The organism is Streptomyces malaysiense, assembly GCF_000980885.2.
Taxonomy (GTDB): domain Bacteria; phylum Actinomycetota; class Actinomycetes; order Streptomycetales; family Streptomycetaceae; genus Streptomyces; species Streptomyces malaysiense.
On sequence record NZ_LBDA02000053.1, the window covers coordinates 1 to 55,916 of the forward strand.

48 protein-coding genes, 1 tRNA gene and 2 pseudogenes (1 of these 51 running past the window's edge) are annotated in these 55,916 nt (G+C 72.4%); 25 read left to right on the forward strand and 26 right to left on the reverse strand.

Annotated elements, in window-relative coordinates; translation table 11 throughout:
• Positions 1-379 (reverse strand): annotated as a pseudogene (locus VT52_RS37135) (hypothetical protein); the annotation flags it as partial.
• A 184-nt stretch (positions 380-563) separates the two neighbouring features.
• Between VT52_RS37135 and VT52_RS21940 the strand changes: the two are divergent.
• A complete protein-coding gene (locus VT52_RS21940; RefSeq protein ID WP_046423997.1) occupies positions 564-1,715 on the forward strand; it encodes a RecB family exonuclease in 1,152 nt (383 codons plus the stop codon).
• 14 nt (positions 1,716-1,729) lie between these two features.
• Positions 1,730-2,401 (forward strand): response regulator, encoded by a 672-nt coding sequence (locus VT52_RS21945; protein ID WP_046423998.1) that lies wholly within the window; start codon positions 1,730-1,732, stop codon positions 2,399-2,401.
• Positions 2,402-2,547: 146 nt separating this feature from the next.
• Here VT52_RS21945 and VT52_RS21950 read toward each other — a convergent pair whose 3' ends face one another.
• From VT52_RS21950 to metH, 3 genes are all read right to left on the reverse strand, one after another.
• Positions 2,548-4,152, reverse strand: coding sequence for an ABC transporter substrate-binding protein (locus tag VT52_RS21950; RefSeq protein ID WP_046424000.1), 1,605 nt, complete (start codon positions 4,150-4,152; stop codon positions 2,548-2,550).
• A gap of 436 nt (positions 4,153-4,588) precedes the next feature.
• Positions 4,589-5,290, reverse strand: a complete 702-nt coding sequence (locus tag VT52_RS21955) for an HAD family hydrolase (protein WP_046424003.1) — start codon at positions 5,288-5,290, stop codon at positions 4,589-4,591.
• A 183-nt stretch (positions 5,291-5,473) separates the two neighbouring features.
• Positions 5,474-8,989, reverse strand: coding sequence for a methionine synthase (gene metH / locus VT52_RS21960; protein ID WP_046424006.1), 3,516 nt, complete (start codon positions 8,987-8,989; stop codon positions 5,474-5,476).
• 314 nt (positions 8,990-9,303) lie between these two features.
• Between metH and VT52_RS21965 the strand changes: the two genes are divergently transcribed.
• The 5 genes from VT52_RS21965 (at position 9,304) to VT52_RS21985 (ending at position 15,691) form a co-directional block, all read left to right on the forward strand.
• Positions 9,304-10,068, forward strand: a complete 765-nt coding sequence (locus tag VT52_RS21965; protein WP_046424008.1) for an IclR family transcriptional regulator — start codon at positions 9,304-9,306, stop codon at positions 10,066-10,068.
• 353 nt (positions 10,069-10,421) lie between these two features.
• On the forward strand, positions 10,422-11,213 hold the full coding sequence (locus tag VT52_RS21970; protein WP_046424009.1) for an MIP/aquaporin family protein: 792 nt from the start codon (positions 10,422-10,424) through the stop codon (positions 11,211-11,213).
• A gap of 76 nt (positions 11,214-11,289) precedes the next feature.
• The gene (gene glpK / locus VT52_RS21975) at positions 11,290-12,828 is read left to right on the forward strand and encodes a glycerol kinase GlpK (protein ID WP_046424011.1); all 1,539 of its coding nucleotides are present in this window, start codon (positions 11,290-11,292) and stop codon (positions 12,826-12,828) included.
• A 48-nt stretch (positions 12,829-12,876) separates the two neighbouring features.
• On the forward strand, positions 12,877-14,493 hold the full coding sequence (locus VT52_RS21980) for a glycerol-3-phosphate dehydrogenase/oxidase (protein ID WP_046424013.1): 1,617 nt from the start codon (positions 12,877-12,879) through the stop codon (positions 14,491-14,493).
• A 268-nt stretch (positions 14,494-14,761) separates the two neighbouring features.
• Positions 14,762-15,691: a PAC2 family protein gene (locus VT52_RS21985; RefSeq protein ID WP_046424015.1), complete on the forward strand. Its 930-nt coding sequence runs from the start codon at positions 14,762-14,764 to the stop codon at positions 15,689-15,691.
• 76 nt (positions 15,692-15,767) lie between these two features.
• On the opposite strand, the gene mshC is transcribed toward VT52_RS21985, so the two are convergent.
• The 4 genes from mshC to VT52_RS22005 all read right to left on the reverse strand — a co-directional run bounded on the left by mshC (position 15,768) and on the right by VT52_RS22005 (position 19,256).
• Positions 15,768-16,997 (reverse strand): cysteine--1-D-myo-inosityl 2-amino-2-deoxy-alpha-D-glucopyranoside ligase, encoded by a 1,230-nt coding sequence (gene mshC, locus VT52_RS21990; protein ID WP_046424233.1) that lies wholly within the window; start codon positions 16,995-16,997, stop codon positions 15,768-15,770.
• A gap of 93 nt (positions 16,998-17,090) precedes the next feature.
• The gene (locus tag VT52_RS21995) at positions 17,091-17,918 is read right to left on the reverse strand and encodes an SCO1664 family protein (RefSeq protein WP_079175196.1); all 828 of its coding nucleotides are present in this window, start codon (positions 17,916-17,918) and stop codon (positions 17,091-17,093) included.
• A complete protein-coding gene (locus tag VT52_RS22000; protein WP_046424019.1) occupies positions 17,882-18,472 on the reverse strand; it encodes a DUF3090 domain-containing protein in 591 nt (196 codons plus the stop codon). Before VT52_RS22000 ends, VT52_RS21995 begins: the two co-directional genes overlap by 37 nt.
• A gap of 97 nt (positions 18,473-18,569) precedes the next feature.
• Positions 18,570-19,256, reverse strand: a complete 687-nt coding sequence (locus tag VT52_RS22005) for a histidine phosphatase family protein (RefSeq protein ID WP_046424020.1) — start codon at positions 19,254-19,256, stop codon at positions 18,570-18,572.
• 62 nt (positions 19,257-19,318) lie between these two features.
• Between VT52_RS22005 and corA the strand changes: the two genes are divergently transcribed.
• Positions 19,319-20,320 (forward strand): magnesium/cobalt transporter CorA, encoded by a 1,002-nt coding sequence (gene corA, locus VT52_RS22010; RefSeq protein ID WP_046424235.1) that lies wholly within the window; start codon positions 19,319-19,321, stop codon positions 20,318-20,320.
• 122 nt (positions 20,321-20,442) lie between these two features.
• Here the strand turns inward: corA and VT52_RS22015 are convergent, their stop codons facing one another.
• Positions 20,443-21,498: an LLM class F420-dependent oxidoreductase gene (locus VT52_RS22015; RefSeq protein WP_046424021.1), complete on the reverse strand. Its 1,056-nt coding sequence runs from the start codon at positions 21,496-21,498 to the stop codon at positions 20,443-20,445.
• A 139-nt stretch (positions 21,499-21,637) separates the two neighbouring features.
• On the opposite strand from VT52_RS22015, the gene VT52_RS22020 reads away from it, so the two are divergent.
• Together VT52_RS22020 and VT52_RS22025 are read left to right on the forward strand one after the other, a co-directional pair.
• Positions 21,638-22,621, forward strand: a complete 984-nt coding sequence (locus tag VT52_RS22020; protein ID WP_046424022.1) for an aldo/keto reductase — start codon at positions 21,638-21,640, stop codon at positions 22,619-22,621.
• The gene (locus VT52_RS22025; protein ID WP_046424023.1) at positions 22,618-24,843 is read left to right on the forward strand and encodes an ATP-dependent DNA helicase; all 2,226 of its coding nucleotides are present in this window, start codon (positions 22,618-22,620) and stop codon (positions 24,841-24,843) included. Before VT52_RS22020 ends, VT52_RS22025 begins: the two co-directional genes overlap by 4 nt.
• Before the next feature lie 94 nt (positions 24,844-24,937).
• Here the strand turns inward: VT52_RS22025 and VT52_RS22030 are convergent, their stop codons facing one another.
• Positions 24,938-25,723 (reverse strand): hypothetical protein, encoded by a 786-nt coding sequence (locus VT52_RS22030; RefSeq protein WP_079175197.1) that lies wholly within the window; start codon positions 25,721-25,723, stop codon positions 24,938-24,940.
• 47 nt (positions 25,724-25,770) lie between these two features.
• Between VT52_RS22030 and VT52_RS22035 the strand changes: the two genes are divergently transcribed.
• Positions 25,771-25,959 carry a DUF5703 family protein gene (locus VT52_RS22035; RefSeq protein WP_046424025.1) on the forward strand — a complete coding sequence of 63 codons (189 nt, stop codon included), beginning with the start codon at positions 25,771-25,773 and terminating at the stop codon, positions 25,957-25,959.
• Positions 25,960-26,069: 110 nt separating this feature from the next.
• On the opposite strand, the gene VT52_RS22040 is transcribed toward VT52_RS22035, so the two are convergent.
• From VT52_RS22040 to VT52_RS22050, 3 genes are all read right to left on the reverse strand, one after another.
• Positions 26,070-26,867: a chaplin gene (locus VT52_RS22040; RefSeq protein ID WP_046424026.1), complete on the reverse strand. Its 798-nt coding sequence runs from the start codon at positions 26,865-26,867 to the stop codon at positions 26,070-26,072.
• 139 nt (positions 26,868-27,006) lie between these two features.
• Positions 27,007-27,240 (reverse strand): chaplin ChpH, encoded by a 234-nt coding sequence (gene chpH / locus VT52_RS22045; protein WP_046424028.1) that lies wholly within the window; start codon positions 27,238-27,240, stop codon positions 27,007-27,009.
• Between the two features lie 163 nt (positions 27,241-27,403).
• Positions 27,404-28,729 (reverse strand): M20/M25/M40 family metallo-hydrolase, encoded by a 1,326-nt coding sequence (locus VT52_RS22050; protein WP_046424029.1) that lies wholly within the window; start codon positions 28,727-28,729, stop codon positions 27,404-27,406.
• A 212-nt stretch (positions 28,730-28,941) separates the two neighbouring features.
• On the opposite strand from VT52_RS22050, the gene VT52_RS22055 reads away from it, so the two are divergent.
• Both VT52_RS22055 and polX read left to right on the forward strand, forming a co-directional pair.
• A tRNA-Leu gene (locus tag VT52_RS22055) sits at positions 28,942-29,029 on the forward strand.
• Between the two features lie 67 nt (positions 29,030-29,096).
• The gene (gene polX, locus VT52_RS22060) at positions 29,097-30,821 is read left to right on the forward strand and encodes a DNA polymerase/3'-5' exonuclease PolX (RefSeq protein WP_046424031.1); all 1,725 of its coding nucleotides are present in this window, start codon (positions 29,097-29,099) and stop codon (positions 30,819-30,821) included.
• Between the two features lie 36 nt (positions 30,822-30,857).
• On the opposite strand, the gene VT52_RS22065 is transcribed toward polX, so the two are convergent.
• Genes VT52_RS22065 through VT52_RS22075 form a run of 3 tightly spaced genes read right to left on the reverse strand, consistent with a single transcriptional unit; the run spans position 30,858 to position 33,589 of the window.
• Positions 30,858-31,949: a CapA family protein gene (locus VT52_RS22065; RefSeq protein ID WP_046424033.1), complete on the reverse strand. Its 1,092-nt coding sequence runs from the start codon at positions 31,947-31,949 to the stop codon at positions 30,858-30,860.
• Between the two features lie 4 nt (positions 31,950-31,953).
• Positions 31,954-33,264 (reverse strand): phosphoribosyltransferase family protein, encoded by a 1,311-nt coding sequence (locus VT52_RS22070; RefSeq protein WP_046424240.1) that lies wholly within the window; start codon positions 33,262-33,264, stop codon positions 31,954-31,956.
• A 10-nt stretch (positions 33,265-33,274) separates the two neighbouring features.
• Entirely contained in the window at positions 33,275-33,589 is a 315-nt protein-coding gene (locus VT52_RS22075; protein WP_046424035.1) for a dsRBD fold-containing protein, read from the reverse strand.
• A gap of 150 nt (positions 33,590-33,739) precedes the next feature.
• On the opposite strand from VT52_RS22075, the gene VT52_RS22080 reads away from it, so the two are divergent.
• Complete coding sequence (locus VT52_RS22080) at positions 33,740-34,114, forward strand: YchJ family protein (protein ID WP_046424037.1); 375 nt, start codon at positions 33,740-33,742, stop codon at positions 34,112-34,114.
• Positions 34,115-34,162: 48 nt separating this feature from the next.
• Here VT52_RS22080 and VT52_RS22085 read toward each other — a convergent pair whose 3' ends face one another.
• Complete coding sequence (locus VT52_RS22085; protein ID WP_046424039.1) at positions 34,163-34,864, reverse strand: FadR/GntR family transcriptional regulator; 702 nt, start codon at positions 34,862-34,864, stop codon at positions 34,163-34,165.
• A 141-nt stretch (positions 34,865-35,005) separates the two neighbouring features.
• Between VT52_RS22085 and VT52_RS22090 the strand changes: the two genes are divergently transcribed.
• Positions 35,006-35,530, forward strand: a complete 525-nt coding sequence (locus VT52_RS22090; protein ID WP_046424041.1) for a gluconokinase — start codon at positions 35,006-35,008, stop codon at positions 35,528-35,530.
• A 37-nt stretch (positions 35,531-35,567) separates the two neighbouring features.
• Positions 35,568-36,965 (forward strand): GntT/GntP/DsdX family permease, encoded by a 1,398-nt coding sequence (locus VT52_RS22095; protein WP_046424042.1) that lies wholly within the window; start codon positions 35,568-35,570, stop codon positions 36,963-36,965.
• Between the two features lie 157 nt (positions 36,966-37,122).
• Here the strand turns inward: VT52_RS22095 and VT52_RS22100 are convergent, their stop codons facing one another.
• The 3 genes from VT52_RS22100 to VT52_RS22110 are packed head-to-tail and all read right to left on the reverse strand — an operon-like array spanning position 37,123 to position 39,494.
• The gene (locus VT52_RS22100) at positions 37,123-37,755 is read right to left on the reverse strand and encodes a cytochrome b/b6 domain-containing protein (RefSeq protein WP_046424044.1); all 633 of its coding nucleotides are present in this window, start codon (positions 37,753-37,755) and stop codon (positions 37,123-37,125) included.
• On the reverse strand, positions 37,739-38,455 hold the full coding sequence (locus tag VT52_RS22105; RefSeq protein ID WP_046424046.1) for a molybdopterin-dependent oxidoreductase: 717 nt from the start codon (positions 38,453-38,455) through the stop codon (positions 37,739-37,741). The genes VT52_RS22100 and VT52_RS22105 overlap by 17 nt, the downstream gene beginning before the upstream one ends.
• Positions 38,456-38,507: 52 nt before the next feature.
• Positions 38,508-39,494 (reverse strand): hypothetical protein, encoded by a 987-nt coding sequence (locus tag VT52_RS22110; RefSeq protein ID WP_046424048.1) that lies wholly within the window; start codon positions 39,492-39,494, stop codon positions 38,508-38,510.
• Between the two features lie 383 nt (positions 39,495-39,877).
• On the opposite strand from VT52_RS22110, the gene VT52_RS22115 reads away from it, so the two are divergent.
• The 4 genes from VT52_RS22115 (at position 39,878) to VT52_RS22130 (ending at position 43,715) form a co-directional block, all read left to right on the forward strand.
• The gene (locus tag VT52_RS22115; protein ID WP_046424243.1) at positions 39,878-40,774 is read left to right on the forward strand and encodes a DMT family transporter; all 897 of its coding nucleotides are present in this window, start codon (positions 39,878-39,880) and stop codon (positions 40,772-40,774) included.
• Positions 40,775-40,816: 42 nt separating this feature from the next.
• Complete coding sequence (locus tag VT52_RS22120) at positions 40,817-41,332, forward strand: NUDIX hydrolase (RefSeq protein WP_046424050.1); 516 nt, start codon at positions 40,817-40,819, stop codon at positions 41,330-41,332.
• Positions 41,333-41,472: 140 nt separating this feature from the next.
• The gene (locus tag VT52_RS22125; RefSeq protein ID WP_046424052.1) at positions 41,473-42,495 is read left to right on the forward strand and encodes a phosphotransferase family protein; all 1,023 of its coding nucleotides are present in this window, start codon (positions 41,473-41,475) and stop codon (positions 42,493-42,495) included.
• Positions 42,496-42,500: 5 nt separating this feature from the next.
• Positions 42,501-43,715 (forward strand): acyl-CoA dehydrogenase family protein, encoded by a 1,215-nt coding sequence (locus VT52_RS22130; RefSeq protein WP_046424054.1) that lies wholly within the window; start codon positions 42,501-42,503, stop codon positions 43,713-43,715.
• Between the two features lie 49 nt (positions 43,716-43,764).
• Here VT52_RS22130 and VT52_RS22135 read toward each other — a convergent pair whose 3' ends face one another.
• From VT52_RS22135 to VT52_RS22145, 3 genes are read right to left on the reverse strand one after another with little or no spacing between them, the layout of a single operon-like run.
• On the reverse strand, positions 43,765-44,358 hold the full coding sequence (locus VT52_RS22135; protein ID WP_046424056.1) for a TetR/AcrR family transcriptional regulator: 594 nt from the start codon (positions 44,356-44,358) through the stop codon (positions 43,765-43,767).
• Between the two features lie 33 nt (positions 44,359-44,391).
• On the reverse strand, positions 44,392-46,065 hold the full coding sequence (locus VT52_RS22140) for a class I adenylate-forming enzyme family protein (RefSeq protein ID WP_046424057.1): 1,674 nt from the start codon (positions 46,063-46,065) through the stop codon (positions 44,392-44,394).
• Positions 46,062-46,835 (reverse strand): SDR family oxidoreductase, encoded by a 774-nt coding sequence (locus tag VT52_RS22145; protein WP_046424058.1) that lies wholly within the window; start codon positions 46,833-46,835, stop codon positions 46,062-46,064. The genes VT52_RS22140 and VT52_RS22145 overlap by 4 nt, the downstream gene beginning before the upstream one ends.
• A gap of 123 nt (positions 46,836-46,958) precedes the next feature.
• Here VT52_RS22145 and VT52_RS22150 point away from each other — a divergent pair, with 123 nt between their 5' ends.
• Both VT52_RS22150 and VT52_RS22155 read left to right on the forward strand, forming a co-directional pair.
• Positions 46,959-48,200 (forward strand): exo-beta-N-acetylmuramidase NamZ family protein, encoded by a 1,242-nt coding sequence (locus VT52_RS22150; protein ID WP_046424060.1) that lies wholly within the window; start codon positions 46,959-46,961, stop codon positions 48,198-48,200.
• An 84-nt stretch (positions 48,201-48,284) separates the two neighbouring features.
• Positions 48,285-49,577 (forward strand): serine-threonine protein kinase, encoded by a 1,293-nt coding sequence (locus VT52_RS22155; RefSeq protein WP_071387629.1) that lies wholly within the window; start codon positions 48,285-48,287, stop codon positions 49,575-49,577.
• Positions 49,578-49,611: 34 nt separating this feature from the next.
• Here the strand turns inward: VT52_RS22155 and VT52_RS22160 are convergent, their stop codons facing one another.
• Complete coding sequence (locus VT52_RS22160) at positions 49,612-52,413, reverse strand: penicillin acylase family protein (RefSeq protein ID WP_046424064.1); 2,802 nt, start codon at positions 52,411-52,413, stop codon at positions 49,612-49,614.
• Between the two features lie 220 nt (positions 52,414-52,633).
• Here VT52_RS22160 and VT52_RS22165 point away from each other — a divergent pair, with 220 nt between their 5' ends.
• Together VT52_RS22165 and VT52_RS22170 are read left to right on the forward strand one after the other, a co-directional pair.
• Entirely contained in the window at positions 52,634-53,242 is a 609-nt protein-coding gene (locus tag VT52_RS22165) for a hypothetical protein (RefSeq protein ID WP_046424066.1), read from the forward strand.
• A gap of 383 nt (positions 53,243-53,625) precedes the next feature.
• Positions 53,626-54,677, forward strand: a pseudogene (locus VT52_RS22170) (RNA ligase (ATP)); the annotation flags it as partial.
• 38 nt (positions 54,678-54,715) lie between these two features.
• On the opposite strand, the gene soxR reads toward VT52_RS22170, so the two are convergent.
• On the reverse strand, positions 54,716-55,174 hold the full coding sequence (gene soxR / locus VT52_RS22175) for a redox-sensitive transcriptional activator SoxR (RefSeq protein WP_046424068.1): 459 nt from the start codon (positions 55,172-55,174) through the stop codon (positions 54,716-54,718).
• A gap of 89 nt (positions 55,175-55,263) precedes the next feature.
• Here soxR and VT52_RS22180 point away from each other — a divergent pair, with 89 nt between their 5' ends.
• The gene (locus VT52_RS22180) at positions 55,264-55,725 is read left to right on the forward strand and encodes a MaoC family dehydratase (protein WP_046424070.1); all 462 of its coding nucleotides are present in this window, start codon (positions 55,264-55,266) and stop codon (positions 55,723-55,725) included.
• Positions 55,726-55,752: 27 nt separating this feature from the next.
• Here the strand turns inward: VT52_RS22180 and VT52_RS22185 are convergent, their stop codons facing one another.
• Positions 55,753-55,916, reverse strand: partial view of a TetR/AcrR family transcriptional regulator gene (locus tag VT52_RS22185; RefSeq protein WP_046424072.1) — the 3' portion only. It continues 460 nt past the right edge of the window; 164 of the gene's 624 nt are visible here — the last part of the coding sequence; the start codon falls outside the window, past its right edge; the stop codon is at positions 55,753-55,755.

The window sequence follows — 55,916 nt, forward strand, 5'->3', positions numbered from 1 at the left end:
GGGTGGGGTGGGGGGTGCCCTCGGCGGGGGTGCCGGTGTCCGGGGTCTTCGCGGGCCGTGTGCCGGGCTCGTGGGCGTCCTCGGCGGCTGCTCCGGACCCGTCGGCCTCGCCGCTGTCCGCCCCGGCCGCGTGTGTCCCGGGTCCCGGTGTGGTGGTGTCGGCGGTGTCGGGCCGCTTCTCGCTCTCGGGTTCCCCGGGGCTGGTGGGCCCGGCGCCGGGGGTGGTCGAGTCGGGGGTGCCGGTGGCGGCGGTGTCCGTGCCGGGGCCTTGCTCGGTCGGCGCCGGGGCCTCGGGGGCCGGCGGCGGGGGCGTTGGGACTGCGGGGTGGTCGGTCGGCCGATCGTCGCCGGACCGCGGCTGCCCGCTCGCGCCGCTCACGTCCACGGTGTCCCCTCGTTCGAAGCGTCTTCCGCGCCTCCTGGGGCGGAAGGGTCTCTGATCGATGGTATGCGGCCGTGGTGGCACGTTTCGCCCCGGCACCCCTTGTGTTCGCCCCGTGACCGGGCGCCGTTCCGGGCCGTGACCGGGTCACTGTCGGTGGTGGGCCGTATGGTCTGTGGACATGGACACCAGCTTCGAGGAGTCGGGAGCCGCGGCGAGCGGTCCCGGGCCGGCGGCTTGGCCCGCCGCGGACGCGACGACCGGCGCCGTGGCGGCGGATGCCGTGGTCGGGGAGACGCCCGCCCCCGCGGCCGTACCGAGTCCCTCGACGGCGCCGGATGCCATGGCCGCGCCGGGCCCGTCGGCCACCGGGGCCGCCGAGACCGGCGAATCCGCTGGGTCCGCCACGGCTGCCACGGCCGCCGCCGGTGACGCCGCCGGAGCCGTCGCCGCGCCTTCCGGAGCCCCCGTCCCCCGTCCGGCCACCGCTCCCACCTCGCTGTCCCCCTCCCGTGCCGGTGACTTCATGCAGTGTCCGTTGCTGTACCGGTTCCGGGTGATCGACCGGTTGCCGGAGAAGCCGAGCGAGGCGGCGACGCGGGGCACGCTGGTGCACGCGGTGCTCGAGCGGCTGTTCGACGCGCCCGCCGGGGAGCGGACCGCGCCGCGGGCCAGGGCACTGGTGCCGGGCCAGTGGGACCGGCTGCGCGCGAGCCGCCCGGAGCTGGCCGAGCTGTTCGCCGACGATCCGGACGGGCAGCGGCTGGCGCGCTGGCTGGGCGAGGCGGAGCGGCTGGTGGAGCGCTGGTTCACGCTGGAGGACCCGACGCGGCTGGAGCCGGCCGAGCGGGAGCTGTTCGTGGAGACCGAGCTGGAGTCGGGGCCCCGGCTGCGCGGCATCATCGACCGGGTGGACGTGGCGCCGACCGGCGAGGTGCGGATCGTCGACTACAAGACGGGCAAGGCGCCGCGCCCGGAGTACGCCGAGGGCGCGCTGTTCCAGATGAAGTTCTACGCGCTGGTGGTGTGGCGGCTGAAGGGTGTCGTGCCGCGCCGGCTCCAGCTGGTGTACCTCGGCAGCGGCGAGGTGCGGACGTACGATCCGGTGCCCGCCGATCTGGAGCGGGTGGAGCGCAGGCTGCGCGCGCTGTGGGACGCCATCCGGGAGGCCACGGAGAGCGGTGACTGGCGGCCGCGGCCGACGAAGCTGTGCGGCTGGTGCGATCACCAGGAGCGCTGCCCGGAGTTCGGGGGCACTCCCCCGCCGTATCCGCTGCCGGTGAGGGCGCGGGAGTCGGGCGGTGTGCCGCAGGGCAGAATGGGCGCGGACTAGCGAAGGAGTGTCACGTGGCCATCCGCGTCCTACTGGTCGACGACCAGCCCCTGCTGCGTACGGGTTTCCGGATGATCCTGGAGGCCGAGCAGGATCTCGCGGTCGTGGGCGAGGCCGGTGACGGCCTGCAGGCTCTCGATCAGGTGCGGGCCCTCCAGCCGGATGTCGTGCTGATGGACATCCGCATGCCCCGGATGGACGGGGTGGAGGCGACCCGGCAGATCAGCGGCCCGGAGCGGAACGGCCCGGCGAAGGTGCTGGTGCTGACGACCTTCGATCTGGACGAGTACGTGGTGGAGGCGCTGCGCGCCGGTGCCAGCGGGTTCCTGCTCAAGGACGCGCCCGCGGACGAGCTGGTGCAGGCGATCCGGGTGGTGGCGGGCGGTGAGGCGATGCTGGCGCCGAGCATCACGCGCCGGCTGCTGGACAAGTACGCGACGCATCTGCCGTCGGGCGAGGAGCCGGTTCCGGACACCCTGCACACGCTCACGGACCGTGAGGTGGAGGTGCTGAAGCTGGTGGCGCGGGGGCTGTCCAACGCGGAGATCGCGGCCGATCTGTTCGTCAGCGAGACGACCGTCAAGACCCATGTCGGGCACGTGCTGACCAAGCTGGGCCTGCGGGACCGGGTGCAGGCGGCGGTGTACGCGTACGAGAGCGGTCTGGTGCGCCCCGGCGCGCAGTAGGTGGCGCGGGCCCTCGGCGGACGGTCGCCGGGGGCCGGTTTCGCGGGACGCGCCGAAGTCGTGCCGATCCGTGCGACGGCGACGGGCGCCGCCCTCCGTGCGAGGAGGGTGGCGCCCGTCGTCGTCTCGTCGTGGCTGTCCGCGGGTCAGCCGCTCACACCGCGGCCGAGCTCCCAGAGCTGGAGCGTGGAGGAGGAGTTGACGGCGTAGGAGACGCCCGTGATGTCGCTGCGGGCGGCGATGTACTGCTTGCCCTGCCACAGCGGGAGGACCGGGACGTCGTCGGCGACGATGTCCTGGATCTTGGTCAGGCTGTCCGCGGCGGAGAGCCGGTTGGCGTCGCGGCGGGACTGCGGGATCAGGTTGCGCTGGATCTCGGTGTTGGAGTACGGCGAGCCGAGGAAGTTGTCCTTGTCGAGGAACGGCGCGAGGAAGTTGTCGGCGTCGGGGAAGTCGGGGAACCAGCCCATGCCGTAGACGTCGTACTGGCCCTTCTCCTCCGCGGGGCGGAAGCTCTCCCAGGGGTGGCCCTGGATGGTGACGTCGAAGAGGCCGCTGTCGTTGAGCTGCTTCTGCAGGACCTCGAACTCCTGCTTGGTGGCCGAGCCGTAGTGGTCGGTCGTGTAGTGCATGGTCAGCTTCACCGGGGTGGTGATGCCGGCCTTGGCGAGCAGGGTCTTGGCCTTGGCGGCGCTGGGGTTGCCGTACTTGTTGAAGAACGAGTTGGAGTGCCCGGTGACGGTGGCGGGGACCAGCGAGTACAGCGGCTCGGCCTCGGTGCCGTAGACCTTGGAGACCAGCTCGCCGCGGTTGACGACCTGGGCCATGGCCTGGCGTACGGCCTTGGACTTCACCGTGGGGGCGTCGGTGTTGAAGGCGAGGTAGCGGATCTCGAGGCCCGGCATGTCGACGAGGTCGACGTTGTCGTCGCTGCCGGAGTCCAGCTTCTGGATCTGGGCGGGCGACATGGTGCGGGTCATGACGTCGATGTCACCCTTGTCGATGGCTGCGCCCATGGCGTCGGCATCGGCGAAGGAGCGGACCACGACCTTGTCGTTGTTCACCGTCTGGACCCCCTTGTAGCGGGGGTTCTTGGTGAAGGTGGCGCTGACGATCGCGTTGCCCTTGACCTCGGCCTGGAAGGTGTAGGGGCCGGAGCCGTCCAGGTGGAAGCCGTCGCGCAGGGAGTCCTTGGAGTAGTCCTTGGGGTCGAGGATGCCCGCGACCGGGGTGGACAACTTGTAGGGGAAGGTGGCGTCGGCCGTCTTGAGGTGGAAGACGACCTCGCGGTCGCCCTGCGTCTCGATGGTGTCGATGGTGTTCAGCAGGGAGGAGACACCGCTGTCGGCCTTGATGTGCAGGGCGCGTTCGATGGAGAACTTGACGTCCTGGGCGGTCACCGGGTCGCCGTTGGCGAACGTGAGGCCCTCGCGCAGCTTGCAGGCGTAGCGTTCGCTGGCGCTGTCGGTGAAGCCGCAGCTTTCGGCGGCGTCCGGGACCGGATCGCCCTCGCCCTTGGGCTCGGCCATGAGGGTCTGGACGGTCTGGCGCAGGAGGTTCCAGCTGCCGACGTCGTAGGCGTAGGCCGGGTCGATGGGCGCGGGGGCGTCCTTGGTGACGGTGAACCGGTCCGTGGTGCCGACGACGATGGCGTCGCCGCCCTTGCTCCCGCTGCCGGATCCGCCGCACGCGGCGAGGACCGGGGTGAGCAGGCCGGCCACCGCCGGCAGCACCAGAGTCTTGCGGTTCATGCGGGGGTTTCTCCAGAGCTGTTCGGGTCCGTGTTTCCGGCGCGCATGGGTGGCGCGCGGCGGGGCACGGGGGTTTCTTCGGTGATGTTCTCGCGACGAGATTAGTCCGCGCTCCGTGGAGCGTTCACAGCCGCGTGAGTTGATACTCCATCACGCTGTGAAACCGGGTGTGGACACACCGAAAACCCGACAGTGGCAGGATTAGTGCAGCGTCTCATCAATCAGGACACAAGGGCCTGTCGTTCCCTGTCGAACCGGGCCGGTCTGCATACTCGCCAAGGCTTGTCGAGAGCCTCGGGGGTGGCGAACGTCACATCTCCAACTGTGCGGGGTGGCGGTGGAATTCGGCCGTGCGGGTTGCCGCGAATTTCCCTGGTCGTACTTCCGCGGATATTCGAGGGCAGCGGCCAATGGCCATTGCACGCTGGGTGAACGGCTAGGGCATTTCCGTCATCAGGCTGTGCAGAAATGCGAGGTCGACGTGTTCCAGGGAGGGGACGACGGTGCGTCGGTCGGCCGGTCCGATGGGAGCGAGGGAGGGTACGGCGACCACGCGGCATCCCGCGGCCTCGGCGGCGGCGACGCCGGTGGAGGTGTCCTCGACGACGGCGCACCTGGCGGGGTGGGCGCCGAGCCCGGCGGCGGCGAGGAGGTAGGGGTCGGGGAAGGGCTTGGTGCGGGTGACCTCGTCGCCGGCGACGGACAGGGCGAAGTGGTGGGGGCCGAGGACGGCGAGGACGCGGTCGATGATGCGCCGGTGGGAGGCGGAGACGAGGGCGGTGGGGACGCGGTGCCGGTGCAGTTCGGCGAGCAGCCGGGCGGCACCGGGTTTGAGGGGCAGGCCGGTGCTGATGCGGGCCTCGAAGCCCTCGTTGAGCAGGACGCTGAGTTCGGTGAGGGCGATGTCGGCGCCGGTGGCCTCGATGAGGAAGCCGGCGCTCCGGGTCATCGGGCCGCCGACGACGACGTGCTTCCAGGAGTCGTCCAGGGTGTGGCCGAGGGAGGCGAAGACCTCCACCTCGACGTCCCACCAGAAGCCCTCGGTGTCCACCAGGGTGCCGTCCATGTCGAGGAGGACCGCTTGCAGTGCGGAGCCTTCGGCCGAACGGGTTCCGAGCGCGGGGACCGTGCTGGTCATCCGGGCGCACCTCCTTGAGGGACGTTCAGGCCGGTTCCCGTGCGGGAACCGGCCTGCGGTGGACCGACCAGTGTACGACTCCGCGCGGCGAAGCGCTTCGTTTATCGCCCGGGGCCCGGGGTAGGCCGTAGGGCACCCCCGGCGGGGCCCGGAGGGCGTTTCGTCATGCCCTTGGCATATGCCTCAGCGGGCGTTGAAGTACTTCGCCTCCGGGTGGTGGATCACGATGGCGTCCGTGGACTGCTCGGGGTGGAGCTGGAACTCCTCGGAGAGGTGGACGCCGATCCGCTCGGGCTCCAGCAGGGCCGCGATCTTGCCGCGGTCCTCCAGGTCCGGGCAGGCGCCGTAGCCGAGGGAGAAGCGGGCGCCGCGGTACTTCAGGGCGAACATGTCCTCGATGTCGGCGGGGTCCTCGCCGCCGAACCCGAGTTCGGCACGGACGCGCGCGTGCCAGTACTCGGCGAGGGCCTCGGCCAACTGGACGGACAGCCCGTGGAGTTCGAGGTAGTCACGGTAGGCGTTGGCCTCGAACAGCTTGGCCGTCTCCTCACCGATGCGGGAACCGACGGTGACGACCTGGAAGCCGACGACATCCTGCTCGCCCGACTCCTCCGGACGGAAGAAGTCGGCCAGGCACAGCCGGCGGCCGCGGCGCTGGCGCGGGAAGGTGAACCGGGTGCGCTCGTTGCCCTGTTCGTCCAGGACGATGAGGTCGTCGTCCTTGGACACGCAGGGGAAGTAGCCGTAGACCACGGCCGCTTCGAGCAGGTTCTCCGTCTGGAGCCGGTCCAGCAGGCCGCGCAGCCGGGGCCGGCCCTCGGTCTCGACCAGTTCCTCGTACGACGGTCCCTCGCCGGTGCGGACCTGCTTCAGCCCCCACTGGCCCTTGAAGAGGGCGCCCTCGTCGAGCCAGGAGGCGTATTCCTTGAGCTGGATGCCCTTGATGACGCGGGTCCCACGGAACGGCGGGGCCGGTACCGGGTTGTCGGTGGCGACGTCGGAGCGGACGTGGCCCTCCTCCGGGCGCTCGGTCACCTCCGCGACGGCCGTGGCGCGGACCCGGCGCTGCTTCAGCTCGGGGAGCCTCGCGCCGGGGAGGCCGCGCTTGACGCCGATGAGGGCGTCCATGAGGCGCAGGCCCTCGAAGGCGTCGCGGGCGTAGCGGACCTCGCCCTGGTAGATCTCGTGGAGGTCCTGTTCGACGTAGGCGCGGGTGAGGGCGGCGCCGCCGAGGATGACGGGGTAGGTGCCGGCCAGGTCGCGCTGGTTGAGCTCCTCCAGGTTCTCCTTCATGATCACCGTGGACTTCACCAGCAGTCCGGACATCCCGATCACGTCGGCCCGGTGCTCCTCGGCGGCCTCCAGGATCGCGGAGACCGGCTGCTTGATGCCCAGGTTGACCACGTTGTAGCCGTTGTTCGACAGGATGATGTCGACCAGGTTCTTGCCGATGTCGTGGACGTCGCCGCGCACGGTGGCCAGCACGATGGTGCCCTTGCCCTCCGCGTCGGACTTCTCCATGTGGGGTTCGAGGTGGGCGACCGCGGCCTTCATCACCTCGGCGGACTGGAGCACGAACGGCAGCTGCATCTGGCCCGAACCGAACAGCTCGCCGACGACCTTCATGCCGTCCAGCAGCGTCTCGTTGACGATGTCGAGTGCGGGACGGTCCTGGAGGGCGGCGTCGAGGTCGGCCTCCAGGCCGTTGCGCTCGCCGTCGATGATCCGCCGCTTGAGGCGCTCCTCCAGGGGCAGCGCGGCCAGCTCCTCGGCCTTGCCCGCCTTCAGCGACTTCGCCGTCGCACCCTCGAACAGCTGCATGAGCTTCTGCAGCGGGTCGTAGCCCTCGGCGCGCCGGTCGTAGATCAGGTCGAGCGCCGTTCGCACCTCCTCCTCGCTGAAACGCGCGATGGGGAGGATCTTCGAGGCGTGCACGATCGCCGAGTCGAGACCGGCCTTGACGCACTCGTCCAGGAAGACGCTGTTGAGCAGGATGCGGGCGGCGGGGTTCAGGCCGAAGGAGATGTTCGACAGACCCAGCGTCGTCTGCACGTCCGGGTGGCGGCGCTTGAGCTCGCGGATCGCCTCGATGGTGGCGACGCCGTCCTTGCGCGACTCCTCCTGGCCGGTGCAGATCGTGAACGTCAGGGTGTCGATCAGGATGTCCGGTTCGAGGATGCCCCAGTTGCCGGTCAGGTCCTCGATCAGGCGCTCCGCGATGGCGACCTTGTTCTCGACGGTGCGGGCCTGGCCCTCCTCGTCGATCGTCAGCGCGATCAGGGCGGCGCCGTGCCGGCGGGCGAGGCCGGTGACCTTGGCGAACCGGGACTCGGGGCCGTCGCCGTCCTCGTAGTTCACCGAGTTGATCACCGCGCGGCCGCCCAGGCGCTCCAGGCCGGCCTCGATGACGTTCACCTCGGTGGAGTCCAGCACGATCGGCAGTGTCGACGCCGTCGCCAGCCGCCCGGCCAGCTCCGCCATGTCCGCGACGCCGTCGCGGCCGACGTAGTCCACGCACAGGTCGAGCATGTGCGCGCCCTCGCGGATCTGCTCCCGCGCCATCTCCACGCAGTCGTCCCAGCGGGCCTCCAGCATGGCCTCGCGGAACTTCTTCGACCCGTTCGCGTTCGTCCGCTCACCGATCGCGAGGTAGGAGGTGTCCTGCCGGAACGGCACCGACTGGTACAGCGACGCGGCGCCCGGCTCGGGGCGCGGGTCGCGGGCCGGCGGGGTCAGGCCCCGGACGCGCTCGACGACCTGGCGCAGGTGCTCGGGGGTCGTTCCGCAGCAGCCGCCGACCAGCGAGAGGCCGTACTCGCGGACGAACGTCTCCTGGGCGTCGGCCAGCTCGGGGGCGGTGAGCGGGTAGTGGGCGCCGTCCTTGCCGAGGACGGGCAGGCCCGCGTTGGGCATGCAGGACAGCGGGACGCGGGCGTTGCGGGCGAGGAAGCGCAGGTGTTCGCTCATCTCGGCCGGGCCGGTGGCGCAGTTGAGGCCGATCATGTCGATGCCGAGCGGTTCGAGCGCGGTGAGGGCCGCGCCGATCTCGGAGCCGAGGAGCATGGTGCCGGTGGTCTCGACGGTCACCGAGACGATCACCGGGAGGTCCAGGCCGAGGGCGGCCAGGGCGCTGCGGGCGCCGATGACCGATGCCTTGGTCTGGAGGAGGTCCTGGGTGGTCTCCACGAGGAGCGCGTCCGCGCCGCCCTCGACCAGGCCCTCGGCGTTCGCCTGGTAGGCGTCGCGCAGCGTGGGGTAGGGCGCGTGGCCGAGGGTGGGCAGCTTGGTGCCGGGGCCCATGGAGCCGAGCACCCAGCGGGGGCGGCCGTCGCGGGCGGTGAACGCGTCGGCGCTCTCGCGGGCGACGCGGGCGCCGGCCTCGGACAGTTCGTGGACGCGGCCGGAGATCTCGTACTCGCCGAGGGCGGAGTGGTTGGCGCCGAAGGTGTTGGTCTCGACGCAGTCGACGCCGACGGCGAAGTAGGCCTCGTGGACCGAGCGGACGATGTCGGGGCGGGTGAGATTGAGGATCTCGTTGCAGCCTTCGAGCTGCTGGAAGTCGTCCAGGGTCGGTTCCTGGGCCTGGAGCATGGTGCCCATGGCTCCGTCGGCGACCACCACTCGGGTGGCGAGCGCCTCTCGGAGCGCGGACGCACGGGTCCGGCTGTCGGCGGTAGGGGTCGTTGGCAACGAGGCCATGTAAGGGCTCCCTGAAGGTGCGACGGCTGTCGGCTATGCGGTGCCCCAACGCCGGGCGGGAGGGCCGCACGGCGCCAGACTAACCGGGAGTGGGCTTGGATGGGCACAGGCGTCCACGAGCCGGACGCGGATGGCCCCTGCGCCACGTGGGGGCCACGTGTGATGTAACAGAGGCCGACCGACCATTAGCGGGAGGTCGGCATGGACCGGTAGTGTTCGACATTGCCGAACGGTGGTAGCGAAGCGCAGGAAGTCGGCGGCGCTTCGCCCAAAGATGTGTTTCGGCAGTCGAAGGGGACGGAGGCAGGACGGCGATGGCACGGAACATCCAGTCGCTCGAACGCGCGGCCGCGATGCTGCGGCTGCTCGCGGGCGGCGAGCGACGGCTCGGGCTGTCGGACATCGCCTCCTCGCTCGGCCTCGCCAAGGGCACCGCGCACGGCATTCTGCGCACCCTCCAGCAGGAGGGCTTCGTGGAGCAGGACGACGCCTCGGGGCGCTATCAGCTGGGCGCGGAGCTGCTGCGCCTGGGCACCACCTATCTGGACGTCCACGAGCTGCGGGCGCGTGCCCTGGTGTGGACGGACGATCTGGCCCGCTCCAGCGGGGAGAGCGTGCACCTGGGGGTGCTGCACCAGCAGGGTGTGCTGATCGTGCACCACGTCTTCCGGCCCGACGACAGCCGGCAGGTGCTGGAGATCGGGGCCATGCAGCCCCTGCACTGCACCGCGCTGGGCAAGGTGCTGGCGGCGTACGACCCGGTGGCGCACAGCGAGGCGCTGGAGGCCGAGCGGAAGGCGTTCACGGACCGCACGGTGTGCGACGCGGGAGAGTTCGAGCACATTCTCGACCTCACGCGCGCGCGGGGCTACGCGGCCGACGTGGAGGAGACGTGGGAGGGCGTGGCGTCGATCGCCGCGCCCGTCCACGACCGGCGCCGGATGCCCGTGGGCGCCGTCGGCATCACGGGCGCGGTGGAGCGGCTGTGCCGGGACGGCGAGCTGCGGCCCGAGCTGATCGCCGCGGTGCGCGACTGCGCCCGCGCCGTCTCCAGGGACCTGGGCGCCGGGCGGTTCTGAAGGTCCGCGAGGGATCACGCTCCGTTGTGGGTATGACCGGGACGCCAGGCGGCGTTCCGGCTCTCGCCCTACCCTGAAATGGACAAACTGGGGCTAAAACTACATAGCGTAGCGAAGAGTGATAGTCGGCGGCGATCAATAACGATCCGGTTTTCGATAAGAGAACTCTTGACGCACGCGTAACACCGAAGCAAGACTCCCGTCCATCGGTCGGCATTGTCGAACACCTATCGGTAATACGCGTTAGAGTGTGACAACGCCAAGGGCCGGCATCGCTCTCACCCCGAGGGCACCAGAACCCCCGGTGGGACCGGGGTTCGCTTCCCCCTGGACGAAGGACAAAGGAGTCGCGGGTGTCCAGCTCCGACATCTTCATCGGCGAGACCCTCGGTACCGCCATACTCATCCTGCTCGGCGGCGGCGTCTGTGCCGCCGTCACACTGAAGGCCTCCAAGGCCCGCAACGCCGGCTGGCTCGCCATCGCCTTCGGGTGGGGCTTCGCCGTCATGACGGCCGTGTACATCTCCGCGCCGCTCTCCGGCGCCCATCTGAACCCGGCCGTCACCGTCGCCCTGGCCATCAAGAACAGTGACTGGAGCAACGTTCCGTACTACCTCGGCGGCCAGCTGCTCGGCGCCATGATCGGTGCGGTCCTGGTGTGGCTCGCCTACTACGGGCAGTTCCACGCGCACCTCACCGACAAGGAGATCGTCGGTGGTCCGGGCGCCCAGGCCACGACGGCCAAGGCGGTCGAGGCCCAGGAGCGGGGCGCCGGCCCGGTCCTCGGCATCTTCTCCACCGGCCCGGAGATCCGGAACGTGGTGCAGAACCTCGTCACGGAGATCATCGGCACGATCGTGCTGATCCTCGCGGTCCTCACCCAGGGCCTGAACAACCAGGGCAACGGCCTCGGCGCGCTCGGCGGTCTGATCACCGCGTTCGTGGTGGTGGCCATCGGCCTGTCCCTCGGCGGCCCGACGGGCTACGCGATCAACCCGGCCCGTGACCTCGGTCCGCGCATCGTGCACGCCCTGCTGCCGCTGCCCAACAAGGGCGGCTCCGACTGGAGCTACGCCTGGATCCCGGTGGTCGGCCCGCTGATCGGCGCCGCCATCGCGGCGGGTATCTACAACGTCGCCTTCTGACGGAACCCCTCTACCAGGGATTCGCGCACGCGCCGTACGTTCAGCCCCTCAACCACGGACCTTTCAGGAGCACACAGTGACCGACGCCCACACCGCAGGCCCCTTCATCGCGGCGATCGACCAGGGCACCACCTCCTCGCGCTGCATCATCTTCGACCGGGACGGCCGCATCGTCTCCGTCGACCAGAAGGAGCACGAGCAGATCTTCCCGAAGCCGGGCTGGGTCGAGCACAACGCCAACGAGATCTGGACCAACGTCCAGGAGGTTGTCGCCGGAGCCGTGGCCAAGGCGGGCATCACCCGCGACGACATCAAGGCCATCGGCATCACCAACCAGCGCGAGACCACCGTGCTGTGGGACAAGAACACCGGTGAGCCCGTCCACAACGCCATCGTCTGGCAGGACACCCGCACCGACGCCCTGTGCCGGGAGCTCGGCCGCAACGTCGGCCAGGACCGCTTCCGCCGCGAGACCGGCCTGCCGCTGGCCTCCTACTTCGCCGGCCCCAAGGCCCGCTGGCTGCTCGACAACGTCGAGGGGCTCAAGGAGCGCGCCGCCGCCGGGGACATCCTCTTCGGCACCATGGACACCTGGGTCATCTGGAACCTGACCGGCGGTGTCAACGGCGGGCAGCACGTCACCGACGTCACCAACGCCTCGCGCACCATGCTCATGAACCTGCACACGATGCGGTGGGACGAGAAGATCGCCGAGTCGATCGGTGTGCCGCTGGGCATCCTGCCCGAGATCCGCTCCTCCGCCGAGGTCTACGGCGAGGTCACCGGCGGCAAGCTCGGCGACCTGCTGGGCGGCATCCCGGTCGCCTCCGCGCTCGGCGACCAGCAGGCGGCCCTGTTCGGCCAGACCTGCTTCTCCGAGGGCGAGACCAAGTCGACCTACGGCACCGGCACCTTCATGGTGATGAACACCGGCGACAAGATCATCAACTCCTACGCCGGTCTGCTGACCACCGTCGGCTACAAGATCGGCGACCAGCCCACGGTCTACGCCCTGGAGGGCTCGATCGCCGTCACCGGTTCGCTGGTGCAGTGGATGCGCGACCAGATGGGCCTGATCTCCACCGCCGCCGAGATCGAGACGCTCGCGCTCTCGGTCGAGGACAACGGCGGCGCCTACTTCGTGCCGGCCTTCTCCGGCCTGTTCGCCCCGCACTGGCGTTCCGACGCCCGCGGTGTGATCGCCGGCCTGACCCGGTACGTCACCAAGGCGCACCTCGCGCGCGCCGTCCTGGAGGCCACCGCCTGGCAGACCCGGGAGATCGCCGACGCCATGGTGAAGGACTCCGGCGACGAGCTGGTGGCCCTCAAGGTCGACGGCGGCATGACCTCCAACAACCTGCTGATGCAGACGCTCGCCGACGTCCTGGACGCACCCGTGGTGCGCCCGATGGTCGCCGAGACCACCTGCCTCGGCGCCGCCTACGCCGCCGGCCTCGCCGTCGGCTTCTGGTCCAGCACCGACGAGCTGCGCGCCAACTGGCGCCGGGCCGCCGAGTGGACCCCCCAGATGGACGCGGAGACCCGCGACCGTGAGTACAAGAACTGGCTCAAGGCCGTCGACCGGACCATGGGCTGGATCGAGGACGAGAGCTGAGCTGCCTCTTTCCGCGCAGACCGCTCTGACGAGGAGTAAGTACCCCACATGACCAGTCAGTCCACCCTGCAGTCCGTGCCTGCCCTGGGAACGCGCCCGGCCTCCGGCTCCAACCCGAGTCGCGCCGAGACCAGGGAGCAGCTCTCCAAGGCGTCGTACGACCTTCTTGTGATCGGCGGCGGCATCCTGGGCATCTCCACCGCCTGGCACGCCGCGCAGTCCGGGCTCAGGGTGGCGCTGGTCGATGCCGGCGACTTCGCCGGTGCCACGTCCTCCGCCTCCTCCAAGCTGCTCCACGGCGGTCTGCGCTACCTGCAGACCGGCGCGGTGAAGCTGGTGGCGGAGAACCACTTCGAGCGCCGTGCGGTGTCCCGTCAGGTGGCCCCCCACCTGGCGAACCCGCTGACCTTCTACCTCCCCGTGTACAAGGGCGGGCCGCACGGCGCGGCGAAGCTCGGCGCGGGCGTCTTCGCCTACTCGGCGCTGTCCGCCTTCGGCGACGGCGTCGGCCACCTGCTCTCCCCCGCCAAGGCGGCGCAGGACGTGCCCGAGCTGCGCACCGAGAACCTCAAGGCCGTCGCCGTGTACGGCGACGACCAGATGAACGACGCGCGCATGGCGCTGATGACGGTCCGCGCGGCCGTCGAGGCGGGCGCGGTCGTCCTGAACCACGCCGAGGTCACCGGCCTGCGCTTCACCCGGGGCCGGGTGACCGGCGCCGAGCTGAAGGACCGTACCACCGGTGACGAGTTCGGGGTCGACGCCCGTCTGGTGCTGAACGCGACCGGCCCCTGGGTCGACCACCTGCGCAAGATGGAGGACCCGAACGCGGCCCCGTCCATCCGGCTGTCCAAGGGCGCGCACCTGGTCCTGAAGCGGACCTCGCCGTGGAAGGCCGCGCTGGCCACCCCGATCGACAAGTACCGGATCACCTTCGCCCTCCCCTGGGAGGACATGCTGCTGCTCGGCACCACGGACGAGGAGTACGAGGGCGACCCGGCGGATGTCTCGGTCAACGACAAGGACATAGCCCAGATCCTGGACGAGGCGGCGTTCTCCGTCCGGGACCAGCAGCTGAAGAAGGACCTGATCACCTACGCGTTCGCGGGTCTGCGGGTGCTGCCGGGCGGTCCCGGTGACACCGCGAAGGCCAAGCGGGAGACGGTGGTGACCGAGGGCAGGGGCGGGATGCTGTCCGTCGCCGGCGGCAAGTGGACCACGTTCCGCCACATCGGCCGTACGATCATGAAGAAGCTGGAGGCGCTGCCGGGTCACCCGCTCGGCGACGACTTCGAGCCGATCTCCTCGCTGCCGAAGAAGCTGCCGCTGCCCGGTGTCGCCAACCCGCGCGCGGTCGCGCACCGGCTGCTGGTGGACGGCCCGGCGCCCGGCCCGCGGATGGCCGCCGACACCGCCAGGCACCTGGCCACCCACTACGGCTCCCTGGCCTTCGACATCGCCCGGCTGGCGAACGAGAACCCGGAGCTGGCGCGGCGGGTGCACCCGGACGCGCCGGAGATCTGGGCGCAGGTCGTGTGGGCCCGTGACCACGAGTGGGCCGAGACGGCGGACGACGTGCTGCGCCGTCGCACCACGCTGACCATCCGCGGGCTGGCCACGGACGATGTCCGTGCGAAGGTCCAGGGTCTGCTCGACGAGAAGTAGTCCCGGGCGGACACCGGCATCGGGGAAGGGGCGGCACCGCGCGCACGGGCCGCCCCTTCCGCGCGCGCACCTGTCCGGGGCCGGGTTCCGGGGCGGGGTTCCGGGGCGGGGTTCCGGGTCCGGGCTTTATCAGGGGCGCGAGGGGTGTTCGAGCGGGGAGCGCGGGGCAGTGATCCGTTCACTGACCCCGCAAGGGGACTGCGGACGCCCTCGCCGGACGCCGTAAGGTTGGTGGGTCAAGCGAGGGCACGTCGGAAGGAGGCACTGGGTGATCGAGCTGGAGGGGGTTCCCGAGCTGATCGACCCAGTCATGGTGGCCGCGTTCGAGGGCTGGAACGATGCCGGTGACGCCGCCTCCACGGCGGTCGCGCATCTGGAACGCGAGTTCAAGGGCGAGGTGTTCGCGGCGCTGGACGCCGAGGACTACTACGACTTCCAGGTGAACCGGCCGACGGTGTTCATGGAGGGCGGGGTGCGCAAGATCACCTGGCCGACGACCCGGCTCTCGGTGGTCCGCGTCGGCGGTGCCAAGCCGCGCGACCTGGTGCTGGTGCGGGGCATCGAGCCGTCCATGCGGTGGCGCTCGTTCTGCAACGAGCTGCTGGGTTTCGCGCACGAGCTGGGCGTCGAGCTGGTGGTGATCCTGGGCGCGCTGCTCGGGGACACCCCGCACACCCGTCCGGTGCCGGTCAGCGGGGTCACGTCGGACACGGATCTGGCGCAGCGGATGGACCTGGAGGAGACCAAGTACGAGGGGCCGACGGGCATCGTCGGGGTCCTTCAGGAGGCGTGCACGCATGCCGGGGTGCCGGCGGTGTCCCTGTGGGCGGCGGTGCCGCACTACGTCTCCCAGCCGCCCAACCCGAAGGCCACGCTGGCGCTCCTCAACCGTCTTGAGGACCTGCTGGACCTGCGCGTCCCGCAGGGCGAGCTGCCCGAGGACGCGCGGGCCTGGCAGGTGGGCGTGGACCAGCTGGCCGCGGAGGACAGTGAGGTCGCGGAGTACGTCCAGACGCTGGAGGAGGCCCGCGACACCGCGGAGCTGCCGGAGGCGTCCGGCGAGGCGATCGCGCGGGAGTTCGAGCGGTACCTGCGGCGCCGGGACACCCCGGGCGGCAAGGCGCGCCCGCCCAGGCCGGACACCGCCGGCGGCCCGGCGGAGGACGACGGCGAGGAGGTCGACGGCTCGGAGAACTGACCGGGCGGACGGCACGAGGGGCGGCTCCCCGACGGGAGCCGCCCCTTGTCCGTGTCCGTGTCGGGTCGGGCGATGACTACAGCGCCACACCCAGCAGCGCGTCCACCGCCCTCGTGACCAGGCCCGGGGCGCCCGTGTCCGTGCCGCCCTCCGTGTTCTGGCGGGCCGCCCAGCGGTCCACCGCGGCCAGGGCCGTGGGGGCGTCCAGGTCGTTGGACAGGGCGTCGCGGATCTCCTCGACCAGGGCGTCGGCGGCGGGGCCGTCGGGGCGGGAGACCGCGGCGCGCCAGCGGCCGAGCCGGTCGACGGCGTCCTGGAGGACCTGGTCGGTCCACTCCCAGTCGGCCCGGTAGTGGTGGGCCAGCAGGGCGAGGCGGATCGCGGCCGGGTCGACGCCGTCGCGCCGCACCTGGGAGACGAAGACGAGGTTGCCCTTGGACTTGGACATCTTCTCGCCGTCCAGGGCGACCATGCCGGCGTGCACGTACGCCTTGGCCATCGGGAACTCGCCGGTGAGCACCTGGGCGTGCGAGGCGCCCATCTCGTGGTGCGGGAAGACGAGGTCGGAGCCGCCGCCCTGGACGTCGAAGCCCATACCGAGGTGGTCGAGGGCGATGGCCACGCACTCGATGTGCCAGCCGGGCCGGCCGGGGCCGAGTGACGCGCCGTCCCAGCTGGGCTCGCCCTCGCGGGCCGCCATCCACAGCATCGGGTCGATCGGGTTCTTCTTGCCCGGGCGGTCCGGGTCGCCGCCGCGCTCGGCGGACAGCAGCCGCATGGCGGCCGCGTCGAGGTGCGAGACCGAGCCGAAGCGCGGGTCGGACTCGACGGAGAAGTAGATGTCGCCTTCCAGCTCGTAGGCCGCGCCGATGTCGCGCAGCCGCTCCACGAGCGGGACGATGCCGGGTATGGCCTCGACGGCGCCTATGTACTGCTGGGGCGGGAGCATCCGCAGGGCGGTCATGTCCTCGCGGAAGAGGGCGGTCTCCTTCTCGGCGAGGGCGACCCAGTCGACGCCGTCGCGCTCCGCGCGCTCCAGGAGGGGGTCGTCGACGTCGGTGACGTTCTGGACGTAGTGGACCTGCCGCTTGGTGTCGAGCCACACGCGCTGGACGAGGTCGAACGCGTTGTAGGTCGCCGCGTGACCCATGTGGGTCGCGTCGTACGGGGTGATTCCGCAGACGTAGATGCGGGCGACTGGACCGGGCTGGAGGGTGACCAGGCCGCCGGTCGCGGTGTCGTGGATCCTCAGGTCGCGGCCCTGACCAGGCAGGGCGGGGACCTCGGAAGCGGGCCAGGCATGCATGTACATGAGCCTAACCGGCCGCGCGTCGCGTACACGACCGGGATCGGGTCGGATGGCCTGTTGTGCCCTCTTGTATCTCCGGTCGCACTGTGCTCACACGGGCGGCCAGGGGATCGCCGGCCAGTCCCCGCCGGGTTCCGGGTGCAGCCCGGAGGCGAGGAGGGCGGCGACCCGGGCGCGGGTGGCGTCCAGTTCCGCGGTGGTGATCAGCGTGGCGAGGCGCTCGCCCAGATCGCGGTCCAGCGCGTCGCGGAGCCGTTCGAGGACCCCGACGGCCTCGGCGGTGAGGGGCTCGCCGGCCCAGCCCCACAGCAGGGTGCGCAGTTTGTCCTCGGCGTTGAAGGTGACGCCGTGGTCGATGCCGTAGAGCCGGCCGTCGGCGGTGGGCAGCAGATGGCCGCCCTTGCGGTCGGCGTTGTTGATCACGGCGTCGAGGACCGCGAGCCGGCGCAGCCGTTCGTCGTCGGCGTGCACGAGCAGCGCGGTGCGCCCCTCGCCGACCTCGGCGAAACCGATGGCCTTCCAGCCCGGCTCGGGCTCCTCGCCGTCGACCAGGGCGAGGAGTTCGGGCTCCGGGGAGACCTCGATCCACAGCTGGCACATGCCCTCGCCGTAGGGGCCGTCGCGCAGCACGGTGGGCGGGACGAGGCCCCAGCCGGTGGCCTCGGAGACCTCGTGGGCGGCGACCTCCCGGGCGGCGAGGGTGCCGTCGGGGAAGTCCCACAGGGGGCGCTCCCCCGCCACCGGCTTGTAGACGCAGGTGGCTTCCCGGCCGTCCTGGGCGACGGTGCAGAAGAGGGCGGCGTTGGAGGCGTCGCGGATGCGGCCGCGCACGGTGAGCTCACCGCGGGCGAGCAGTTCGGCGGCGCCCGGGTCGGCGGCGGTCACGCCCCGCGGCGGTATCCGTTCTGGCGCGGGCATACGTGTCCTTCCGGGTCGAGCGGGAGGCTGCACAGCGGGCACGGCGGCCGCCCCGCGTTGACGACGTCGAGGGCGCGCTTGGCGAAGGCACGGGCCTGCGCGCCGGTCAGCCGGACCCGCAGCATCGGGGGCCCGTTCTCCTCGTCCTGGAGCAGCCGCTCCTCGGCCTCGGCGAGGTCCTCCTCGGTGTCGGCGTCCAGCTCCACCAGGGCCTGCGCCTCCACGACCATGCGCTGTTCCTCGGCGTCCCAGGCCAGGGCCATGGTGCCGACCCGGAACTCCTCCTCGACGGGAGTCTCCAGCGGGGCGGTGTCGGAGACCTCGTTGGGCGCCATGGCCGGGACGGGGGCGCTGCCGCCGCTGCGGCGCACGACCTCGTCAAGGAGTTCGTCCATGCGCTCGGCGAGCGCGGCGACCTGGGTCTTCTCCAGGACCACGCTGGTCACCCGGGGGCCCGCGACGGCCTGGAGGAAGAACGTACGGCGTCCGGGCAGTCCGACCGTGCCGGCCACGAAACGGTCCGGCGGATCGTAGAGGAACACCTGACGGGACACGTCCTGTCTCCATTGGGTCGAGAGTTTCGGCGGTGCGTGTGCGGGCCGCTGCGGATACGCGACGGCGCGGATCGCTTCACCCTACTGCGGGCGACGATCACGGTGCGCCCGCACCGCCCCCGACCGGTGCGTCGCCGTCGGGGTGCTCCTCGCGCGGGGCCAGCGAGGCGAGATCGCCGGTGTCGCCGAGGCGGACGAGGAAGGGGCGCAGCCGGGTGTAGCGGATCGCGGTGACGGAGCAGGGCTCCACGGAGATCCGCTGGAAGAGGTCGAGGTGGAGGCCGAGGGCCTCGGCGACCAGGGACTTGATGATGTCGCCGTGGGAGCACATCAGGTAGGTGGCGTCGGCGCCGTGGTCGCGTTCGACGCGCGCGTTCCAGTCGCGTACGGCCTCGGCGGCGCGGGTCTGCATGGCGCGCATGGACTCCCCGCCGGGGAACGCGGCGGCGGAGGGGTGGGCCTGGACGACCTCCATCAGCGGCTCGTCCTTGAGTTCGGCGAGCTTGCGGCCGGACCAGTCGCCGTAGTCGCACTCCCCGATCCGGTCGTCGGTGTGCGGGCTCAGCCCGGGGCGGGCCGCGAGCAGCGGGGCCAGGGTCTCCTGGCAGCGCTGGAGCGGGCTGGTGACGATCTCGGCCAGCGGCAGGGCGGCGAGGCGGGCCGGCAGGGCGGCGGCCTGGGCGCAGCCGCGCTCGTCCAGGGAGACCCCCGGCGTCCAGCCGGCGAGCACGCCGGACGTGTTGGCGGTGGAACGTCCGTGCCTTACGAGGATCAGCGTGGGCATGCGGACCAGGGTAGGCGCATCAGGTGGTGCGCCGGTGACCTCGTGAAGGGAGAATGCGCTCCGTGATCGTCGACTGTGCCATCTACCGGCACGGACAGCGGACCGAGGGCCCGGAGGACCTGTCGGACGCGCTCGCCGCGGCGCGGGCGGCGGGCGGGTTCGTGTGGATCGGGCTGTACGAGCCGTCCGAGCGGGAGTTCGACCTGGTGACCCGGGAGTTCGGGCTGCACCCGCTGGCCGTGGAGGACGCGCTCAAGGCGCATCAGCGGCCCAAGCTCGAGGTGTACGAGGACTCGCTGTTCGTGGTGCTGAAACCGGTCGCCTACGAGCCGGCGAGCGACACGGTCTCGGCGGGCGAGGTGATGGTCTTCGTCGGCGACTGCTTCGTGGTGACGGTGCGGCACGGTGCGGCGTCGCCGCTCGCGGCCGTGCGGCACCGGCTGGAGGAGGAGCCGGAGATGCTCCACAAGGGGCCCACCGCGGTGCTGTACGCGATCGCCGACGCCATCGTGGACCGGTACCTGGAGGTGGCGACGGAGCTCCAGACGGATCTGGAGGAGGTGGAGGCGGAGGTGTTCCGGCCCGAGGGGGGCGGCGCGCGCAACACCGCCTCCCGGATCTACGGCTTCAAGCGGCAGGTCCTGGAGTTCCGCCGGGCGACCGGGCCGCTGGCGACGCCGCTGACCCGGCTGGCGGGGACGGGCTCACTCGGCTCGGGCGGCGGGGTGCCGTTCGTGCACGAGGACGCGCGGCCGTTCTTCCGGGACGTGGGCGACCATCTGGCCCGTGTCAACGAGTCGGTGGAGGGCCTGGACCGGCTGGTGTCGGACGTGCTGTCGGCGCATCTGGCGCAGACCGGCGTGCGGCAGAACGACGACATGCGGAAGATCTCCGCCTGGGCGGCGATGGCGGCGGTGCCCACCATGATCGCCGGGATCTACGGCATGAACTTCGACCACATGCCCGAGCTGCACTGGCTGTGGTCGTACCCGGCGGTGATCCTGGTGATGGCGCTGCTGGAGGTGGTCCTGTACCGGCTGTTCAAGCGGCGCGAGTGGCTGTGAGCCGCCCCGGAAGAAGGGGCCGGGGAGTCGTAACCGCTCGTCGCCGGGCGCGTTGTTCCCGGTGACGGCCGTGGCGGGGAAGACCCCCGAGCCCCCACCACGGCCGTGGAAGACCTCCCGGCTCAGGCGAGCCCGGCGCGCTCCAGGGCCTCGGTGCCGGCGCGCAGGGAGGCGAGCCGCTCCTGGAGGGTGAACCCGGCGGGCGCGAGGCTGAGGGTGGTGACACCGGCCTCGGCGTAGGCCTTCATCCGGTCGGCGATGCGGTCGACGGAGCCCAGCAGCGTGGTCTTGTCGATGAGGTCCTGCGGGATCGCGGCGGCCGCGCCCTGCTTGTCCCCGGACAGGTACTTCTCCTGGATCTCGGCGGCCTCCCGCTCGTATCCCATGCGCTGCGCGAGCTTGTTGTAGAAGTTCTGCTTGGCGCTGCCCATGCCGCCGACGTACAGCGCGGTGTAGGGGCGGAAGGTGTCGGCGAGCGCGGCCACGTCCTTGTCGTCGCCGACGGCCAGCGGCAGGGTCGGGCACACGTCGAACCCGTCGAGGGTCCTGCCCGCCTTCTCCCGGCCCGCGCGCAGATGCGTGAGGGTGGTCTCCTCCAGGTGCTCGGCCGCGGGGAAGATCAGCAGGGCGCCGTCGGCGATCTCGCCGGTCTGCTCCAGGTTCTTCGGGCCGATCGCCGCGATGTACAGCGGGATGTGCTCGCGCTGCGGGTGCACGGTCAGCTTGAGCGGCTTGCCCGGACCACCCGGCAGCGGCAGCGTCCAGTGCTCGCCCTCGTACGACAGCCGCTGACGGGTCATGGCCTTGCGGACGATCTCCACGTACTCGCGGGTGCGGGCCAGCGGCTTGTCGAACCTGACGCCGTACCAGCCCTCGGAGACCTGGGGTCCGGAGACGCCGAGGCCGAGCCGGAAGCGGCCACCGGAGAGGGCGTCCAGGGTGGCCGCCGTCATCGCGGTCATCGCGGGCTGGCGGGCCGGGATCTGGAAGATGGCGGAGCCGACGTCGATGCGCTCGGTCTGGGCGGCGACCCAGCTGAGCACGGTGGCCGCGTCGGAGCCGTACGCCTCGGCGGCCCAGCACACGGCGTAACCCAGCCGGTCGGCCTCCTGGGCCACGGCCAGATTGTCCCCGTCCATTCCCGCACCCCAGTAGCCGAGGTTGAGTCCGAGTTGCATGGCCGAATCCCCTTACCCATGAGTAACGTGCCTGTGGCGCAGACCTTAGCGCGGGGGCGCCGACGGCGCTCCGTGCGGGCCCGTACGAGTTGTCCACAGGCAACCCGCCGCACTGGTTCCGGCCAGTAATCTCGCGGTCATGGAGCAGAGGCATCTCGGCCGTACCGGCCTGCGCGTGTCCCGGATCGGACTCGGCACCCTCACCTGGGGCCGGGACACCGAGGAGCATGACGCCGCGGACATGCTCAAGGCGTTCTGGGAGGCCGGCGGCACCCTCGTCGACACCGCGGACGTGTACGGCGGCGGGGAAGCGGAGTATCTGCTCGGGCGGCTGACGGAACGGCTCGTACCGCGCCGTGACCTGGTCATCTCCACCAAGGCGGGCAGCGTCCCGGACCCCGGGCGCCGCTTCGACGGCTCCCGCGGCCATCTGCTCGCCGCGCTGGACGCCTCGCTGGTCCGCCTGGGCACGGACCATGTGGACCTGTGGCACATCCACGCCTACGACCCCGGGACCCCGCTGGAGGAGACGCTCCAGGCCCTCGACATAGCGGTGGCCAGCGGCCGGGCCCGGTACGCGGGCGTGTCCAACTTCTGCGGCTGGCAGCTCGCCAAGGCGGCCACCTGGCAGCTCGCGGCGCCGGGCACCCGCACCCGGCTGGCCAGTACGCAGATGGAGTACTCGCTGCTCCAGCGGGGCGTGGAGCGCGAGGTGCTGCCCGCCGCGCTGGACCTGGGCGTGGGCCTGCTGCCCTCCTCCCCGCTCGGCCGGGGCGTGCTGACCGGAAAGTACCGGCACACCACGCCCACGCACTCGCGCGGCGCCTCCGAGCACCTGGCGCCGTTCGTGGAGCCTTATCTGGACGACACCGCGACGCGCATCGTCGACGCGGTGACGACGGCCGCCGACGGGCTCGCGGTCACCCCGCTCCAGGTGGCGCTCGCCTGGGTCCGCGACCGCCCCGGAGTCACCGCCCCGATCGTCGGCGCGCGCACCGCGCAGCAGCTCACGGCCGCTCTGTCAGTGGAGACGCTTAGTCTTCCTGACGAGATCTGCCGGGCGCTGGACGATGTGTCGGCGCCCCTGCACCGCTATCCCGATCACGACTGGAGCACGCTGTGAGCACGGAACCGGGGACCACGGAGGAGACGGGTCCGGGGACGCCGGAGACACCCGAGGCGCAGACGGCGCCGCGGACGCCGGACGAGACGGCCCGGGGTGGCGCCGCGGCGGACGGCGCGGACGGTGACGGTGACGGGGCGCCCGAGGGGACGGACGGCGGTACCGGCAAACCCGAGCTGTCCGAGGCGCAGGCCGAGCTGGCCGCGCAGCGGGTGGAGCGGGAGCGGATCGAGCGGCGCAGGGCGGAGCGCCGGGAGCCCGTCGAGAGCGGCGCCAAGCTGAGTGGGAAGGCGGCCGATCTGCTGGCCGCCGTGCGGGCGGTGGAAGGGGGCGGGAAGCCGGCGTCCACGGTGTCCGCCGAGCCCTCGCGGCCCGTACCCGAGCGGGCCGCGGAGCCGGGCCCCGCGGCCGCCCCGGCACGTCCGGCACCCGCGGCGGAGCCGGTGCGCGAGGAGCGGCCCACGCCCGCCCCCGCTCCGGCGCCGGCCGGGCCCGCGCCGCGGGCGGTGGACGCCGTACGGCGGGTACTCGCCGAGGGCGGCGCGCCGGAGGCGCTGGCGCGGCAGGCGGCCGGGGCGCTCGGCGAGGGCGCCGGGGAGGTGCTGCGGGAGGATCCCTGGCAGTTGCTGCGGGTCCCCGGGGTGCGGCCCGAGCAGGCGGACGGTTTCGCGCGGGCGCTGCTCGGCGCCGGGTGCGGTCCCGGGGACGAGCGGCGGGGCCGGTCGGTGACGGTCTGGCTGCTGGAGCGGGCGGCCCTCGCCGGGCACACCGCCCTGGAGCTGTCCGCGCTCACCGCGGCCCTGGCCCAGCGGGGCGTGCCGGACCCGGACGAGGCCGTGCGGAGCACCCTGGCCGAGGGCGAGGCGCTGGTGTTCGAGGACGCCCTGGAGGACGCGGGCGCCCCGTCCTCCGCGCGCGCGGAGGACGACGAGGAGGCGGAGCGCCCGGTGCGGGTGCTCATCGCCCTGGAGCGGTACGCCATGGCCGAGGAGAGCCTCGCCGACGGCCTGGCCCGGCTGATCGACTCCCCCTCCCGGGAGGCCGAGGAGACCTGGGCGCCGGTCGTCGCCGCGCTGTCGGGCGGCGGCGCCGAGCTGGCCCGCGCCGTCGCCGGACACGGTCTGGTCCTGCACACCGGCGGTGAGGCCGCGCGCGCCGAACCGGCGGCCCTGCTCGGCGCCGCCCGGGACGCCGGCCTGCGGGCGCTCGCCGTGTGCCACACCCCGGACGGCCGCGACCGTCTCGCCGCGCTGCCGCCGGCGCGCGGAGCGGGCGTGGGCACGGTCGCCGGGCTGCTGGCCGGTGCCGAGGGTCCGGGCCGGGACGGGGACGGAGCGCTGGAGCTGGACCTGCTGATCGTGCTGGACGCGCCCCAACTGGACGTGGAGAGCGCGGCGATGCTGGTGGAGTCGCTGCCCGACGGGGCTCGGCTGGTGCTCAGCGGGGATCCGGCGCTGCTGTGGTCGGCCGGTCCGGGGCGGGTCTTCGCCGATCTGCTCGCGGCCGGCGCCTGCCCCAGGGTCGCCTCCCGGCTGCCCGACCCCGGTCCGATCGGCGAGCTGCTCTCCGGGATCGGCGTCGGCGAGCTGAACCAGGTCGAGGCGCCCGGCAAGGAGGTCGTGATCGTGCCGGTGCGCGAGGCGGGCGAGGCCGTGCACCGCACGGTGCAGCTGGTCGCGGACTCGGTGCCGCGGGCGTTCGGGGTTCCCGTGGAGGGGACGGTGGTGATCACGCCGGGCCATGGCGGCGCGGCCGGTACCCGGGCCCTCAACTCCGCTCTGAAGGAGCGCCTCAACCCCGGCCCCGGCCGGTTCGGTGGCTTCGACCCCGGCGACCGTATCGCCTACTCCCCCGCCCCGGGCCGGACCCTGCCGGGCACGGTGGTGAAGGCCGACGCCGAGGGGCTGCACCTGTCCTGCGCGGGTGCCCCCGTGGTCGTACCCCGGGAGCGCGTCGAGGCGTGGGTGCGGCACGGATGGGCGCTGACCGCGCACCAGGCGGTGGGCGGACGCTGGCCCGCGGCGGTCGTGGTGCTGCCCGGCGACGCCGCCCAGGCGCTGAGCCGGCCGTGGGTGTACACGGCCTTCGGCCGGGGCGAGCGGCATCTCTCCGTGGTCCAGGGCGCGGAGGGGGCCCTGCCGCGAGCGGTCGCGGAGGTTCCGGCCAGGCCCCGCACGACCCGTCTGGCGGCCCTGCTGCGCCCGCAGTCCCCGACGGGCTGAGGCCCGGCGCCGTCGGGGGGGCGGCGGTCGCCCGGTACGGCCCCGTGCGGTGGTGCCGTACCGGCGGCGCGCCGTCACGGCACCGCCGCCGAGGTCACCTGCCGGCGCCCCGGACACCCGCGCCCGCCGCCCCGTCGGCCTCGCCGTCGTGCTCGCCGTCGTGCTCGTCGTCGGTCCCGTCCAGGTCCTCGTCGTCCACGAACTCCAGGTCGTCGTCCTCGGCGTCCCGGTCGGTGTCGTCGTGTTCGTCGTCGTGTTCGTCGTCCTCGTCGTCGAACACCGCGCTGACGTCGAACCGGCACACCACCGCCTGTGGATCGAAGTGCTCGAAGGGGGCCTCCAGCCACTCCCCGGCCTCCGTCGCCTCGTCGGCCGCGGTGACCCAGAGCGTGGAGTCGCCCTCCTCCAGGCCGAACTCCTTGTGCCGGGAGGCGATCTCGTCCGGTTCGAACTCGCCGAAGAGCAGGCCCAGCGCCCCGGGGACGGTGGCGGCGGCGTCCTCGTCCAGGCCGGCGAGGTCCTCGAAGTCCTCCGCGGCCTCGACCCGCTCGGCCTGGGCCAGCAGCCGCTGGGGCTCCGCCACGGTGTAGTCGCGGCGGATCAGCACGCTGATCGCGTGGGGTTCCTCGGGGCCCGCGTAGGGCGGCAACGTCTCGTCGGCGCCGGGGATCTCGAAGGGAGTGACCTCGTCGTAGCGGTCGTACAGCAGCTCGTCGTACACCTCGGCCGCCGCGGCCAGCTGGTTGAACGCCTCGAAAACGGCCGGGTCGTCGTCTCCTGACCTGCGTTCGACCGCCGCCAGGTGACGGTCGAGCGCGGTCTTGATCGCCTCGGCGGCGGCGCGTACCTCGGCAGCGGTGGGCTGCGCAGCATCAGACATAGTGCAGACGCTATCCGTACCGGGCACCAGCCCGCACAATAGATGCGATGCCGGAATACGAATTTGTCGACGTGTATGTGCCGCGCGGGGTGTCCCGCAAGGAGACCGCACGTCTGCTGACGGACCATGCCGAGTACGGACACTGGGAGTTGGACCGCCTGAGCCTGCTGCGCGACGGCAGCCGCAAGGTGCGGCTGCGGCGGCGGATCATCCGCCAGGTGCGGGCCACCTGGTGAGGCGGGGCCGCTGAGGGCGCCGGGGGCGCCCAGAAGGCGGAGCGGGCCCGCCGACAGCGCCGGACCCGCTCCTCACGCGCCGCCCGTCGCGGCGTGCTCGTCCGCCGGTCTCAGGCCGCCTTGGCCCGTCCCTTGCGGTAGAGCACGGCGCCCGCGATCAACGCGCCCGCCCCGGCCGGCAGCGCCAGACCCAGCGGCAGCTCACTGCCGGTGTGGGCGAGTTCGCCGGTGGTCGGGGACGCCGGGGAGCCCTGCGGCACGTGCACCTGCTGGGCCGGCGGGGTCGCCGGGGTGCCCGGCTGGTGCGGCGTACCCGGCTGGGTCGGCGTGCCCGGGTTGGTAGGCGTGCCGGGCTGAGTCGGCGTACCCGGCTGAGTCGGGTGGCCAGGGTGACCCGGGTGACCGGGGTGACCGGGGTGACCGGGGTGGCCAGGGTGACTCGGCGGGCTGGTGTGGCCGCCGCCCGGCGGGGTGCCGTGCGTCCCGCCGCCGTTGGAGCAGTGGTTGCCCGTGGCGGGGTTGCCCACGCCGACGACGTCGACGCTGTTGCCGCACGCGTTCACCGGGACGTCGATCGGCACCTGGACGGTGTTGCCCGATCCCACGCCCGGCGAGCCGGAGGTGTGTCCGCCGGCGTGCGAGCCGCCGGAGCCGCCGTGGCCTCCGCCGGTGTTGGCGCAGGCGTTGCCCATCGCCGGATTGAGCAGCCCGACGACGTTGACGGTGTTGCCGCAGACGTTCACCGGAATGTGGACCGGCACCTGCACGGTGTTGCCGGACACGACGCCGGGCGAGCCGGTGGCGGCGCCGGACGCGCCCGCGTCCGCGTGTGCCATACCGGTCGCGGCGGCGAGTACCCCGGTCGCCGCCGCCATGGTCATCAGACCTTTACGGGTTCCTTGTCGCATTGCTGCGTACCCCCCTGCCTTCGCTTGCCTTCACTGTCTGGAAAAGGCCGGTCGGCCTCGGAGCGCATGGCGCACGCTCCGAGGCCGACGGCTGAAAGAAGACGTCCCTCGGGGTGGAAAGCCCCGTGGGAAACCGGTGTCAGCTGTTGACGCAGGCGTTGCCGAAGGCGGGGTTCAGGATCCCGATCACGTCGATCGTGTCGCCGCACACGCTCACCGGAACGTGCACGGGCACCTGGATGACGTTGCCGGAGACGACACCCGGGGAGTGCAGGGCGGCACCCTGGGCACCGGAGTCGGCGACGGCCAGGCCCGCGCCCGCGAGAACCAGCCCACCGGTGGCAGCCGCGGCAGCGACGACCTTCTTGATCATTGTTCCTCCTCGTTGGCAAAGCGACCCCAAGGTGCGGGGTCGCATCACCTGTAACGAGGAGGGAGTAATGGAGCTACGAGCTTATGGTCGCATTCACCCTTCTCAGTCGATCCCGAACGCCCGGCCGAAATCGCGGCGTCCGGGCCCGAACCGCCGCGGCCGCTCAGGACGCGTCGATGAACCGGTCGAGCACCCGCACGCCGAACCGGAGGCCGTCCACCGGCACCCGCTCGTCCACGCCGTGGAACATGCCGGCGAAGTCCAGCTCCGGCGGCAGCTTCAGCGGTGCGAAACCGAAGCCGCGGATGCCGAGGTCGTCGAAGGACTTGGCGTCGGTGCCGCCGGAGAGCATGTACGGGACCGCCTTGGCGATGGGGTCCTCGGCGAGCAGCGCGGACTGCATGGCCTCGACCAGCGCCCCGTCGAAGCTGGTCTCCACGGCCTTGTCGGCGTGCACGTCCTCGCGGCGCACACGCGGGCCGAGCAGCCGGTCCAGGTCGCCGAGGAACTCGTCCTCGTACCCGGGCAGGAAGCGGCCGTCGATGTGCGCGGTGGCCTCGCCGGGGATGACGTTGACCTTGTAGCCGGCGTTCAGCTGCGTCGGGTTGGCGGTGTTGCTCAGGGTCGCGCCGATCAGTTTGGCGATGCCGCCGAGCTTGGCGACGGTCGCCTCCATGTCCTCGGGGTCCAGCTCCGTGCCGAGCGCGTCGCCCAGTTCGTCGAGGAAGGCCCGGGTGGTCTTGGTGACCCGCACCGGGAACCTGTGGCGGCCGACGCGGGCGACCGCCTCGGACAGCTCGGTGATGGCGTTGTCGCGGTGGATCATGGAGCCGTGCCCGGCGGTGCCGGCCACGGTGAGCTTCATCCAGTGCATGCCCTTCTCGGCCGTCTGGATCAGATAGAGCCGCCGCCGCTCGTTCACGGTGAAGGAGAAGCCACCGACCTCGCTGATCGCCTCGGTGACGCCCTCGAACAGCTCGGGGTGGTGATCGACCAGGTGGCGGGCGCCGAAGGTGCCGCCCGCCTCCTCGTCGGCGAGGAAGGCGACGACGATGTCGCGCGGGGGCCGCCGGCCGCCGCGCAGCCGGTCGCGCACGACCGCGAGGGTCATGGCGTCCATGTCCTTCATGTCGACCGCCCCGCGCCCCCACACGCACCCGTCGGCGATCTCGCCGGAGAAGGGGTGGTGGGTCCAGTCGTCGGCGTTGGCCGGTACGACGTCCAGGTGGCCGTGGATCAGCAGGGCGGGCCGGGAGGGGTCCTCCCCCGCGATGCGGGCCACGGTGGAGGCGCGGCCGGGGTGGGACTCGTGGATCTCGGGCTCCAGGCCGACCTCCGCCAGCTTCTCGGCGACCCACTCGGCGGCCTGCCGCTCGCCGGGCCCGGAGTGGTCGCCGTAGTTGCTGGTGTCGAACCGGATCAGGTCGCGGCAGAGGTCCACGACCTCGTCCTCACCGGTGACGCCCTGGGTCGTGTCCTTCTCGCTCACGCTGCTTCCTCCCGCTTCCCTGCTGGTGGGTCCCCCTCATCCTCTCTCCGGGCCCGGCCCCGGCCCAAGACCGGTCCCGGCCCGTCGCACGCCGTTCACGCCCGCCCGCCCCGGACCGGGGGTGATCAGCCACCCCCGAAAGCCTGGTAATGTTTCCTCTGTCGCCGCGAGGGAAACCCCGCCGAGGGAGAACCGCGCACGACAGACACCTTGTCCGGGTGGCGGAATGGCAGACGCGCTAGCTTGAGGTGCTAGTGCCCTTTATCGGGCGTGGGGGTTCAAGTCCCCCCTCGGACACCAGTGAAGGCCCCCGCTCTGCGGGGGCCTTTCGCGTGCCCGGAGGCGGCCGGGTTTTTAGACTTGGGGTGTGGCCCGGGTCAACGACGAGGTCGAGGCGATCCTGCGGGAGTACGCCGATCTCATCGCGATCACCGGAGGTGACGCGTTCAAGGCGCGTGCCTACGAGAAGGCGGCGCGTGCCGTCGGGGGGTATCCGGCCGATGTCTCGAAGCTGGACGAGCGGGGGCTGCGGGAGATCCCGAACGTGGGGCGGTCGATCGCCGACAAGGTGATCGAGTACCTGCGGACCGGGAGGATGGCGGCCGTCGAGGAGCGGCGGGCCAGGATTCCCGCCGGGGTGCGGGAGCTGATCACCGTCCCGACGCTCGGGCCGAAGAAGGCGCTGCGGCTGTACGAGGACCTGCACATCTCCTCGGTGGGCGAGCTGGCCGCGGCGATCGAGGCGGACCGGCTGGCCGATCTCAGGGGGTTCGGGGAGAAGACGCAGGACAACATCCGGCACGGGATCGAACTGCTGCGGCGGGCCGGGGCGCGGGTGCCGCTGGCGCTCGCGCTGGACACCGCCGAGGAGATCGTGGGCGCGCTGTCCGCGGTGACGGGGTGCGGGCGGTGCGCGTACGCGGGGTCGCTGCGGCGGATGCGGGAGACCGTCGGGGATCTGGACGTCCTGGTGGCGGCGGAGAAGTCGGGGCCGTTCATGGCGGCGCTGTGCGAGCTGCCGGGCACGGCCGAGGTGATCGCGCGGGGCACGAAGAAGACGTCGGTGCGCACCGGCAAGGGGCTCCAGGTGGATCTGCGGGTGCTGCCCCCGAGGTCGTGGGGCGCGGGCCTGCAGTACTTCACCGGGTCCAAGGCGCACAACATCCGCACCCGCACGATCGCCGTGCACCGGGGGCTGAAGCTGTCGGAGTACGGCGTGTTCGACGTGGAGAGCGGGGAGTCCGTGGCCTCGCGCACCGAGGAGGAGGTGTACGCGAGTCTCGGGCTGCCGTGGATCGTGCCGACGCTGCGGGAGGACCGCGGGGAGATCGAGGCGGGGCTGCGCGGGGAGCTGCCGCGGGTGGTGACCGAGCGGGACGTCCGCGGTGATCTGCACACCCACACGGATCTCACCGACGGCCTCGCGTCCCTGGACGCCATGGTGGAGGCGGCGGCGAGGCGCGGGTACGCGTACTACGCGGTGACCGATCACGCGCCGGACCTGTACATGCAGCGGATGACGGACGAGAAGATCCTGGCCCAGCGGGAGCGGCTGCGGGAGCTGGACGGGACGCATCGGCGGATGCGGCTGCTGCACGGTACGGAGCTGAACATCGGGCCGGACGGCGGGCTCGACTGGCCGGACGAGTTCCTGGCCGGTTTCGATCTGTGCGTGGCCTCGCTGCACTCGCACTTCGACCTCGGCCGCGAGGCGATGACCCGGCGGCTGGTGCGGGCGGTGGAGAACCCGTACGTGAACGTCCTCGGGCATCCCACGACCCGGTTGATCGGCCGCCGGGCGGGGGTGGACGCGGACTGGGACGAGGTGTTCGCGGTCTGCGCGGCGACCGGGACCGCGCTGGAGGTCAACGCCCAGCCGGACCGGCTGGACCTCGGGGACGAGGACATCCTGCGGGCGCGGGCGCACGGGGTGCGGTTCGCGGTGGACACCGACGCGCACTCGGTGCCGCAACTGGCGCAGCTGCGGTACGGCGTGGGCACCGCCCAGCGCGGCTGGCTGACCCCGGACGAGGTGATCAACACCTGGCCGCTGACCCGGCTGCGGCGGTTTCTGCGCAAGGGCGGGCGCTGAGCCTCACCGGTGCTGAGCCTCACCGGGCGGTGGGCCTCACCGGGCGGTGACGACGAGCGTGCCGTCGGGGCCTTCGTCGACACGGGTGCCCCCGGCCCGCCGGTCGAGGGCCGCCCGCAGCCAGGCGGTGTCCTCGGGCCCGGCGCGTTCCAGCCGCATCCGGCGGGCCCGGTAGGGCAGCAGCCTGAGCGCGGCCAGCCGGCCGCTGCCGGGGTCGAGGAGGGCCAGGTGGAGCAGCCGGAGGTCGTCGCGGTAGCGGTCGTGGCCGCCGATGCCCTCGTAGTCGTTCACCAGGTCCCCGCAGCCGTACAGGATCAGCCGGTCCCGGTGGATCTCCGGTGGGCGGGGGTGGTGCGAGGAGTGGCCGTGGACGATGTCGGCGCCGGCGTCGATCAGCGCGTGGGCGAGGCGGGTCTCGGCGCGGGAGATGCCGAGGCCCCAGTTGGGGCCCCAGTGGAGGGAGGCGACGACGAGGTCGCCGGGGCGGCGGACGGGGCGGAGGCGGTCCGCGAGGTCGTCCGCCGCGCCCGCGGGGAGCAGCGCGACCCCGGGGCGGCCGGCGGTGGCGGCCCAGTCGGGCGGGATGCCGCTGGACGGCAGGCCGTAGGCGAGGACGAGGAGGCGGCCGCCGGTGCGCAGCGGGACGCACGCGGGGCGCCGGGCGGCTTCGGCGTCGCGGCCCGCGCCCGCCGTGCGCAGTCCCGCCGCCGCCAGGGACTCCAGCGTCTCCGCGAGGCCGCGGGGGCCGAAGTCGAGGACGTGGTTGTTGGCGAGGACGCAGACGTCGGGACGGGCGGCGGTGAGACAGGGCAGGTTGGCGGGATGCATGCGGTAGTGGACGGCCTTGCCGGGGGCGAAGTCGCCGTCCGCGGTGACGGCGGTCTCCAGGTTGAGCACCCGGACGTCCGGCGTGGCCAGCGCGGCCAGCGCCTCGCCCCAGGGCCAGTCGTAGCCGACGGGGCGGGGGACGGGGCCGTTCGCGGCCTCGGCGAGGGCGACGTAGGCGCGGGCGTCCTTGACGTAGTCCTCCCGCAGGGCCGGGTCGCCGGGGTGCGGGAGGATCTGGTCGATCCCCCTGCCGAGCATGACGTCCCCGGCGAGGCACACCGAGACGGGGTCCCCGGACATGGCCCTAGACGTGCGCGGGTGCCATGTGGTCCGTGAACCAGTCGCGGGCCAGTTCGGTCACCCGTTCCAGCGTGCCCGGTTCCTCGAAGAGGTGGGTGGCGCCGGGGACGGTCTCCAGCCGGTTCTCGCAGCGCAGCCGGGTCTGCGCGTCCCGGTTGAGGTCGAGGACGAGCGGGTCGGCGCCGCCGACGATCAGCAGGGTGGGCGCGGTGACCTCGGGGAGCCGGGGGCCGGCGAGGTCGGGGCGGCCGCCCCGGGAGACGACGGCGGCGGGCTGCCCCTCGGCCGCGGCCCACAGGGCGGCGGCGGCGCCGGTGCTGGCGCCGAAGTAGCCGACGGCGAGGCCGGACGTCGCGGGCTCGGCGCGCAGCCAGTGGGTGGCGGCGAGCAGCCGGCCGGCCAGCAGCGGGATGTCGAAGACGTTGTCGCGGTCCTGTGCCTCCGCGTCGGTGAGCAGGTCGAACAGCAGGATGCCGAGCCCGGCGCGGCGCAGGCCCTCGGCGACCTGCCGGTTGCGGGGGCTGTGCCGGCTGCTGCCGCTGCCGTGCGCGAAGGCGACGACTCCGGTGGCGCCCTCGGGCACGGCCAGGTTCCCGCCCAGCCGTACGGCACCGGCCGGCACGGTCACCTCCCGCTCGGCGCCGGCCGGTCCGGCGGCCTCCGGTCCGGGGCTCGTACGACGCCGCCGTGCCCGGCGCAGACACGCCGTGACCTCCGCCTCCCCGGTCTGTGCGAAGTCGTCGTAGAACTGCCCGACGGCGGCGAAGTCCCAGGGTGTCTCCAGGCAGACGACGTCGTCGGCGTCGCCGCCGAGACGGTGGGCGAGGTCGCGGGGGGCGACGGGGACCGCGAGCACGATGCGGGCGGCGCCGCGGGCGCGGGCGACCCGGCAGGCGACGCGGGCGGTGGAGCCGGTGGCCACGCCGTCGTCCACGATGACGGCGGTGCGGCCGGCGAGCGGGACGGAGGGGCGCTCGCCCCGGTAGCGTTCGGCGCGTTCGGCGAGCACCCGGCGCTCGCGCTCCTCGACCCGGGCGAGTTCGTCCTCGCGCACGCCGGTGCCGCGCAGCACGTCGGCGTTGAGCACCCGCACGCCGTCCTCGCCGATCGCGCCCATCGCCAGTTCGGGCTGGTAGGGCACCCCGAGCTTGCGCACGAGGCAGACGTCCAGCGGGGCGTCCAGGGCCTCGGCGACCTCGGCGGCCACCGGCACTCCCCCGCGCGGCAGCCCGAGCACCACCACGTCCCGGCCCCGCAGCTCCGCGAGGCGGGCGCCGAGCCTGCGCCCCGCCTCCACCCGGTCGGCGAACGGCATGGTGGTCACCTCACTCCCGGGGCAGCCAGAGCGGAGTGGGGCGCTCCGTGTCGGCCGCGCCGAGCGCCCGCATGTCGCCGTTGGCGGCGCGCACCAGCAGTCGGCCCATGGCGATCAGGGCGCGTCCGGCGGCGAGTTCGTCGCCGATCTCGGGTATGTCGCGGTCGTACGGGTTGCGGCGGGCCTCGGCGTGGCTCTCCAGGACGTTGTCCCCGGTGTCCAGGACGATCCGGGCCGTGGTGTCCGGGTCGTGCTCGGACAGGTACAGGTTCAGCCGCCACTCCTTGACGGCCGGCGGGTGATGGCTGCTCACGGGTCGGGTCATCGTCCGTGCCTCCTCCTCGCGGCGCGGGCCCCGGGCGCGTCGGGCCGTGCGTCCGCCGCGGGTCCGCCCGTTCTCCACTGTGCACCCGTCCGGCGGCGCACGCCTCCCCTGCCCGGGACCCGGTGCGCCCGCCCCGGCACAATGGGGCGCATGACCACGCGCACCTGCCCCTGCGGACTGCCGCAGTCCTACGACGCCTGCTGCGGCCGTTTCCACTCGGGCGCCGCGAGCGCGCCGACCGCCGAGCTGCTGATGCGCTCGCGGTACTGCGCCTTCGTCAAGGGGGACACCGGGTATCTGCTGCGCACCTGGCATCCGCGGACCCGGCCGGAGCGGCTGGACCTCGATCCGCGGATGAGGTGGACCGGTCTGGAGATCCTCGGCGCCACCGACGGGTCCGCCTTCCACGCCACCGGGACTGTGACCTTCCGCGCCTCCTACCGGGGCGGCTCGCTGCACGAGCGCAGCCGGTTCGAGCGGGTGGACGGGGCGTGGGTGTACCTGGACGGGGACTTCCTGGAGTAGCCCGGCCCGTCGGGGCGCCCTCGCGCGCGGCGTCCCGGGCGGTCTGGACTACGGGGCCAGGATGTCCAGTTCCTGCAGCGCGCCCACGGTGATCTGCCGGGTGAGTTCCTCGGCGCGCGCCGCGTCCCGGGCGCGCACGGCCTCGGCCACCCGGACGTGCAGGGTGACGGCCGCCGGGTCGGGGTCCTCGAACATGACCTCGTGCTCGGTGCGGCCGGTCAGCACCTCGGCCACGACGTCGCCGAGGCGGGCGAACATCTCGTTGCCGGAGGCGGTGAGGATGACCCGGTGGAAGGCGACGTCGTGGTACAGGTACTCGGCCAGCCGGTGGCCGCGCGAGTGGGCGACCATGCCGAGCGCGCACTCGGTGAGTTCGGCGCACTGCTCGGGGGTGGCGAGCCGGGCGGCGAGGCCGGCCGCGGCCGGTTCGATCGCGGAGCGCAGCACGGTGAGCGAGCGCAGCTGGTGGGGGCGGTCGGCGCCGGCCAGCCGCCAGCGGATGACCTGCGGATCGTAGACGTTCCACTCGCACTTGGGGCGGACGGTGACGCCCACCCGGCGACGGGACTCGACCAGGTGCATGGATTCGAGGACCCGCACCGCCTCGCGCATCACGGAGCGTGACACCTCGAAGTGCTGAGCGAGTTCGTCGGTGCGCAGGATGCTGCCCGGCGGGTACTCGCCCGCGGTGATCGCGGGGCCGAGGGTGTCCAGTACGCGGCCGTGCAGCCCCCGGCCCGGTGTGCTCATGCACTCAGCGTACGGCGTAGGTCACGGAAACAAAAAGTCAGACTTATACATCACAGACTCTTGAATTCGTCGTACCTAATGGGTTTCAGTGTGGCGACGCCGCCGCGGCGTCGGATGTCGAGGAAGACAGCGAGGCAGTACATGCGAACCCCCCAGGTCGTCGTCGTGATGGGCGTCGCGGGGACGGGCAAGACCACGATCGGTCCCCTGCTCGCCGCGCGGCTGGGCGTCCCGTACGCCGAGGGCGACGACTTCCACCCCAAGGCCAACATCGACAAGATGACGGCCGGGATACCGCTGGACGACGGCGACCGCCGGCCCTGGCTGGACGCCATCGGCCACTGGGCGCACGGGCGGGCCGGGCTCGGCGGGGTGGTCAGCAGTTCGGCGCTGAAGCGGGCGTACCGCGACCGGCTGCGGGCGGTGGCGCCCGGGGTCGTGTTCGTGCACCTGACGGGCGACCGGAAGCTGATCGAGGACCGGATGGCGCACCGGCAGGGCCACTTCATGCCGACCGCGCTGCTGGACTCGCAGTTCGCCACGCTGGAGCCCCTCGGGCCGGACGAGACGGGTGTCGCCGTGGACGTCTCCGGCGGCCCCGAGGAGATCGCCGGACGTGCCGTACTGGCACTGGACGGGCTGTCCACCGCATCCGCGCAGCAGTAGCGCCCTCCCCAACTCCCCGTAACCGCAAGGAACCCCCGTGACCAGACTCAGCGTCGAGATGCTGGCAGCGGACGCCCCTCCGCCGATCTCCACCGCAGGCCACGCCCAGCTGGGCATCGCCGCACTGGTGGGCATCGCGGTGATCGTCCTGCTCATCACCAAGTTCAAGCTGCATGCCTTCCTGGCGCTGACCATCGGGTCGCTGGCGCTCGGCGCGGCCGCCGGCGCGCCCCTCGACAAGGTGCTCACCAGCTTCACCACCGGGCTCGGCGCCACGGTCGCGAGCGTCGGTGTGCTGATCGCGCTGGGCGCCGCGCTCGGCCGGCTGCTCGCCGACTCCGGAGGCGCGGACCAGATCGTGGACACCATCCTGGCCAAGGCCGGCGGCCGGGCGATGCCCTGGGCGATGGTGCTCATCGCCTCCGTGATCGGGCTGCCGATCTTCTTCGAGGTCGGCATCGTGCTGCTGATCCCGGTCGTGCTGATGGTCGCCAAGCGCGGCAACTACTCCCTGATGCGCATCGGCATCCCGGCCCTCGCCGGCCTGTCCGTGATGCACGGCCTGATCCCGCCGCACCCCGGTCCGCTGGTCGCGATCTCCGCGCTGCACGCCAACCTGGGCGTGACGCTGGCGTTCGGCATCCTGGTCGCCGTCCCGACGGTGATCGTCGGCGGTCCGCTGTTCTCGAAGGTCGCGGCCCGCTGGGTGGACGTCCCGGCTCCTGAGCGGATGCTGCCGCAGCGGCCCTCGCAGGAGCTGACGCGCCGTCCGAGTTTCGCGGCCACGCTCTTCACCATCCTGCTGCCGGTGGCGCTGATGCTGCTCAAGGCGCTCGTGGACATCGTCGTCGACGATCCCGCGAACACCACGCAGCGCGCCTTCGACGTCGTCGGCGCCCCGCTGATCGCCCTGCTCGCCGCCGTGCTCGTCGGCTTCTTCACGCTGGGCCGGCCCGCCGGGTTCAGCAAGGAGCGGCTCCAGGCCACGGTGGAGAAGGGCCTGATGCCCATCGCGGGCATCCTGCTGATCGTGGGCGCGGGCGGCGGCTTCAAGCAGACGCTGATCGACTGCGGTGTCGGCCGGATGATCCTGGACGTCTCCAAGGACTGGTCGATACCGGCGGTGCTGCTGGCCTGGCTGATCGCCGTGGTGATCCGGCTCGCGACCGGCTCGGCGACGGTGGCGACGGTCTCGGCGGCCGGTCTGGTCGCCCCGCTCGCGGCCGACATGTCGAGCGCCCACACCGCGCTGCTGGTCCTGGCGATCGGCACCGGCTCGCTGTTCTTCAGCTTCGTCAACGACGCCGGGTTCTGGCTGGTCAAGGAGTACTTCGGACTCACCGTCGGACAGACCGTCAAGACGTGGTCGATCATGGAGACGATCCTGTCGGTGGTCGGCGGCGCGCTGGTGCTGGTGCTGTCACTGGTCGTCTAGACGACCGTGCCGGTCGGTACGACGCCGCGGCCCGCCCCTCCTCGACCGCGAAGGCCGGGGAGGGGCGGGCTTCTTCATGGGCGGGGCACGGGCCGCGCACGGGCGGGTTCACGGGCCGGGCCCGGACGGGGCCGCCGTCCGTCTCCGGCGAGCCCGTTCACGGGCGCGGGCGCCACAACGGGTGCCGCTGTCTCGCCCACTCCTGGCTGACCGTCCCCGTGCGCAGCCCCTTGCGCGCCTCCGGGTCGCCGAGCGCCATGCCGATGTGGCCCGCGAGGACGACCGCGATGGTGAGGGCGAGCCAGTCGTGGACGAAGGTGGCGGAGGTGCGCCAGACCAGCGGGGCGAGATGGGTGAACCACATCAGCAGGCCGGTGCCGAGCATGACCAGGGTCGCGCCGGCGATCCAGGCGGCGTAGACCTTCTGCCCGGCGTTGAACTTGCCCGCCGGGCGCGCCGCGCGGCGCCGGTCGCGGAGCAGGGCGGCCCGCAGCCAGACCTTGTCGTGCGGGCCGAACCGGTTGAGGAAGCGCAGGTCGGCGCGGAAGGCGCGGGAGGCCAGGCCCAGCAGGACGGGGACGGGCAGGGCGAGCCCGGCGCACTCGTGGACGCGGACGACCAGGGCGCGGCGGCCGACCAGTACGGCGAGCTGGGGGATGTAGAGGACGGCCGCGGTCACCACGCACACGCCCATCAGCGCGGCAGTGGTGCGGTGGATCCAGCGTTCGGCCCGGGAGAAGCGGCGGATCCGGGCGGCGGGCCGGGCCGGGGCGTCAGCTCGTGGGCTCATCGGTGCGTCCGTTCGAACGGCCGACCCAGGCGTCGACGTCGTAGCCCAGGTTCTCCCAGTAGCCCGGCTCGACGCGGTCGGTGACGGTGATGCCGGAGAGCCACTTGGCCGACTTGTAGAAGTACATGGGCGCGACGTAGAGGCGGACCGGGCCGCCGTGGTCGTGGCCGATGCCCTTGTCCTGCATGCGCAGGGCGACCAGGACGTCCGGGCGACGGGCCTGGTCGAGGGTGAGGCTCTCGGTGTAGGTGCCGTCGAAGCAGGTGAAGCGGATCGCCTTGGCGGTGCGGCGGACCCCGGCTGCGTCGAGCAGATCGGCGAGGCGCACGCCCTCGAAGGGGGTGCCGGGGACCCGCCAGCCGGTGACGCACTGGACGTCCCTGACCAGCCGGGTCTGCGGGAGGTCACGCAGCTCGGCGAGGTCGTAGGCGCGGGGGCGGTCGACCAGGCCGCCGACGGTCAGGCGGTAGTCGGTGGCGTTCTTGGCCGGGACGGAGGCGGCGACCGAGTAGTAGCGGAAGCCGCCGCCGTTGGGCAGCAGGCCGGTCAGGCCCGTCGGGTCCTTGGAGGTCAGGCCCTCCATGGCGCGTTGCAGGGTGGGCGCGGCGAGCACACCGAGGGCGCCCAGGCCGAGGGTGCCGAGGAAGACGCGGCGGCCGACGGGGGTGCCGTCCCGCTCCTCGGGGGGTTCCGGATTCACCCCTTCATTCGAACACCGGTCTCGCGGGGTGACCAGCAGATCGGGGCACCGGTCAGGGATTCGTAAGGAATGCGCGGGCGCGGGCGCGGGCCGCGCGGAAGGCGGCGCGCGGGTCGCGGTGCGGGTAGCACCAGGGGGCCCGGGTGGCGTGGGCGCCGATGCGCCGGAAGAGGACGGCGGCCTCCGCCGGGCGGTCAGCGCAGGACAGGGCGAACGCGAGGTGGTTGAGGTCGATGTGGCGGCGGGGGTGTTCGTCGTGTTCCCACTCCAGCCACCAGTCGAAGCCGGCGCGCAGCATCCGGCGGGCGCGCGGCCCGGACCAGTGCGCCTGGGCGGCTGGGTCGGCCGGGGCGTGGCCGGTGGTGGCGAGCACCCGGTGGCGCTCGGCGAGGGCGACGACCGGCAGCACGGCCAGCGGGGAGTCGGCGGGGGCCTCGGCGGCGGCCAGCTCGGCGAAGTCGTACACCTGGTGGGACTCGGGACGCCCGCCCGAGGGCCGTTCGGCGAGGCGGGCGACGAGGAGATGGTGGGCGTGGTGGTGCTCGGGGTGGCGGCTGCGCACCTCGGCGAACGCGTCGAGGACCTCGCGCTCGGGGCCGGCGGTCCGGGCGAGGCGGAGCAGTCCGAGCCAGGGGGTGGGGTCGGCGGGGGCGAGCGCGGCGGCCCGCCCGCATGCCTCGCGGGCCGACCCGGGATCCTCCCGGCCGCGCAGGGCGCGCTGGACTCGGGCGAGGGCGAGCAGTGCCGCGGCGTCCGGGGAGCCGGGTTCGTCCTGGAGCCAGTCAGAGGCCCAGGCGGCGGCGTAGGGCTCGCGGGCGAGCGCGGCCAGCCGGTGGCCCCTGCGGTCCCAGTCGTCGCCGGTGCGCAGCAGCAGGGAGCGGGCGGCCTGGCGGCGGCCCTGGACCAACGCGGCGCGCGCGGCGCGCAGTTCGGCGTCGTCGAGGGCGTCGTCGTAGCCGCCGGAACGGTCCGGGGCGGTGGCACCGGAGGGGGCCGTGCGGGCCCGGCGCACGTCGAGCAGGGGCGGGAGTGGTGACACCGCGGAACTTCCTGTTTCTCGGGCTGCCATCGGCCGATCACACACAGCAAACCCGCAGGCCAAGGTTTGCGTCAAGCGGAACGCTGCTGTTAATGAGTTCAACTACCTTTCCACACAGGGAAATTGGGGTATTCCGCAGATACCCGACCGCCCGCCGGGCCGCGCCGGAACCGGCACGGGGCGCGGCGCTGTGGCGTACGTCATCCCGTCGTGCCGTTCACGCCGCCGCGGTGTGTGGCGTACGCCATGGCGCCCCGCGCCCCCGGCGCCGACCATGGCGGGCAACCGTCCCTTTCCGGGTTCTTCCGGGGCATGCCGTCCCGGGAGCGCTACAGTCGGCCACTACGCGTCCGTGGTCCGGCCGGATGATCGAGGTACGCAGCGTGTCGGTTCTGGTTCTCCTCCTCGCCGTGAGCGCGGCCTGCTGTCTGGGCCTCGGCTTCGTGCTCCAGCAGAACGCCGCGCAACAGGCGCCGCTGAGCGACTTCCTGTCCTTCAGGCTGCTGCTCGACCTGATGCGGGTGCCGCGCTGGCTCGGCGGTCTCGGGCTGGTGGTGGCCGGCATGGTGCTGGGTGCGGTGGCCCTCGGCAAGGGTGAGATCTCGCTGGTGGAGCCGCTGCTCGCGACCAATCTGCTGTTCGCGCTCGCGCTCTCCCGGTACCAGACCGGACAGCCGCTGGGACGTCAGGGCTGGGCGGGGCTGCTGCTGCTCGCGGGCGGGGTGAGCGCGTTCATCACGGCGGGTGAGCCCCGGGCCGGCGACGCCGTCGCCGATCCGCTGCGGCACTGGCTGATCATCGGCGTGGTGGTGGGCGTGGCCCTGGCCCTGACGACGTACGCCAAGCGCTCCCGGCCGAACTGGGCCGCCGCGCTGCTGGCCCTGGCCGCCGGGCTCCTCTACGGGGTGCAGGACGCGCTGACCCGGGTGAGCGGCACGCTCTACTCCGAGGGCGGCTTCGCGGAGCTGTTCACCGGCTGGCAGCCGTACGGCGTGTTCCTGTGCGGGGTCACCGGGCTGGTGCTGGTGCAGAGCGCCTTCGAGACGGCGCCGCTGCGGATGTCGCTGCCCGCGCTCACCGCGGCCGAGCCGCTCGCCGGGATCCTGTGCGGGGTGGGCTTCCTCGGCGACCGGCTGCGCACCGACACCGGGGCACTGGCCTGGGAGGCGGCCGGGCTCGCGGGCGTGGTCGCGGGCATCGTGCTGCTCGGGATGCACCCGGCGATGCCCCGCGGCACGACCGGGTCGAAACCGCCGGCCCACGAACTCCAGCGCCGCTGAATCCCCCGTCCGTACCGCATGCGCCCGTGCTTGGATGAGGGCATGAACCCTGCTGACGAGATCCTCGACATCGTCGACGAACACGACCGCGTCGTCGGGCAGTTGCCGCGCGGCGAGGTGTACGGGCGCGGGCTGCGCCACCGCTGTGTCTTCATCCAGGCCCGGGACGCGCGCGGGCGCCTGTTCGTGCACCGGCGCACGGCGACCAAGCTGGTGTTCCCCGCCCTGTACGACCCGTTCGTCGGCGGGGTGGTGGGCGCGGGCGAGTCCTACGACGAGGCGGCGCTGCGGGAGGCCGAGGAGGAGCTGGGCGTGTCCGGTCTGCCCCGGCCGACGTACCTCTTCAAGTTCCTCTACGACGACGGAGCCGGGAAGACCTGGTGGTCGGCGGTGTACGAGGTGCGCTGCGAGCTGCCCGTGAACCCCCAGGCGGAGGAGGTCCAGTGGCACGGCTTCCTCTCCGACGAGGAGGTCGAGGAGCGCCTCGGCGAGTGGGAGTGGGTGCCGGACGGGCTGGCCGCGTACGAGCGGCTCGCGGCGTTCCGCGCCGGGACCTGAGCACCCCTCCCGAGGACCCCGCCCCGCCCCCGTGGCCCGCGTCACGTTTCCCCTCGTGTTCGCCGCGCACACTGGACGACATACCGACCGGTCGGCATCATGAGTCGAGTCCCGCACCCGACCGTTCACAGGAGTGACACATGAGCGCCGACCACCCGCCCGGACTGGACCTGGACCGGCTGCGCGCCCTGCTGGAGCGTGAGCGCCCGGGGCTGGTGCGGGGGCCGCTCACCGGGCGGCTGATCGAGGGCGGCCGGTCGAACCTCACCTACGCGCTCTCCGACGGCTCCTCGAAGTGGGTCGTCCGCCGCCCACCGCTCGGCCATGTCCTCGCCACCGCGCACGACATGAAGCGCGAGCACCGGGTGATCAGCGCCCTGCACCCCACCTCCGTGCCGGTCCCCGCGCCGGTGCTGCTGTGCGAGGACGAGGAGGTGCTCGGCGCGCCGTTCTACATGATGGAGTTCGTGGAGGGCACGCCGTACCGCACCTCCGCACAGCTCGCCCCGCTCGGCGCGGAGCGGGTGCGCGGCGCGGTGCTGTCCCTGGTGGACACGCTGGTCGAGCTGCACGCGGTGGACCCCGCCGAGGTGGGCCTCGGCGACTTCGGCCGCCCGGAGGGCTATCTGGACCGGCAGCTGCGCCGCTGGGGCAAGCAGCTGGACGCCTCCCGCGACCGCGAGCTGCCCGGCATCGACGACCTCCACGCCGAACTGGGGCGCAGGCTCCCCGTCTCCCCCGCCGCCACCGTCGTGCACGGCGACTACCGGCTGGACAACGTGCTGATCGGGGCGGACGACCGGATCACGGCGATCCTCGACTGGGAGATGTCCACGCTCGGCGACCCGCTGACCGACCTCGGCCTGCTGGTGATGTACAGCCGCACCCTGGACGTGCCGGACTCGCCCGTCTCCACCACCGCCGAGGCGCCGGGGCACCCCGCGCCCGAGGAACTGGTCGAGCGGTACGCGGCGCGCTCCGGCCGGGACGTCTCGGCCGTCTCCTGGTACGAGGCGTTCGCGTTCTTCAAGCTCGCCGTGATCCTGGAGGGCATCCACTACCGCTTCACCCTCGGCCGGACCGTCGGGCGCGGCTTCGACCGGATCGGCGAACTGGTGCCCGTCTTCATCGACCACGGACTGACCACCCTTCAGGAAGGCTGACCGCCATGGACTTCGCGTTCGACGCGCGCACCGAGGAGATGCGGGCCAAGCTGCTCGCCTTCATGGACGAGCACGTCCACCCGGCCGAGCCGGTCGCCGAGGAGCAGCGGGCCGCGCTCGCCTCGCCGTGGGACACCCCGGCGGTGGTGGAGGAGCTGAAGGCCGAGGCGCGCAGGCAGGGGCTGTGGAACCTCTTCCTGCCGGGCACGGAGTACGGCGCGGGCCTGACGAACCTCCAGTACGCGCCGCTCGCCGAGATCACCGGCCGCTCCCCGCACCTGGCACCCACCGCGACCAACTGCGCGGCGCCCGACACCGGGAACATGGAGGTGCTGGCGCAGTTCGGCGACGAGGCGCAGAAGAAGCAGTGGCTGGAGCCGCTGCTCGCCGGTGAGATCCGGTCGGCGTTCGCGATGACCGAGCCGGAGGTGGCCTCCTCGGACGCCACCAACATCACCACCCTCATCGAGCGGGACGGCGACGAGTACGTCATCACCGGCCGCAAGTGGTACATCTCCGGGGCGATGAACCCGGACTGCCGGATCTTCATCGTGATGGGCAAGACGGACCCGGAGGGCGCGGACATCCGCCGCCAGCAGTCCATGGTCCTGGTCCCGCGCGACACGCCCGGGGTGACCGTCGAGCGGGCCATGCGGGTGTTCGGGTACGAGGACCACTCGCACGGCGGACACGCCGAGGTGGTCTTCGACCGGGTGCGGGTGCCGGTGACCAACCTGATCGGCGAGGAGGGCGGCGGGTTCGCCATCGCGCAGGCCCGGCTCGGCCCCGGCCGGATCCACCACTGCATGCGGCTGATCGGCATGGCCGAGCGGGCGATCGAGCTGATGTGCCGGCGCGCGGTCTCCCGTACGGCGTTCGGCAAGCCGCTGGCCCGGCAGGGCGTGGTGCAGAACTGGATCGCCGACGCCCGGGTGACGGTCGAGCAGCTGCGGCTGCTGGTCCTGAAGACGGCCTGGCTGATGGACACCGTCGGCAACCGGGGCGCGCACACCGAGATCCAGGCCATCAAGATCGCCACGCCGCGCGCGGTGGTGGACATCCTGGACCGGGCGATCCAGCTGCACGGCGCGGGCGGGGTGAGCCAGGACTTCCCGCTGGCCGAGCTCTACGCCGCCGCCCGCACCCTGATGCTGGCCGACGGCCCGGACGAGGTGCACCAGCGGTCGCTGGCGCGACGGGAGCTGAAGAAGTACCTCTAGGAGGTCACGCGTGTGGGGCGGCCCGCGAGGGGCCGCCCCACACCGGCGTTCACGGACGCAGCGCGCGCAGCAGCAGGTCCGCGAGGTGGTCGGCCACCTGCTGGGGGCTCAGCGGTCCGTCCGGGCGGTACCAGGTGGACAGGTGGTGGACGGAGCCGAAGTGGTAGTCCACGACGAGGTCGGCCGGGGTCGCGGTGGAGAAGACACCGGACTTCTGCCCCTCCTCGATGAGCGCGCGGAACCTTTCGTGGTAGCGGCGCCGTTCGGCCCGTACCTGCTTGTGCTTCTCCGGGCTCAGCTGGTGCATGGAGCGGAAGAAGATCGAGGCGTCGTCCAGGTTCTCGATGGTCGACACCACGACGTCCGCCGCCGCCTCCCGCAGCCGCCGCTCCACCGGCGCGTCCATGTCGGCGAAGTGGTCGAGCCGTTCCTGCTGGACACGCAGCATGCGCGCGTACACCTCGTGCAGCAGATCGTCCTTGGAGCCGAAGTAGTGGTACAGCGCCCCCTTGGTGACGCCGGCCGCCTCCACGATCTCCTGTACGGAGGTCCGGTCGTACCCCTGCTCGGCGAAGAGCCGGGTGGCGGCGGCCAGAAGCCGCTGCGGAACAGGTGCTCCGTCGCCGTCCGTCGTCCTGGGCACTGCCGCCACCTGCCTTTCCGTGATGTCGCCAGTTCAGTTCTGACGTCCGCCGTCGCCGCGGGAACGAAGCTCCCGACGGAGGATCTTCCCACTCGAGGTCTTGGGCAACTCGGGCAGGATCTCCACCTGGCGCGGATATTTGTAGGCGGCCAGTCTCTCCTTGCAGTACACCGCGAGTTCATCCGGGTCCGCCTCGGCACCCGGACGCAGGCTGATGTACGCCTTGACGGTCTCCCCGCGGTAGCCGTCCGGGACGCCGACGACGGCCGCCTCGCGCACCGCCGGATGGGTGTACAGGACGTCCTCGACCTCGCGCGGCCAGACCTTGAACCCGGACGCGTTGATCATGTCCTTCTTGCGGTCCACGACGTAGAGCCAGCCCTGCGGGTCCATGAACCCGATGTCGCCGGTGTGCAGCTCGCCCCCGGGGAAGGTCTCGGCGGTCGCGTCCGGGCGGCGCCAGTAGCCGGGGATCACCTGGGGCCCGCGCACCACGATCTCGCCCTGCTCGCCGAACGGCACGTCCGCGCCGTTCTCGTCCACGATCCGCACGAGCGTGTCCGGTCCCGGCAGCCCGACCGCGAGGGTCCCGGAGACCGGGTCGACCGGTGCCTCCAGGGTGGAGGGCACGGAGGCGCACGGGGCGGTGCACTCGGTGAGGCCGTACCCGTTGCGGATGTACGCGCCGAACCGCTCCCGGAAGCCCTCCACCAGCGCGGGCGGCAGGGGGGCGCCGCCGGAGGCGAGGTGCACGAAGGAGGAGAAGTGCTCCGGTCCCGCTCCGGGGTGGGCGCCGAGCGCCATGAACGCGGTGGCGGGGCCGACCGTGAACACCGGGCGGTGCTCGGCGAACGCCTCCAGGACGACGCCCGGCTCGAAGCGGTAGGCGAGGACCAGGGTGCCGGCGCTGTTCAGACAGGCACCGAACTGGCAGACCATGCCGGTGATGTGGAACAGCGGCGCGAGCGCGAAGTAGACCGGCCCCTCGGGCAGCGGGAGCCCGGTGCGCTGGCGTTCCACGGTGTACATGATGTTGCCGTGGGTGTTGGTGGCGCCCTTGGGGGTGCCGCTGGTCCCGGAGGTGTAGCTGATCAGCGCGATGTCGCCGGGCCCCGGGTCACGCCCCTCGGGCACCCGCCCGCCCTGCCGGGCCACGGTCACCAGGTCCTCGGCGTCGGGGGCCGGTGGCAGCCGCTCGAAGGCCAGCACCCGCTCGTCGTCACGCGTCTGGAAGTCCAGCTCGCACCCGGTGAGCACGATCCGCACCGGCGAGCCGTCCGCCGTCCGCCGCAGGTACGACTCCCATGCCCGGTCGGAGCAGATCAGCGCGGCCGCCCCGGCGTCCCGCAGCACATGGCCGACCTCGGCCGACTTGTACATCGGGTTCACCGGCACCACGGTCGCGCCCGCCTTCCAGGCGCCGAGCACGGCCAGCACGAAGTGCGGGGAGTTCTGCAGGAGTACGGCCACCCGGTCACCGCGCTCCAGGCCGCGCGCGGCGAGGTGCGCGGCGACCGAGTCGCTGAGTTCGTCGGCCTCGCGGTAGCTCAGCCGGGCGTCGAAGTAGGCGAGGAAGGTGCGCTCGGGCGCCTCCGCGACGGCGGCGCGCAGAGCGTGGACCAGCGAGTCGGCCGGGGCGACGGGGCCGCGCTGGGCCTCGTCGAGCAGGGCCAGCCAGGGCTTGGCCGCGTAAGGGGAGTCGCTCACGAGACCTCCTCCACCTTCTGCTGGAGCAGGTTCATGCCGGCCAGCCAGCGCTCCGGGTCGGCGGCGCGCGCCCGGTAGCGGGAGCCGGTCTCCGGGTGCGGCAGGATCAGGAAGCGGTCCTCCTCCATGCCCTTGAACAGCGCGTCGGCCACGTCCTCCGGCTCGATCGCGGTCGGCACCAGCACCACCTCGCCCGCGGTGCCGGTGGCCGCGAGCATGTCGGTGCGCACGCCCTCCGGACAGATCGCGTGCACCTTCAGACCGCGGTGGCGGTACGTCAGGGACAGCCACTCGGCGAACGCGTGGGCGCCGTGCTTGGTGACGCTGTAGGAGGGGGCGCCGACCATGGTGAGCAGCCCGGCGGCGGACACGGTGGCGACGAACCGGCCGCTGCCCCGCTCCAGCCAGTGCGGCAGCAGGGCATGGGCCGCGCGGACGTGCGCCATCACGTTGACGTCCCAGGCCAGCGCCCAGGACTTCTCGTCCAGCGGTCCGCCGACGTCCCCGTCCGAGAAGCCGACCCCGGCGTTGGCGCAGTACACGTCGATGGTCCCGCCGAGCGCGTCCCGCGCGTCCTCGACGATCGCGGAGGCGTCCCCGGGCAGGGCGGTCCCGCCGATCTCCTCGGCCACCGCCTTCGCCTTCCGCCCGTCCAGGTCGTTCACCACGACCCGTGCCCCGGCGCCGGCGAATCTCCGGGCCAGCGCGGCCCCGATCCCCCCGCCGGCGCCGGTGACGACGACTCCCGCATCCTGCATGGCTTCCACCATCGGTCTCCTTCGACACGACGCGACTCGGCTCAGCGCGGCCAGACTAACCGGTCGGTATGTGTGAAGGAAGGGCCATCGCACCAACCTCTAGAGGCCCGCACCTTCCGCAGCAACGGAGGTCCCATGCAGCTGTCCCGAAGAAACCTCCTGGCCACGGCCACCCTGGCGGCCGTACCGGCCGCGGCCCCCGAACCGGCCGCGGCCCCCCAGCACCGCGAGCCCTTCCGCACCGGATTCGAAAGACTCGCGGCCGACGGCTACCAGCTCCTGCACGGCCGGCGGATCGGCATCGTCACCAACCCCACCGGCATCACCCGGGACGCCCGGCACATCGTGGACGTCATGCACGAGGACCACCGGGTCGACCTGGCGGCGGTCTTCGGCCCGGAGCACGGCTTCCGCGGCACCGCGCAGGCCGGCGGTTCCGAGGGCCGCTACGACGATCCGGAGACGGGTCTGCCGGTCTACGACACGTACCTCAAGAGCGGCCGGCCGCTGGCCGACGTCTTCACCGCCTCCGGCGTCGACACGATCGTCTTCGACATCCAGGACGTGGGCGCGCGGTTCTACACGTACATCTGGACGCTGTACGACTGCATGGAGGCCGCCCGGATCGCCGGCAAGCGGTTCGTCGTGCTCGACCGCCCGAACCCGGTCACCGGCCGCGAGGCCCGGGGCCCGGTGCTGCACGCGGAGTTCGCCACGTTCGTCGGCCGGCAGCCGATCGCGCAGGCGCACGGGATGACCGTCGCGGAACTGGCCCGGCTGTTCGACGAGGAGTTCCTGACCGCGCCCGTCCCCCTGGAGACCGTCCTGATGACGGGCTGGCGGCGCACGGACTTCTACGACGCCTCGGCCCTGCCCTGGGTGCCGCCGAGCCCCAACATGCCCACCCCGGACACGGCGTTGGTGTACTCCGGCACCTGCATGTTCGAGGGCACGAACCTCTCCGAGGGCCGGGGCACCACGCGGCCGTTCGAACTCCTCGGCGCCGAGGGCGTCGACGGCCGCTGGGCGGCGGCCGCGAACGCGCTGGGGCTGCCCGGGGTGCGGTTCCGGGAGGCGTACTTCGCGCCCACGTTCTCCAAGTTCGAGGGCAGGACGGTCGGCGGGGTGCAGGTCCATGTGACGGACCGGGCGGCCTACGACCCCGTACGCACCGGGATCGCCCTGCTGGTGACCGCGCGGCAGGTCTGGGACGGCTTCGCGTGGCGGCCGGACGACTGGATCGACAAGCTCACCGGTTCGGACCGGGTGCGCACGATGATCGACGCGGGCGCGGACACCGACGAGGTGGTGGGCGCCTGGCAGCGGGAACTGGCCGCGTTCCGGCGGATCCGGGAGGAACATCTGCTCTACGGGTGAGGCGCGAGGGCTGGCCAACTCCACTGCGTCGCGGGACAATTACACCCGGTAACATGTCCTTTCCGCGGGGCGAGGGAGCCTGAGATGGCGGATCCTGGGATGAGCGTGTCTCCCTACTGGGAACTGACCTTCGACACGAGCGGGGACGCCGACCCGCCCGAACGCGATCGCCTGCTGGCCCAGGTCACCGAACGCGGCGTGCGTGACCTGGTCGTCTTCGCACACGGCTGGAACGAGGACCGCTCGGCCGCCACCGCCCTGTACCGCCGCTTCTTCGCCCCGTTCCCGGCGCTCGCGCCAAGGGCGCGCCTCGGGTACGCCGGTGTGGTCTGGCCGTCGATGCGGTTCAGCGACGAGCCGATCCCCGACTTCCCGAGGTCGGTCGCGGCGCCGGGGGCGGGGTCCGGACCGGCGCTGGACGCGGAGACCCGGCGCGGGCTGCTCGTGGCCTTCCCGGACCGTGCGGACGTCCTCGACCGGCTGGGCCGGCTGCTGGACGAGCGGCCGGAGGGCGAGGCGGGGCTGCCGGAGTTCGGGCGGCTGGTGCGGCTGCTGCTGGGCGGGGCGGGGCGGGCCGCGGCCGACACCGACGAGGAGGGCGAGCCGGCCGTGTTCACCGAGGAACCGGCCACCGCCTGCGCCGAGTTCGCCGGCGCGCTGGCCGCCGTCGCGGCGCCGGGCGGCACCGAGGGGTTCGGTCTGCCCAACCCCTGGGAGGGCGCGAAGGAGCTGCTGCGGCAGGCGGCGTACTACCAGATGAAGGGACGGGCCGGGACCGTCGGCGAGCACGGGCTCGGGCCGCTGCTCGGCAGGCTGGCGGCCGGGGCGCCCGGGGTGCGGGTCCACCTGGTGGGGCACAGTTTCGGTGCGCGGCTCGTGGCGTTCGCGCTGCGCGGGCTGCCCGGCAGGGCGTCCCCGGTGAAGTCGGTGACGCTGCTCGAAGGGGCCTTCTCGCACTACGCGTTCTCTGAGCGGCTGCCCGACGACCCGCACAGGTCCGGTGCGTTGAAGGACCAGCAGCGGCGGATCGACGGCCCGCTGGTGTGCTGCCACTCGCACTTCGACGCGGCGCTCGGCACGTTCTACCCGCTGGCCTCGCGGCTCGCGGGGGACGACCGGTCCTGCCTGGGCGACGAGATCGCGGCCGTGCTGGGTCCCCGGTGGGGCGCGCTGGGGCACGACGGGGTGCAGGCGGTGCCGGGCACGGCCCGGCTGGATCTGGCCGGCGCCCTGGCGGGCCGGCTGCCCGCGTCGGGGTGTGTGAACGTGGACGCGGCCGCGGTGGTCCGCCGGGGCGGTCCGCCGGCCGGGGCGCACAGCGACATCCTGCACCCCGAACTGGCCCGGGTGGTGCTGGCGGCGGGCCGGATCGCCTGACCCGCCGCCAGTCACCGCTCGCTCGGTGCCGGGGTCACCGGTGCGAGGTGTACTCCACGACCTGCTGGAAGGTCGGCCGGTTCTGCCAGCTGATGTTGCCGTGCTTGATGCCGCCCAGCGTGCGCTGGACGATCGAGTCGGCGCACCACTGGTCACCGGCGGAGCAGAGGCTGTCGCCCGGGTAGACCTGGGCGGCGGTCATCCCGGCGGCCTGCTTGAGGCTGCTGATCAGGATGTCCCGGCAGGAGCCCAGGTTCCCGTCGCCGCAGTACTTCTCGGCGAGGGGACCCTGCACGTCCTGCCCGAGCACTGCCCGGATGTCCTTGTCGACATAGCTCCACCAGCCGTACTGGAAGGAGCTTCCGGCGTGCGAGCCGGTCGGTCCGTGCCCGGCGGACGGGGCCTCGTCGATGGACAGGTTGCCGGTGAACGCGTTGTACAGGTCGCTGCCGAGGCCGGGCTGGAACTCGGCCTTGACCAGCAGCGGCCACCAGGCGTCCAGGATGCGGATCGCGTCGGCGTTCGCGTACTTCTTGGAGCCCGCCGACGTCTCGGTGCGCTGGGCGCCCGCGCCCACCCACGCCTGGAGCTTGTTCACCGCGTCGGCCGCCGCCGGGTCGGTCACCGGCGAGGAGTCGATCACCTGGAGCAGCTCGGGCAGCACGTCCTCGGCGCGCAGGTCGGTGACGCCCGCCGACGCCATGGCCTGCACCAGCTGGGAGCGGGTCACCCCGCCGGCCGCGACCAGCTTCTTCACCCGGTCGTCCAGCAGGTTGCCGCGGTGCACGGAGCCGTCGCCCCAGGAGGCGGTGGTGTAGTCCTTGGCCTGCTTGTTGTTCCAGGAGATGTAGTAGTCCTGGTCGATGGAGTTGGGGTGGGCGGAGGGCGGCGTGTAGTCGGCCGTGTTGGTGTCCGGGTTCCAGTTCCGCCACTCGTACGCGGGCTGCGCCCACACCGGGAACTCGGCGTCGACGCCGTCCGCGCGGACCGGGTTGTCACCGCTGTTGTAGTAGGCGGTGTGCTGCGAGTCGGCGTAGAACCAGTTGAAGGTGTAGTTGATGTGCTGCGCCGCGCTCTGGAAGTCCTGGGGACCCTTGACGTAGCCGGGGTCGTTCAGCATCTGGAAGCCGATGATCGAGTCGACCTCGTGCAGGTAGGAGGAGCGCAGGCTGGTGTAGGCGACCTTCTTGCCACCGACGGTCGCCCGGTACTCCACCGGCCCGTACTTGGTGCGCCACACCCTCATGGTGTACGACCCGGCGGCGGTGCCGTCGGCCAGCGTGGGCGACCAGGAGTTCTTCTGCTCGACCTTGTCCATGGCGGTGCAGGTGCCGTGGTACAGGTAGTGGTAGTCGTCCTGGCACAGCTCGACGGCGTACGTGTCGATGATGTCCTGGCCGGAGGTGGTCGCGCTCCAGGAGTAGTCCTGGCCGCGGCCGAGTTCGACGTACATGCTCAGGCCCGCGAAGGAGGCGCCGCGGGCGCTGATGCCCGGCCCCTGGATCTCCTGGAGCATGAGCAGCTGCGGCGCGAAGTAGCCTGTCTGCGGCCCGAAGACGGCGATCGGATGGCCGCTCGCGGTGTGTTTGCCGCTCACCACCAGGGCGTTGGACATCCCGCGGTGGGCGGAGCTCAGGTCGGTCCTCGCGGCCGAGGTGGAGGCGCTCTTGGCGGCGGAGGTGGCCGCGCTGCCGGTGCGGTCGTAGACCAGCGGCTCCTGGGTCACCGAGCCGGCGTCGGGCATCGCCTGCCCCTTGGCGGTGGCGGGCTTGGCGCCGTACGGGAAGCTCTGGCCGTCGTGGACGGTGAGCACGGCCTCGGGGTCGTTGCGCTCGCGGAAGGACTCCCAGACCTTGGTGCCCTGCTCCACGCCGTACTTGTCCTGCGCGGCCATCAGGGACAGGGCGTTGTTCACCTCTCCCCCGCCGCCGGAGCCGAACAGCGAGCCGATGACGGAGGCCAGCGCCACCAGGTCGGTGATCTTGAAGTGGTCGATGGTGCCGGCGTTGGTGATGGCGTTTTTGTGGCCGGTCAGGTCGTACTCGCCGGGGAAGTAACGGCCGCTGTCGGAGGCGTCGATGTAGGCGTTGATGCCGTCCAGGTAGGCGTCGGAGTCCGCCAGGGCCTGCCGGCCGCGGGCTCCGTTGTCCGCGACGGCACGGTCGATCTGCGCCTGGAGGTCGGCCTCGGTGTAGGGCGCGTTGCGGTAGAACTGCTGCTCCAGGCCCTGGTTGGCGGCGGCGCCGCCCGCGAAGGAGGTCAGCTGGCCCCGGCCGACGTGCCGGAAGACGTCCATCAGCCACAGCCGGTCCTCGGCCGCGGCGTACCCGGCGCCGAACTCGGTGCCGTAGCGGGTGGTGCCGGTGATGTGGGGCACACCGGTCTTCTTGTCGCGCACGATCGTCACGTCGCCGCGCCCGTTCGGCTTCTCCGTCGAGGCGACCTGGTCGGACGGGACGCCGAACGAGGCGTCGTTGAAGAAGTTGTTGATGGTCGCATCGCTCAGGCCCTTGTAGCCGGTGGCCAGGCCGGCGTACGGGCCGAGCTGGTCCTCGGCGTGCGCGGGCTGGGTGCCGAAGGCCTGGTTGAGGAGGATCTGGGCGAGGGTGGCGTTGCCGTTCTCGCCGGGCGGCAGGATGTCCGAACACCGGCCGCCGCAGTAGTCGTTCGCGGTGGCCGCGGGGGCGGCGGAGGTGGCCGCGCTCGCGGCGCTCTGGGTAATGGGGGAGACAAGTCCGGCTATCAGAACGCATACCGAGGCCGTCTTCAGGAACCCGGGAAGTCGGCGGAACGTTCTCACTCTGTCAAGGGCGGTCCGTGGGGTGCGCCGTGGCATGGCAGCTCCTAGCGACTGGGGTGCGCGAACGTTACCGCCGGTATCCCCGAAGTTGAAGATGAACATGCGTCACGTTTTTGAGTTTGCGGGAAGGCCGAGCAGAACAACCGCGTGAAGTGATGGAGCCGAAGCGCCTGTCGCCACGTCTATCAGGCGACGTCCGTACGACGACGCCGAAGTGGCCGCGGAACAGGTGCAGGTGTGACGGAGGTGCAGGGCGATGGCCGGTTTCCGGAGTCTGGCGAGACAGGTACGCGATCCGGGCTGCGATCTGGCACTGCGGCGCTACTCGCTGCGCAAGTGCCTTGAGAAGTTCGCCCCTTACGGGCATCGGGCGACATGGGACCACCTGTGCGCGCGGGCCGGGTTCGGTCCCGAGGACCGCTCCCCCGACCCGGCGCGGCTCGTGGCCGCGCTGGAGGAGCTGGAGGAGGCCCGATCCGTCTGGCTCGGCTACGAGAGCGAGTTCACCGAGCGCCGCCGCCGCGAGAAGCACGACGGGCTGCGCCGGCCGGGCAGCGTGGACGACTGGCACCGGCTGACCTGGGGCGGCTTCGGGGTCGCCTGGTGTGACGACCCGCGGGTGCACCCCCGCGATCCGCTGGCCGATGTGCTGCGCAGGCTGATCGACGCTCTGGAGCGGGAGCCGGGGGCGAGCTGCCCGGTCTGCGGCGCCGACCGGCTCGTGTGGAAGTACGGCCTCGACCACGAGCCGTCCTCCGGACCGGTGTGCGGCGACTGCGGGATACTCGTCCCGCGCCCGGTGCTCTCCCCGCAGGCGCTGGCCTACGCCAGGCGGGGGCGGGGCCGGCTGCTGATGTCGGCCTGACCTGACCGGCGGGAACCGCGACCGGGGGATCGCGCCGGGGGCCGCGCAGGGGATGCCGCGCCCCCATGCTCGCCGACCGCGCTCCACCGACTTCGGCGGGCTCCGCTCCACTGACTTCACACCGCCGGCTTGACAACGCCGGCTTCACATCGCCCGTTTCACACCGCCCGCTTCACCGGCGGGGACCGGCATCGGCCGCGGATGGCGCGGGCGCGTCCGGACGGAAGCCGTGCCGACGGGCACGGAGCGGCCGTCCCGGTCCACCGAAGGACCCGGCGCGCTTCGAAGAGGGGGACCGCAGCGGACCGGAATCGGCTCACTCCAGGAGTTTGCCGTCCGGGACAGTGGCGGGATTCGAAACCGTGAGGAACGGGGGAGTCTTCATGTCCACGCTGCGGGTGACCGCCGAGGTGCTGACCGTCCACGCGCACCCGGACACCGACGCGCTGGAGCTGGCCCAGGTCGAGCTGTACCGGGCCGTGGTGGCCAAGGGGGCGTTCCGCAGCGGGGAGATGGCGCTCTACATCCCCGAGCAGGCCGTGCTTCCGGAGCCGCTGATCGAGGAACTGGGGCTGCCCGGACGGCTCGCGGGAGCCGCGGCCGACCGGGTCAGGGCGGTGCGGCTGCGCGGCGAACTGTCCCAGGGCATCGTGTGCCGGCCGAAGGCGCTCGACGGCGTCGATCTCGCGGCCGCGGCCGTCGAGGGCACGGACTTCGCGGAGCGGCTCGGCATCACCAAATGGGTGCCGCCGATCCCGCCTACCATGAACGGCGAGGTGGAGTCGGCTCCCGGATTGCCGCCCTGGGTCGAAATCGAGAACATCCAGCGCTACCCGGACGTCTTCACGCCCGGCGAGCCGGTGGTGGTCACGGAGAAGCTGCACGGTTCGGCCTGCCTGCTGACGTACGTCGCGGACGAGGGCCGGGGGTACGTCTCCTCCAAGGACTTCGGCGCCAGGTCGCTCGCGCTCAAGGAGGACCCCCGGAACCTGTACTGGCGCGCCGTGCACGCGCACGGCGTCCCCGCGGCCGCCGCCCGCCTCGCCGAGCGGCTCGGCGCAGGGCGGATCGGCGTCTTCGGCGAGGTCTACGGCACGGGCGTCCAGGACCTGGCGTACGGCGCGGACGGCCGCCGGGAGACCCTGGGTTACGCGGTGTTCGACGTCTCGGCCGAGATCGGGGGCACCGTGCGCCGGCCGGACACCGCCGTAGTGGACGGCGAACTGCCGCCGGTGCCCCGGCTGTACAGCGGGCCGTACGACATCGACCGGGTCCTCGGCGTCGCGAGCGGCCGCGAGACGGTCTCCGGCCGTGAACTGCACCTGCGCAAAGCGTGGTGATACGGCCGGCCACCGAGCGGTACAGCGCGGTGACCGGCGGACGGGCGATCGCGAAGGCGGTGAGCCCGGCGTACCTGACCCGCAAGGGCGGCACGAGTACGAGTGACCGGGGGCCGGCCGGCGGCCCCCGGACTCAGCGCCCCTCCGCCATCAGCCGGGACCCCGCCCGCCGCTCCCCGAACGCGTCGTCCGGGTTGGACAGCACACACGTGTCCAGCGACAGGCAGCCGCACCCGATGCAGTCGGTCAGGTGGTCCCGCAGCCGGTTGAGCTGCGTGATCCGCTCGTCCAGCTCCGAGCGCCACGCCTGCGACAGCCGCGCCCAGTCCTCCCGCGTCGGCGTCCGCTCCTCCGGCAGTTCGGCCAGCGCGGAGCGGATCGTCGCGAGGGGGATGCCGACCCGCTGCGCCGCACGGATGAACGCCACCCGGCGCAGCGTGTCCCGGCCGAACCGGCGCTGGTTGCCACCGGTGCGGCGGCTGGAGATCAGGCCCTTGGCCTCGTAGAAGTGCAGCGCGGACACGGCGGCACCGCTGCGCGCGGACAACTGGCCGACGGTCAGCTCATGGATCTTCTCGGGAATCTGCGGCACTCCTCAGAGCCTAGTCAATCCGTTGACATCGACCTCGCACTCGATCATACTAAGCAGTTGCTTAGTCATACGATCGAGAGGCCGGGAACATGGCAGAACCGAGGATCTTCACCTCCCCCGCCGAGCTGAAGGCGGCCGTGGGCGAGCAGCTGGGCCACACCGACTGGCTGGAGGTCGACCAGAAGCGGATCGATCTGTTCGCCGAGGCCACCGGGGACCACCAGTGGATCCACGTGGACCCGGAGAAGGCGGCCGCGGGGCCGTTCGGGACGACCATCGCGCACGGCTACCTCACCCTGTCCCTGCTGCCCCTCTTCGGCCCCCAGCTCATCCGGGTGGACGGCGTGAAGATGGGTGTCAACTACGGCACCAACAAGGTCCGTTTCCCGGCCCCCGTCCCCGTCGGCTCCCGGTTGCGGGCCACCGCGCGGATCACCGGCGTCGAGGACGTCACGGGCGGCGTCCAGGTCGCCGTCGCCTTCACCGTGGAGCGCGAGGGCGGCGACAAGCCGGTGTGCGTCGCGGAGTCGGTGTCCCGCTACTACCTGTAGGGACCCGGAGCCGCCGCCGACCGGGGGCTACCCCGCCCCGACCATCCGCAGCACCAGCTCGGCGTACAGTTCGCCGACCGCCTCCGGCGTACGTGGCCCGTCGACGTTGAACCAGCGGGCCACGTCGATGCACAGCGACAGCACGGCGAGCGTGGTGCCCTGGACGTCCGGTACGTCGAACTCGCCCGCGG

What these genes read in the sequence shown, in the direction of transcription:
- VT52_RS21940 (WP_046423997.1), top strand. Translation starts at nt 564, where the DNA reads ATGGACACCAGCTTCGAGGAGTCGGGAGCCGCGGCGAGCGGTCCCGGG.
- VT52_RS21950 (WP_046424000.1), bottom strand. Translation starts at nt 4,152, where the DNA reads ATGAACCGCAAGACTCTGGTGCTGCCGGCGGTGGCCGGCCTGCTCACC.
- VT52_RS21955 (WP_046424003.1), bottom strand. Translation starts at nt 5,290, where the DNA reads ATGACCAGCACGGTCCCCGCGCTCGGAACCCGTTCGGCCGAAGGCTCC.
- metH (WP_046424006.1), bottom strand. Translation starts at nt 8,989, where the DNA reads ATGGCCTCGTTGCCAACGACCCCTACCGCCGACAGCCGGACCCGTGCG.
- VT52_RS21965 (WP_046424008.1), top strand. Translation starts at nt 9,304, where the DNA reads ATGGCACGGAACATCCAGTCGCTCGAACGCGCGGCCGCGATGCTGCGG.
- VT52_RS21980 (WP_046424013.1), top strand. Translation starts at nt 12,877, where the DNA reads ATGACCAGTCAGTCCACCCTGCAGTCCGTGCCTGCCCTGGGAACGCGC.
- mshC (WP_046424233.1), bottom strand. Translation starts at nt 16,997, where the DNA reads ATGCATGCCTGGCCCGCTTCCGAGGTCCCCGCCCTGCCTGGTCAGGGC.
- VT52_RS21995 (WP_079175196.1), bottom strand. Translation starts at nt 17,918, where the DNA reads ATGCCCGCGCCAGAACGGATACCGCCGCGGGGCGTGACCGCCGCCGAC.
- VT52_RS22005 (WP_046424020.1), bottom strand. Translation starts at nt 19,256, where the DNA reads ATGCCCACGCTGATCCTCGTAAGGCACGGACGTTCCACCGCCAACACG.
- VT52_RS22015 (WP_046424021.1), bottom strand. Translation starts at nt 21,498, where the DNA reads ATGCAACTCGGACTCAACCTCGGCTACTGGGGTGCGGGAATGGACGGG.
- VT52_RS22020 (WP_046424022.1), top strand. Translation starts at nt 21,638, where the DNA reads ATGGAGCAGAGGCATCTCGGCCGTACCGGCCTGCGCGTGTCCCGGATC.
- VT52_RS22030 (WP_079175197.1), bottom strand. Translation starts at nt 25,723, where the DNA reads ATGTCTGATGCTGCGCAGCCCACCGCTGCCGAGGTACGCGCCGCCGCC.
- VT52_RS22035 (WP_046424025.1), top strand. Translation starts at nt 25,771, where the DNA reads ATGCCGGAATACGAATTTGTCGACGTGTATGTGCCGCGCGGGGTGTCC.
- VT52_RS22040 (WP_046424026.1), bottom strand. Translation starts at nt 26,867, where the DNA reads ATGCGACAAGGAACCCGTAAAGGTCTGATGACCATGGCGGCGGCGACC.
- chpH (WP_046424028.1), bottom strand. Translation starts at nt 27,240, where the DNA reads ATGATCAAGAAGGTCGTCGCTGCCGCGGCTGCCACCGGTGGGCTGGTT.
- VT52_RS22065 (WP_046424033.1), bottom strand. Translation starts at nt 31,949, where the DNA reads ATGTCCGGGGACCCCGTCTCGGTGTGCCTCGCCGGGGACGTCATGCTC.
- VT52_RS22070 (WP_046424240.1), bottom strand. Translation starts at nt 33,264, where the DNA reads ATGCCGTTCGCCGACCGGGTGGAGGCGGGGCGCAGGCTCGGCGCCCGC.
- VT52_RS22075 (WP_046424035.1), bottom strand. Translation starts at nt 33,589, where the DNA reads ATGACCCGACCCGTGAGCAGCCATCACCCGCCGGCCGTCAAGGAGTGG.
- VT52_RS22080 (WP_046424037.1), top strand. Translation starts at nt 33,740, where the DNA reads ATGACCACGCGCACCTGCCCCTGCGGACTGCCGCAGTCCTACGACGCC.
- VT52_RS22085 (WP_046424039.1), bottom strand. Translation starts at nt 34,864, where the DNA reads ATGAGCACACCGGGCCGGGGGCTGCACGGCCGCGTACTGGACACCCTC.
- VT52_RS22090 (WP_046424041.1), top strand. Translation starts at nt 35,006, where the DNA reads ATGCGAACCCCCCAGGTCGTCGTCGTGATGGGCGTCGCGGGGACGGGC.
- VT52_RS22100 (WP_046424044.1), bottom strand. Translation starts at nt 37,755, where the DNA reads ATGAGCCCACGAGCTGACGCCCCGGCCCGGCCCGCCGCCCGGATCCGC.
- VT52_RS22120 (WP_046424050.1), top strand. Translation starts at nt 40,817, where the DNA reads ATGAACCCTGCTGACGAGATCCTCGACATCGTCGACGAACACGACCGC.
- VT52_RS22125 (WP_046424052.1), top strand. Translation starts at nt 41,473, where the DNA reads ATGAGCGCCGACCACCCGCCCGGACTGGACCTGGACCGGCTGCGCGCC.
- VT52_RS22130 (WP_046424054.1), top strand. Translation starts at nt 42,501, where the DNA reads ATGGACTTCGCGTTCGACGCGCGCACCGAGGAGATGCGGGCCAAGCTG.
- VT52_RS22145 (WP_046424058.1), bottom strand. Translation starts at nt 46,835, where the DNA reads ATGGTGGAAGCCATGCAGGATGCGGGAGTCGTCGTCACCGGCGCCGGC.
- VT52_RS22150 (WP_046424060.1), top strand. Translation starts at nt 46,959, where the DNA reads ATGCAGCTGTCCCGAAGAAACCTCCTGGCCACGGCCACCCTGGCGGCC.
- VT52_RS22155 (WP_071387629.1), top strand. Translation starts at nt 48,285, where the DNA reads ATGGCGGATCCTGGGATGAGCGTGTCTCCCTACTGGGAACTGACCTTC.
- VT52_RS22160 (WP_046424064.1), bottom strand. Translation starts at nt 52,413, where the DNA reads ATGCCACGGCGCACCCCACGGACCGCCCTTGACAGAGTGAGAACGTTC.
- VT52_RS22165 (WP_046424066.1), top strand. Translation starts at nt 52,634, where the DNA reads ATGGCCGGTTTCCGGAGTCTGGCGAGACAGGTACGCGATCCGGGCTGC.
- VT52_RS22180 (WP_046424070.1), top strand. Translation starts at nt 55,264, where the DNA reads ATGGCAGAACCGAGGATCTTCACCTCCCCCGCCGAGCTGAAGGCGGCC.